Source organism: Nostoc flagelliforme FACHB-838 (assembly GCF_014698065.1).
Taxonomy (GTDB): Bacteria; Cyanobacteriota; Cyanobacteriia; order Cyanobacteriales; family Nostocaceae; genus Nostoc; species Nostoc flagelliforme_B.
In genome coordinates this window covers 1-57671 of record NZ_JACJSI010000032.1, presented here as the reverse complement: position 1 = coordinate 57671, position 57671 = coordinate 1, and the positions used below count along the sequence as shown (strand labels likewise).

The following is a 57671-nucleotide window of genomic DNA, read 5'->3' as shown; positions in this document are numbered from 1 at the left end:
GACCAGTTTATTGTCGATCGCTCATTGCCAGAAGACCCCAATGGTAAAACCATCATTGCTGGTTATCACTGGTTTAGCGACTGGGGACGCGACACGATGATTAGTCTACCTGGTTTGACAATTTCCACAGGTCGCCCAGAGGTAGCACGCTCAATTCTTCGCACCTTTGCCAGATACGTAGACCAGGGAATGCTGCCTAATCGCTTTCCTGATGCAGGTGAGCAACCAGAATATAATACAGTCGATGCCACTCTTTGGTACTTTGAAGCAGTCCGCTCTTACTACAACGCTACGGACGATGATACTTTGCTTGGTGAACTGTTTCCCATACTTGCAGACATCATTGATTGGCACTGTCGCGGTACACGCTACAACATCCACCTCGATCCAGCCGATGGCTTACTATATGCAGGCGTTGCTGGCGTACAACTCACCTGGATGGATGCCAAGATTGACGATTGGGTAGTTACGCCCCGAATTGGCAAACCGATTGAAATTAATGCGCTTTGGTATAATGCTTTACGAGCAATGGCAAAGTTTGCCCGTCACCTTGGTAAACCACATCAAGAATATGAGGCAATGGCAGACCGGGCTAAGTATAGATTTTCTCGCTTCTGGAATGAAGAGACAGGTTATTGCTATGACGTTTTAGATAGCCCTGATGGTGATGATGCGTTGTTGCGACCTAACCAAATATTTGCTGTGTCATTACCAGAAAGTCCGCTCACACCTGCCCAGCAAATGGGTGTGGTGGAAGCTTGCGGGCGATCGCTGCTGACTTCTTATGGGTTGCGTTCGCTTGCCCCCGCTTATCCCCAATATCAGGTAAAATACGGTGGCAATCACTATCAACGTGATGGAGCCTACCACCAGGGAACAGTTTGGGGTTGGTTGTTGGGGCCGTTCGTGTTAGCACACCTACGCGTCTACAAAAACCCTGAGCAGGCTCGTCAATTTTTGGAACCAATGGCTAATCATCTCACTGCACACGGTGTTGGCAGTCTCAGCGAAATTTTTGATGGAGATGCTCCGATGACTCCACGGGGATGCATTGCTCAAGCGTGGACAGTGGCAGAGGTTTTACGTGCTTGGTTGGCGACAGAGAGTTGATGCGGGGAATAACTTAGGATTTAAAAAGCGGTTTAATCATTATGCTGCGATCGCACTTTGGAATGGCGAAGATGCTATTTTCAAAAAAAGAATTTTTGGTCTAGAAGAATAAAGGAGCAATCGCTCTAACAGAAAAAAAGATAAAACAGAAAACATGATAAATTTTAAGATAATTCTCAGCAAAAATTAATTTAATTACTAGTAAATCCATTTAAATTATTATTAGAGGATAATTTGCCAAGATGAGAGAGCGATAAAAAATATATATCTCCCAATCTTTTCAAAATAGCTACACTTTTCACAATAGGGATGCAACAAAGGAAAGTTAAAATAAGCTATAACTAAAAATATAGCTATTGATAATAAATTTATATTTAATAGTCTAATTTCATTGATAAAGCCTTATCCCAACACATCAAGCGCAACCATAAAAGTGAAGCAAACCAGAAAAGTTTGGATTAATATAGACCCATTCTCCTTACAGTCACGCCTCACCGTTGGTATCACTTCATTCTCAGCCTTAGTATTAGGTAGCCTTGCTACATGGACTAGTTGGAAAATGCAGCAGATTTTAGTTGATAGTCATAAATATAATATAGAACAGATTGCCAAGCGTTTGCCGCAAGATGTGCAAATTTATAGTGAGATGATGCAACCTGAAACTGGTCTGCAAAAGGCTATTAATAATTTGGCAAATACTAACATATTATTATGGCTAAAAAGTCCTGATCATAAAATTTTAGTAAAATCTGCCACTTTAAATTTATTATCTAATCCTACGGTAGATGAATTAATGTCTCTTACTAAAATGCCGATTAAACCACAAGTTTACAAAGTGAATCAAAGCTACTTTGTTTTATGTGGTAGTTCTGTGAAAGTGGAGGGAAAGTTACTGGGTGAGTTATTTGTAGTCAAGGATATTACCCGCGAACAGAAAATGTTTGTGGCAATGGTGCAGAGTTTAAGTATTATAAGTGTTTTGGCAATTATTGTTTTAACTGCTGCGATCGCATTTTATATTAAACGTTCTCTGCAACCTCTACGCCAGTTAAATCAAATGACTTCTGTGATTTCTGCTGAAGATTTAGGAAAAGCACAGCTATATCTTGATAATGCACCGAGTGAAGTTAAAGAACTAGCTCAAACCTTAACCATGCTGTTATCACGTCTTTCGCAATCATGGGAGCAAGAACGAGAATTTGTAAGTAATGTTTCTCACGAATTACGCACACCATTGACAATTGTACATGGTTATTTGCAAAGCGTCTTGCGAAGACAAAATAACTTAACCCCAACCCAACAAGAAGCTTTAGAAACTGCGGCATCGGAAGCTGAACGCACCATCAGGCTACTACAAGATTTACTTGATTTAGCACGAGCAGATAGCGGTTACTTATACTTTCAAATGAAATCTTATGTGCTGAATGACTTGGTTGAAGAAGTTGTAATAATGGCAGAAAAGTATAGCGATCGCACAATTACAATTGAGTCAAAAATTTATCCAATTGAGATCAAAGCAGACTACAGCCGTCTAAAACAAGTATTATTAAATTTAATTGATAATGCTGTCAAGTATTCTGAACCTGACACACCCATAACTTTTAAGTTAAATCAGCTTCAAGACAAAGCAATTATTCAAGTTTGTGACCAAGGTTATGGCATTCCTTTACAACAGCAAGCACGGATATTTGAGAGATTTTACCGTGTAGATGAATCTCGCTCTCATACCACTGGGGGTTGTGGTTTAGGTTTATCTATTGTTAAGACACTTGTAGAAGGTATGGGGGGTAGTGTAAGTGTACAATCCAAATTAGGGGAAGGGAGTATGTTTACAATTAGTTTACCTACATATAGCAGTTCTATTTGATTTGTGAAGATTGAACTGAGGGCTGTGCTGAAATTAGTATTCTGACATTACGTGCTTTAGGAGCAAAAATTATGACAGCACATATCCTTTTGGTGGAAGATGAAGTTAAACTAGCGCGATTTGTCGAGTTAGAACTTAGTAGCGAAGGATACAAAGTAAGTGTAGCTCATGATGGCATTGCTGGTCTAACTTTAGCGCGAGACTCATCACCAGATTTAGCAATTCTGGATTGGATGCTACCAGGCTTGACGGGTTTGGAAATTTGTCGCCGTTTGCGGACAACAGGGAGTACAGTACCAGTAATTTTGTTGACAGCAAAAGACGAAGTGAGCGATCGCGTGGCAGGATTAGATGCAGGAGCTGATGATTATGTAGTTAAGCCCTTCAGCATTGAGGAACTACTAGCTAGAATTCGCGCTCATCTCCGTCGCACTCAAGAAACAGACGAAGATGTATTGCAATTTGAAGATTTAAGCTTAAATCGCCGCACCCGTGAAGTATTTCGGGTAAAACGAAGCATTGAGTTAACAGCAAAAGAGTTTGATTTATTAGAATATCTCCTTTCACATCCCCGTCAAGTATTTACGAGAGACCAAATTTTAGAGAAAGTTTGGGGTTACGATTTCATGGGTGATTCTAATATTATTGAGGTTTATATTCGTTATTTACGACTCAAGTTAGAAGAAAATAATGAAAAGCGTTTGATTCATACAATCCGTGGTGTAGGCTATGCACTGCGAGAGTAATCGTAATGACTTGGTGATTTCAACAAAAAGCAACATAGTTAAAGACAGAAGAGGATCATGAAGAAAAAATGGGCTGTAAAACGACTGACAGTAAATCTCACAACCGAGGAAATGAATAAACTTGAATGTTACTGTGCTTTGACAGGAAGGCCAGCAACAGATGTCATTCGAGAATTGCTCCGAACTCTTGAGGTTGAGAATGCTGAAAACTCTGAAACGGGAACAGCAGACTCTACAATAACTGTTGGCAGTGGGCCAAAATCACACTAACTATCCACTCGAATATCTCAGAAATCTGCTACCCTGATTTGCCGAGAGATAGGATTAAAGACAATATGCTTGGGTAAAAGCTTGCTCTAATTCCCTTCTTCTTAAGTAGGGGATTAAAGCAATCCTTTTTAATCTTGCCTAAAATAAACAATTCTTAATAAACATATTTTTTGGAGATTTAAGCGACTCTGCGGCGATTTTGTGAATTGACGCTTTGTTTGGGGCAAGATTGGTGGAAGCACCTTGGTAAATTTGAGCCAAGGCAATTCCGAACAGTTGGACTGGGGAACCATGCTATCAAGCGCTGTTGGGCTAATTTCAGCTTTACGTTCTGCCGAAAACACTCGTATTGTACAAGTTCCCTAGAGTGTTTATATAGCGGTTCTCGTCTGGATGCAATACACAATAGGACACAGCATTGCTGTGCCCCTAGAAATAGTCTGTATTCTATGCAATTGAGAACCGCTATATTTTGTGCCTAGAGGCTTTTATTCAATTGTGTCTACTCGTTAATCTAATCCTTCCCCAATAAAGAGTAAATTTTAATTTATTACTCCTGAAAGCGGATGCAATATTGTTAAGTGAAAACTATGCCTGGTTTCAGTTTTCAAATACCGTTCTTGTAAAGGTTGCCACTGCTGCCACGATTTGTAACGATTTTCAGTTAACAAATTAGCAAAGGTGGGCAACTCAGTCTGAATTTCTGACTTGAAAACATCTGTCAGCCAGTCAGTTAATACCGCACTATCTTGCATCATACCCAAAATTTCTTGGATATTTTTCACTTCTGTAATATAAGCTGCATAAGACTCACCATATAAGTCAGTAAATAACTCCATCTGGTAGCGTATGCGTTTAGCTTCTTTTCGCAAACTATGAAGAGTTGTACCTTCTGTTGTCAATTTTTGCTCTATTTTTTCTGGTTCCCAGTTTTTCTGGATTGTAATTTCTGAGTCCACAAATTGGGTGCCAACTAGCCAACCAGGATGCAATAAGAAGTTACTTAACTCTGGTAAGAGTAAGTCTGGTAGTACTTGCTGAATGTTAACAGATGCCAAAGGTTTATAACTCGGTTTCTCTAACCACTTGTCCAATGAATCTTTTAGAGACTTGTAAGATTCATCTTTTAACGTTTTCTGTACACTCGATAGTACATCTTCACGTTGTTTAGCTAAAGCTGTGAAAGCTGTTTGCAAAGAGTCCTGTTCTTTGCGAGGTAAATTTGGTTTGTAATCGTTTTTCAAACTTTCTTTGAGTACATCCAAATCTCGCAGACTACCAAGACGACGGGCTATTTTACCGATATTTTTATCGCTGATCGGTTTCGGCACATCTACCGCCACCCCAAAGCGAGTTACCGCTGTCCGTAGGCGGCGCATTCCCACTCGCATTTGGTGTAGTGCTTCTGGATCTTCGTCTTTTTTTACTGATTTTTCCCACTTCAAGGTTTTCTTAAAGTGTTTTTCGATCGCTTGGTAGGCGTAGTCACCGAGAGTTTTTATTGTAGGTTGTGTGGCTAATTTCATAATTTATCTTTGATGGCTACCTCATAAGGTTATTGCATAATAACATTAGTTAAAAAGTTGTATCTAATTTTGATATTTTTTATTTGATGGATATTATCAAGTATGCTTATAAGCATTAACACTTGCATCCTCTTTTAGAAATACCTAATATCTATCAAAGGTTTAAAAAGCAAATTTACTCTGGCGATTTTATATGATAGGATAGCTTTTAAAAATTATTTAACATGATATATTAAGTTATGTATTATGATAGCATTAATAATCTTTTCCTGCAACCATAAAAAAATGCCAAATTCAACTTTGCTCAATCAAGTTTTATTGACTTTTGTAGATAATTTTAAAGAACATAGAGAAGATTTATCAGCGTTGCTGCTAACACATCAAAAGTATTTATGGTTGGGGTCAGATGAAACCTCAACTATTGAGCGTCTCTCTTTGTTTTATAATGACAAGTTTACAGAACATCAGCAATTTAGGGTATCAGATTTTATCAGCTTACCTGCACCAGAAGAGGAAGAAATTGATATAGAAGGGCTTGCTTATACTGATTATTACCTATGGTTTGTTGGTTCTCACAGCTACAAACGCAAAAAACCTAAACCGGAAAAACCAGATCCCAAAAATTTTAAAAGACTCGCAAAAGTTGAATCAGAACCTAACCGTTACCTCTTAGGACGGATTCCGATGATAGATGGTAAGTTATTTTCATCTTGCCCACACCCCCAAAATCCAGATGTGCAATTGAATGCCGCTAAATTAGAGGTCATGAATCAGGGTAATTTGCTGACGACAGCTTTAGCAGATGACGCTCATTTAGGCTTGTTTATTAAGGCAGAAATTCCTGGCAAGGATAATGGTTTTGATATTGAAGGAATAGGCATTTATCAAAACCGCATTTTTTTAGGTTTGCGCGGCCCTGTTTTGCGGGGTTGGGCTGTGGTGCTGGAAATAGAGTTAGAAGATTCTACTCCCGGACTTTTGAGACTAAAGCAAATTGGAGAAGCGCAGGAGTTATATAAAAAGCATTTTATTTGGTTGAATGGTTTGGGAATTCGGGATTTGCATATAGATGACAAAGATTTGTTGATTTTAGCCGGGCCAACAATGGATTTAGATGGCCCCGTGCAAGTGTATCGCTGGATAAATGGGGTGGATTCACAAGAAAACGTCTTCAGCAATCCAGATTTTGTGCAAGATATTCCCTATGGAAATCGGGAAGAACACGCTGAGGGAATGACACTGTTTCAAGATGTAGCTGGTATACCTTCAATATTGGTGGTTTATGACTCTCCGGCAAAAACGAGGCTGGTAGGTGATGATAGTGTAATCGCCGATGTGTTTAAGCTGCGCTAAAATCAATTTTGGATTTTGGATTTTAGATTTTGGATTAGTTGAGAAAGTTTGATAGGCAATCTTAAAGGTTAGTAGAGATTGCCTGTACAGGACAGGTGGGTATACACTGTTCACAGACGATACAGCGCGATCGCGTGAATGTCAATTTGTACGTCTCTGGGTGGAGAGTCAGGGCTTCGGTAGGACAAACCCCAGTACACAAACCACAGTGGACACACACATCCTCGTCGATCGTAATTTCGCCTAACGTATGAGAAACATTAACATTGCGTGATCGCATCCACTCAATCGCTGCATCTAATTGATCGATATCTCCCGATAGTTCCACTACCAGTTTGCCAATTTGATTTGGGGCAACTTGGGCACGGATAATATTGGCGGCGACGTTGAACTCTTTGGCCAGTACGTAAGTAACTGGCATTTGCACGGCGCGTTTTGGGAAGGTGAGTGTTACTCGTTTTTTCACAGGTTTAGCAGAGAGTTATTTCTGTTGTAGCGTATTGAAAGTTTTATGATTGATATTAATTAATGTTGCAATTTAATTTGATTGCTTGTTATCGGTTGTATCCATTTTAATTTGGAAAGCTTTTAACATGAAAATTTTAGTTGTAGAAGACGACGAGTTAAGTGTATATTCACTCACCGCCGTTTTGACTCAGCAAAACTATGCCGTTGAAGTTGCCACTGATGGCGATGCCGCTTGGAATCTTATTCAAACTTACGATTATGATTTAATTCTGCTGGATATAGTGTTGCCCAAGCTGGATGGTATCAGTCTTTGTCGGAGAATCCGGTCTAGTGGTCTGCAAATGCCAATATTATTATTGACAGGGCGCGAAAGTGGTCATGATAAAGCAATCGGATTAGATGCTGGCGCAGATGACTATGTAGTTAAACCCTTTGACGCAGAGGAGTTAATTGCTCGTGTCAGAGCGCTATTGCGTCGCCAAGGTGTAACCTCGCAACCTGTGCTGAAGTATGGTAAGTTGCAGCTAGACCCTAGTAGCTGTGAAGTGATCTATGATGGCAATCTGCTGCCACTTACTCCAAAAGAGTATGCTCTGTTAGAAATATTCTTGCGAAATAGTCGCCGAGTATTTAGCTGCGGCATGATTTTAGAACATCTTTGGTCTTATGAAGATACTCCACAAGAAGAAGCTGTTCGTACTCATATTAAAGGATTACGACATAAACTCAAAGCTGTAGGAGCGCCCAGTGATTTGGTTGAAACCGTTTATGGTATCGGCTATCGGCTGAAACCACTGCAAGAGGGGCAGAGGGACAGGAAGAAATTAAATCAGGCAAAATCCACAGTTGCCAATTTGAAATCACAGCAGCAAACATTAATGGTAGTTGGGGAAATTTGGCAACGATTTCAAGGGCGAGTAGACGAGCAGGTGAGGGTGCTGGAGGAAGCGATCGCAACTTTAAACCAAAATAGTTTAAATTCAGAATTGCGATCGCTTGCAGTCAAAGAAGCGCATACCTTGGCGGGATCTTTAGGTACTTTTGGCTTACCTATTGGCTCAAAATTGGCACGCGATATAGAACGGCTGCTGAGTTCTAGTCAAACCTTGACTAAATCTGAAATTAGCAACCTCGAAAGTTGGGTAAACTTATTGCGTCGGGAAATTCAGGGAAACAACGCAGCGGCAATATCTGCATCACCAACTCCACAGGTATTAGAAATCACACAGACGCTGCAAAATGACCCCGATGCAGAAACTAAAATATTGGTTGTGGACGATGATCCGCAAATCCAGGCATTATTGCAAACCTTACTTCATCCTTGGGGATTGAAGGCGATCGCTCTTGAAGATCCGCGTCAGTTCTGGGAAACCTTGGAAGCATTTGCACCAGATATGCTGATTTTGGATGTGGAGTTACCCTATACAAAGGGTATAGAAATTTGCAAGTTAGTACGCAACGAGCCGCACTGGAGTGAGTTACCCATCTTATTTCTCACTGTGCATAGCGATGCTGAGATGGTAAATCAGGTATTTAGCGTTGGTGCTGATGACTTTGTAAGCAAGCCAATTGTCGGGCCAGAACTAGTAACCCGAATCGTAAATCGTTTAGAACGGGTGAAATTGCGGCAGCGCGTGGCGCAAGGGGGTAGGGCGGTAGGGGAAGAGGGAGCAGGGAAGGCAGAGGGAGTAAACTTTTCCTCATCCCACAATTTACGAGCTATCAACGAATTGGAGTTGAGAGTGGCAGAGCGCACCGCCGAGTTAATTAGGGTGAATGAACAGTTGCAGTCACAACTAGACGAGCGTTAGCGCACACAAGAAGAATTACGGTTCTCTCAAGCCCGATTTGCACGGATTTTAGATATTGCTGATGATGCAATTATTTCCATCAACGGATTCCAAAATATCACCTTGTTTAATCAAGGAGCAGAGAAGATTTTCGGCTACTCTGCCCAGGAAGTAATTGGAAAGGGCCTTGATTTACTCTTACCGCAGCGTTTTTTTCAAATGCATCGTCAACATGTAGTTGATTTTGGCCAATCTCCTAATGTTGCCCGCCGGATGGGAGAACGGCGTGAAATCTATGGCCGACGCAAGGATGGTGCTGAGTTTCCGGCGGAGGCTTCCATTTCTAAAATAGATATGGGTGAGGAAATATTTTATACGGTTATCTTACGAGACATCACAGAACGAAAGCAAATCGAACGGATGAAAGATGAATTTGTCTCTGTTGTTAGTCATGAACTCCGCACACCTTTAACTTCAATTTACGGCTCTCTAGGAATGCTAGCCAGTGGCTTGCTACCGACAGACTCAGAGCAAGCAAAACGCCTGCTGCAAATTGCTACTGATAGCAGCGAACGTCTAGTACGTTTAATCAACGACATTCTAGACATTGAGCGGATCGAATCGGGTAAGGCGAAGATGGAACCAGAAATCTGCAATATCCTTGATCTAATCACTCAAGCTGTAAATGTTATGCAGCCTCTCGCTGACAAAGCAGAAATAAAATTATCTATATCTGCCCTATCCATTCAAGTATTGGCTGATTGCGATCGCATTGTCCAAACCTTAACTAATCTACTGAGTAACGCCATTAAATTTTCGTCTGCTGGATCTGCGGTTTGGTTAGGGGCACAACAACAAGGGAATGAAGTTTTGTTGACAGTCAAAGATACTGGACGCGGTATTCCAACAGAGAAACTTGAGAGTATCTTTGAGCGCTTTCAACAAGTTGACTCTTCAGATTCACGCAACCATGATGGTACTGGTTTAGGTTTGGCAATTTGTAAAAGCATTATGCAACAGCACGGCGGACGCATCTGGGCTGAAAGTACATTAGGCGAAGGTAGCACTTTTTACGTCACTTTGCCGTTGTTTGAGACTTTCCAAAATACTAATTTAGAAAACTCTTCCACCATTCCTGTGATTGATATTCGTTACGATGCACACGTAAATAGCCAATTAAGCCAAGATGCAGAATTTTTAACCAAAGGGCGTGTTACTACCGAGGAATTTGAACAACGGATGATGGAATTACTTCAGCAGATTCCCCTGAACCAACAAAAGGATAGCAGCGATGACAACAAAGCAAATTCTAGTGGTTGATAACGAGCAGTATATTCAAGAAGTTGCCAAGATTTGCTTGGAAACAGTCGCAGGCTGGAAAGTAGTAACAGCGAGTTCTGGTGAAGAAGGCATAATTAAAGCTGAAACTTACCAACCAGATGCAATTTTACTAGATGTGATGATGCCAGGAATGGATGGCATCACTACTTTTGAAAAGTTACAAGCCAATCCGTTAACCAAAGCGATTCCGGTAATTTTGTTAACTGCCAAAATCCAGGCTTCCGATCGCCGTCGCTATACCCAGATGGGAATGATCAGTGCGATCGCTAAACCATTCAATCCCCTAGAATTAGCTGCTGAAGTAGCTCTAGCCCTGGGCTGGAGTTTGGAAAAGTAAGCTAAACAGCCCCTTTGTATCATGTCCGGTTCATCAAGCTGAATAAAAAATGTTTGTGGATTTGGGTGTATTGGAGAAGTCAGTTCAAAGCTTTTTGGAATCGTTCTCGAAGTTGAACCGCTCTTATATCACTGCACTGAAAGATAAATATTGTTCCTAGTGATTGGGAATTAGCTAGACCGCCAGTTATTACCAATAATGCAGCTCAAGTTCTGAGGGCTATGGAGCTTATTTTATCTACGTTTTAGCTTTCATGTCGCCCCCTCAGGCTCAAGTTGTATATCAAAATGGTGTGAGCATCATTGCAGAAGTTAATAGAATTGTTTTTGCTCAGGCGATCGCAATCGTTCTGGCGCTCTCAGTGCTGATGAATCCTACACAGCATCTGCTGTTTTTACTCTCCCTAATACTGTAGTAGGAACATTCTATGTATTTGCTGTCACAGATAGCACAAATCAAGTTTTTGAACTAGATAATAACAATAATAGTAACTTTGACAATCAGGTTATTACTATCTCCTCTCGTCCAGCAGATTTGCTTGTTTCTAGTGTTACTACGCCAGAAACCGGAGAAAATAGTAAATCCCTGCGGATTAATTGGACAGTAATAAATCAAGGAATTGGTGACACGGCAGTTAATAGTTGGACAGATCGCATTATTGCTTCCAAAGATAATATTTTAGGCAATAGTGATGATATTGCATTACAAGACTTTAGCCGTAATGGGTTACTGAATGTAGGGGGAAGTTATTCTCGTAATGAATTAATAACCATTACTTTCAGCTTTGGTGGAGATTATAATCTTTTTGTTGTGACTGATTACAATCAAAATGTTTACGAAGCAACTCAAGAAAATAATAATAGCTCTGCGGCTATTCCTCTAGATGTAATTCGAAAAACTCCAGATTTACAAGTCACACAAATTAACGTTTCTACTACAGCTACGTCAGGGCAGCCCTTTACGGTTACTTGGAAAGTTGAAAATTTGGGTGAAAATACTATTAATTCTGACAATTGGTATGACGAAGTTTTCCTTTCCACTGACCAGATTTTAAATGAAGGAGATATTTATTTAGATAGAATTTATCAATCTCCTAGCCTTGCACCATCGAGTTTTTATCAATCTTCCGGCACCTTTACCTTACCTGCTGATATCCAAGGTAATTACTATGTTTTAGTTCGGACTGATAGCGGTAATTTTATTACCGAAGATGCTCTTGAAAATAACAATATTGGCGTAACAGTTAATCCCACTGTTATTACTCTTAGTAATGTTCCTGATTTAGTAATTAGTAACATCACAGTTCCAACTCAAGCTGTTCCTTCTTGGTTAAATTTTAATCCAGCGACTCGTACCTTTAACGGTATTCCAACCGCAGACAGTGCCGGAACCTTAAATGTAGTTGTAACTGCAACAGATACAGCGCAAGCAAGTGTCAGCAATGCCTTTAGCTTAACCATTCTTGAAAATCAATTGCTCGATAATCCTCCAACTGTTAATCAACCCCTGTCTAACCTTACTGTCAACGAAGATGCAGTCAACACGATTATTGATCTAAGCAATATCTTCAGTGATGTAGACGGAGATGCGATCGCTAAAACTATCTTTGCGAACACCAACGCAGACTTAGTAACAGCAACTATTGTGGATAATCAACTAATCCTTGATTATCGAGGTTTAGTTACCCACCATCCATGCACATATAGCGGTAAATCGACAAAAATTAGAGTATCCGCCTCATTGAGTCGTAGCCAGAGGGTTTCCATGCAACCAAACCCGTCAATAATCCATTGGTCACTAACTAAAATTTGTTGATGGGCAAGCTTATAATCTTCATCTGAAACCAGCTTGCCTCCTGATTGAGATTTAATCTTGTCTAAGACGTAAAGCGGCAAACCAGTGATTTGAGATAATTTCTTGCTTAGAGTTGATTTCCTTCCCGCCTCCAGCGTTGCCAAACACAGCTACTTTTTTCATTGCCACTCTCCTTCTAGTGCAATCAAGTCAAAGTTAGCACAAGCTTTTCACGAAAAAATAAAGGTTTTATTTGTATTACAATTATACTACAAAATATGTTGGCAGAAGATTTGCACTACTCTACTTTGCTTTGCTGTAACCTATGCTATATCTACGCCATACGTCAGGGGGTAGTTCTTGAGGCTCAGTTGAACCTACGGTGTACACACAAGTATGACCAGCATCGGTTTCAATTCTAGTAGTTTCGTAACGTGCGTTATGGACACGCCGAAATAGCAAATGCGAACCCCGAAGTAACAAATGCGAACCTCGAAATAGCAAATGCGAACCTCAAAGTAACAAATGCGAACCCCGAAGTAACAAATGCGAACCCCGAAATAGCAAATGCGAACCCCGAAGTAGCAAATGCGAACCCCGAAGTAACAAATGCGAACCCGAAGTAACAAATGCGTTGGCGTAGTCCGCCGCAGGCATCGCCGTGATTGCAACAATTCGTCTGTATGTTTGTTGAGAGATGACAAATCCCTCTCAAGCCATAGATGTATTCTGTGTTGTGATAGAAGATTTCTTGCTCTTACTCCAGTAAGCTCTTATATATATTAGAAAAACTATAATTTTCCTGTGTTTTACCTAATTCCGGTTCCTTTAACTGAGAGACAAACAGATTTTAAGCTCATGTTGTTAGCAAATAAATAGCTTGTAAGAACAATAAAAAACATGGATAACACGAAAAAAGCTGATAGTACTAAAAATAATTTGGTTCACGATAAAAAAGGAACTGAAACTGATACGCATTCATCATCTAACGAACCCAAACAGTTAACTAAAACAATTAATATAGATGGTGAGCGTCCAGTTGATCCAAGTAACATCGAGATTAAGGAAACAATTAATATAGATGGTGAGCGCCCAATTGTGAAGGATGAAAACGATTATGATAAAACAATTAATATAGATGGTCAACGCCCGATTGGTAAGAGCGCTTTTCAAGAACATGATATGCTGAATGTAGACGGGAAGCGTCCAATTGACCCTAGTGATTTAGAGGTTGAAGCTGTTCTTGACATAGACGGTCAACGTCCGATCGCTGAGAGTAATTTTCAAGTTCAGGATACTCTAGAGATAGATGGTAGCCGCCCAATAGTTTCAGATAACGCTGTTGAAGAGCAAATACCAACAGATTATGTAGACTAAAATCATAACCATCCTCGACACTTTAAAGTGGGGAAAATCAAAAAGAGGACTACTCTAGCGATCGCTCGAAAGTGACTAATACCCAAACTAAATTGCACCAAGTCAGCTATCAGCTACTGCATTGGCTGGGTGAATGAAGTTAAGCAGCTGTAGGGTAGCAGATAGCGGCGAGAGCAAATGTACTTAATACTTTACTGCCGCTCAAAGACAAAAATAATTGAAATCGGTTTGTTAGTTTTGGGATTACACGGCTCATATAAATTTAGCAATCGGTAATTCAAAGCATGGAAATCGTTGATCCATGATTCGAGTGTTCTGAAATACCAAGGTGTAGGGTGAAATGCCGCATCTGCAACTGGTTGCCATGAAACTTCGCGCCACCCATTGGAGTATGTATCACCGCAAGCAATTATCGGATGAAGTGTTTGAATAATTATTTTGCCTTTTTCCTCTAACAGGTTATGGCCTGCCTTAGCAATCTCATCAAGAGCGAATTCGCCTAGAATTGAAAAGTTGCAGATGAAGCAAGAGAAATAGTTAATAGTGCTAAATTTTTGTGATACAAGATCCGAGTATGAACAGACAACAAAGCGAGAATCGCCACTATGCTTTGCTGCGTCAATGAGATCGGCACAAAAATCAACACCCCAGCCATCAATTCCTAAAGAAAAAAGCTGTCGAGACAACCATCCCTCACCGCATCCAATATCTAAGAATGTTCTTGGATTGAGTTGGCTTACTGCTTTGACTATAGCGGCATCTGTGGCGATCGCACGACTTTCAATTTGCTGCTCACGAATTGCTTGTGTCCATAACAAAGCATTCATCTGCCATGAGTCAAAGATTCGTTTTTCATTCTCATCCATACAACGCCGCTTAAATAGCAGAAATATTCTTATCAAGAATTGCAGTTTTGCCCAAGAGCGATCGCAAATAAAACTAATACCTATTTATACCAATAATTTAAGTAAATTTACGAATATGAAAAGCAGAGCAACTGGAGAGTAAAAATTTTAGTCTCCAATTCCCAACTTTAACACCTACTAGGAGTGCAAAATCCTCCTCCGGAAATGGTTGCAGCCCGGATTGCCTCAAGAGGAAATTTGGGAGTGCGATCGCTGTACAACAAACCGTTAGCTTCTTGGAAAGTATCAGTAAATTGTGTGTAACAGAATCCACTGAACAGTTCAATATCATTGACGGCTTGGAGTAGAGCAGCATATTTCATTTCTAACTCGGAGATACTCCAGCAACGCTCATATCCCCAAACTTGGTCTGTATTTGGCTCGTCTTCTGGAGCATAAGCAATACCACCAAACTCTGTAAGCATAACTGGTTGCCCTTGATGTGGATAGTTGTCGAGTGTGAGGATACGTCCTCCAGGGCGTTTATGATTGAGCATATCTGACAGCTTCACCTCTGGCCCATATCGACGGAGTAATTGCAGTGGCTTGGTATCATAATCATGAATTGCCAGAATATCTGTATCTATACTTTCCCAGCCATCGTTACCAATGACTGGACGAGTTGGGTCAAGGGTTTTGGTCAAGTGATACATTGCTAAAACATAGTTGCGGTGAGCTGCTGTCTCCACTAAATTCGGTACTCCCCAAGATTCATTAAAGGGCACCCAAGCAACAATACATGGATGGCTGGAATCTCTTTTGATGACTTCAGTCCATTCGTGCGTCATGCGTTCTACAGCTTTACGGGTAAAGCGATAGGCGCTGGGCATTTCTTCCCATACCAATAACCCTAAAACATCTGCCCAATACAAAAATCGGGGGTCTTCAATTTTTTGGTGTTTGCGTACTCCGTTGAAACCCATTGCTTTGATCAGTTCTACATCACGTCGCAACGCCTCATCGCTGGGTGGAGTCATCAGTGTCTCTGGCCAGTAACCTTGGTCGAGAACAAGGCGTAAATAGTAGGGGCGACCATTGAGCATAAAGCGATCGCGCTGTACGCTCACTGTTCGCATCGCTGTGTAAGATTTTACTTCATCTAATAACTGATCATTACTCCACAGTTGAATTTTGGCATCAATTAACGTTGGCTTTTCTGGACTCCACAATAATTCGTTACGGAAGTCATCAATCCCAGGATCGCCAAGAGAAATACGGCGGTTAATTTCTCCATTCAACACTTCGTATGTATCATTCACCAATACAGTACCGCCAATGCTTAATTCCATCTTGATTTGTACACCGGAAACTGGCACAGCACCCGCCAGCACCGCTTCAAAACCAACCTCCCATCGCTCAAAATCGGAATTCCAACACAGATGGCCAAGATAAGTTTTACCCACTCGCTCAATCCAGACTGTCTGCCAAATGCCGCTAGTGCGAGGATACCAAATACTGTGGGGTTTCAATTGCCAATCTTGTTTACCGCGAGGTTTAGCGAGGTCTTGTGGATCATCTTGCGCCCATACTGTTACTGTTGTTGTGCCACTGTCATTTAAGACGTGAGTAATATCGAGCGAGAAATTGGTGTGTCCCCCTTCATGTTCAGCTATATATTGACCATTAACCCATACACGAGCATGGTAGTCGACAGCACCAAAGTGTAACAGCAATCTACCATCACCTTCTGGTGTTGCAAATTCCCGTTCGTACCAAAAGTTTGAGTGAAAATTCGTGTCACCTATCCCACTTTTACTTGATTCCGGAGCAAATGGAACTTCTATCAAATGAGTCCATCGCTTCAGGTCACTGGGTTGAACACATTTTCCTTCGTCATCAAATGCAAACTTCCACAAACCATTTAAGCTTTGCCAAGGCGATCGCTGCAACTGTGGACGTGGATGCGTTATTTGTTTCCAGGCAATAGCATTTTCGTGATCACCCTTAACTGATAATGTAACTCCAGTATCATTAATATTTAATAAGTTCATTAAAGCCTCTTTTCTATTTAATTAGATTAAATTGAAAAATTTATCTATTTTTGCTTGATTAATAGTATAAAAACATTTTGATTAGTCTTACTTCTACTAAAGGAATATAAATTTACTAGATAAAGTTATAAGTAGAAATACTTGTTATTGATTGCACATTCAACCTAGTCATACTTCGGTTCTACCTCTACCTATTCGCCACGCTTGGAGAACTATTTGCTTTCAAACCCAAAAGTATTAATTACAACCAAGTTGGGAAAAGTCTGAATTTTTTGGTATAAGCTCTTACTGCTTGGTTGTAACGCATTTGCTCTAGAGTTAGGTGATTTTCAGTACCTGTTAAAACACAGGTTACGTTACGCATTGACAGCGATGTATTAGAGTGGTTTAAGTCGCAAGGACAGGATTATCAAACCCAAATCAATAGCTTAGTCTGAGCATATACAAGTAGTAACAAAAATAATTCATACTAATATGCTAGCTTAATCTCAAAGCCCAGCAGGTACGATGCCTACGTAAAGTTAATGAAAATTTAAGATCCAACTGCGATCGCTTGCGTAAGCTCTTGGTTCATAATTATCTCTACTTGAAGTCTTTAGTTAAACATCGCTATTTTTCTGCAAACTCAAATCAATCCCAAATGCAATTTCAACGCTGCATCAATTAGTACCATCATATCTTCGTTTAAACTACCCAATACTTCACCAGTAATTCGTTGCTTAGAAATTGTTCGCACCTGCTGCGCCTGTACTTTAGAAGGCTTCGTTAAACCACTAATTTCTGAATTAAGCAGAACTTCAAAGGGATAAACACGGCTCACATTAGAAGAAAGGGGTAAAATTGTCACAGTAGTAGCAGCACTATTACTTATATTATTACTGACAATTAACACTGGACGACGTTTACCCATTTCTGAACCCATCACGGTACTAAGATTTGCGTAATAAATATCACCACGTTTCATCTGTTAAACCATCTGCTATTGTCATATCCCAGTCGTTATCAACTTCAGCAGATGCTTCTCGGTAAGCTGACTCTAATTCTCGGTTTCGCAGCAATTCTAATGCTTCTTCAATGACTTGAGAACGAGATTTACAGCCTTTATTGAGCTTGTAGTTTTCGACAAACTCCACTAAAGATGGTGGTAAAGAAATAGAGAGTTTTTCTACATTCATCTTCCTACCATTTAGTAGCAAAAATAATTCGTACTAATTTCGTACTAATATAGTAGTTTAATCTCAAAGCGCAGCAGATCCGTTTGACTAAGTTGCTGTAACTACAATTTGTAGTTACAATTAGGTAAGCGTAGCTGTGTTTTGGTGATGCAGTTTGAATGGGATGAAGCAAAACGTCTTAGCAATCTTCGCAAGCACGGAATCGATTTTATCGATATCCCAGCACTATTTGATGGAGACACGGTGACGGTTGAAGACCATCGCTACAGCTACGCAGAGCAGCGTTTCGTCACGTTTGGCTTGTTGCAAGGGCGAGTCGTTGCTGTTGTCCATACAGAGCGTGATGATTTAACGCGGATTATTTCTGCAAGAAAGGCAACAAAATATGAGCAACGAATCTATTTCGAGCAATTCTCAGACTGATTGGCAACGGCTTGATGCTATGAGCGATGAAGACATTGATTTATCAGATTGCCCGGAAATTACACCAGAACTGTTTGCCAAGGCTACAGTTCGACGGGGTTTACCTGCGGCAAAAAATAAAGCACAGGTGACGTTACGCATTGACAGCGATGTATTGGAGTGGTTTAAGTCGCAAGGACGGGGTTATCAAACACAGATCAATACCTTGCTGCGAGCATATATGGAAGCTCATCGATAGTCAGTAAATCGATGCTGTGGAATAGCTGAACTTATGAGGCATCGCTTGCGTAAGCTCTTGGTTGATAATTACCTCTAGTTGGCTTAATTCTGACTGTAGGTGAAGCATCTCCGGTTTTGCTTCTGACTTATGAATTCTTCAAGTTTCATTCTATGTTTTGATAGGCGTAAATTTTAAATGAACTCTGGTCATGTCACTACCTCTAATACTTTCTTCGTTTCTTTGACGTAGATTTCACCTGAAAGAATTTTAGGTAGTAGGGTGCAGATAGATGCAAGAGTCTGTGATTGTTCATTCTTAGAACCGATCAATACCATAGTTTATTTGACTGAATCACCAAAGTGTTAGATTAATTTAGCCAGTAAGCACTGAGCAAGAAAAGGAAATTTTCTTTGAGATATGGAATAGCTGAACTTTTGAGGCATGGCTTGGGTAAGATATTGGTTCATAATTATCTCTAGTTGGAGTCTTTACTTAAAGATCGCTATTTTTCTGCAAACTCAAACCAATCCCAAATGTAATTTTAACGCCGCATCAATTAGTACCATCATATCTTCGTTTAAACTACCCAATACTTCACCAGTAATTCGTTGCTTAGAAATTGTTCGCACTTGCTACGCCTGTACTTTAGAAGGTTTTGTTAAACCACTAATCTCTTGATTAAGCAGAACTTCAAAGGGATAAACACGGCTCACATTAGAAGTAAGTGGTAAAATTGTCACAGTAGTAGCAGCACCATTACTTATATCATTACTGATAATTAAAACTGGACGACGTTTACCCTTTACTGGACTAAGATTTGCGTAATAAATATCACCACGTTTCATCTGTTAAACCATCTGCTATTGTCACATTCCAATCGTTATCAACTTCAGCAGACGCTTCTCGGTAAGCTGACTCTAATTCTCGGTTTCGTAGCAATTCTAATGCTTCTTCAATGACTTGAGAACGAGATTTACAGCCTTTATTGAGCTTGTAGTTTTCGACAAACTCCACTAAAGACGGTGGCAAGGAAATAGAGAGCTTTTCTACATTCATCTTCCTACCAGTTAGTATCAAAAATAACTTGTGCTAATATCCTAGCTTAATCTCAAGTCAGTAAATCGATACTGTGGAATAGCTGAACTTCTGAGGCATCGCTTGGGTAAGTTCTTGGTTCATAATAATTTCTAGTTGGAGTCCTTAAACTAAGTTTTGCATCAAAGCCCAGCAGGTGCGTAGTTTACAGCCGGAGGCATCGCTTATACTTTAATATGCTATTATTAGCATAATTAGCATTACATGAGTAAAAAACAAGAAAAACCCCTCAAATGGGTTGCAAGCGCTCTTGATGATTTAAAAGATTTCCCTGAAGATGTGCAAGATGTAATGGGTTATGCTCTGGATTTAGCACAACATGGTGAAAAGCATCCTGACGCAAAACCTTTGCATGGATTTACAGGCACTGGGGTTTTAGAAATTGTAGATGATTTTGAAGGAGATACATACAGGGCAATTTACACTGTTAAATTTGCAGGATTTGTTTACCTATTACATTCATTTCAAAAGAAATCAAAACACGGTATTGCTACACGAAAACAAGATATAGATTTAGTTAAGAAGAGACTCAAGGTTGCTCAGGAAGATTATTTACAAGAAATAGCAAAAACAATGGAGTAAAAGATGAGCAAGGAAAATGATGTTTATATTAGTAACGGAAATGTCTTTGCTGATCTAGGATTGTCAAATCCTGAAGAGCGCTTAATTAAAGCAGAACTTGCACGCAAAATTAGTGAAATTATTGCTAATCGTCAATTAAATCAAGTCCAAGCAGCCGAACTTCTTGGAATAGATCAACCAAAAATATCTGCTTTAACTAGAGGGAAACTAAAAGATTTTTCAATAGATAGATTGATCAGATTTATAAACATTTTAGGTAATGATGTAGAGATTACAATTAAGCCTAAACCAGAAAGCCGTTCAATTGCTTGCACGACTGTAGTTTGTGAATAATTATCAACCTCAATGTTAAAACCCTATTACGGCGTTGGTTAAAGACATATAAATAAACTTTTTAACCCTTATACAGACTGGGTTATAAGTTTTATAACAAGTCTACTGCTTGTAAATAACCCAACCCCTAGAAGTCCATAACTTATTCGATCTAAAATCTCCATAGCTTACAATCTCGTGTCTTGCCGACCTGGGACATCCTGATTGACCTTGCTCACCTATGCAAAGGACATTCCATTCTTTATAAGTTGTTGCGCTACCTGGTTCTACAGGTTCAAACGAATTATCTACTTTTTTAAATTTTTTAAATAAATCATTTAATGAATTAACTTGTTGAGCAGTCAGTGCATTCACTCTATAACTACGTTCAAGTATTGGCTTATCTGGAGATTGGAGAACTTGATCTACAACTGGTAAGTTCTCTTCACTGCTTGATTGAATTGGCTGATCTTCATTACTTAATGGGTTAACAACTGCATTTTCATCAGTAACCATTGAAATATAGCTTATTGACAAAATAACAATGCTAGAAACAACAATTACAGCAATTATTCTATTAAGTTTATTTTTATGTAATTGTTCTAAGTTTTGATTATTTCTGTTCTGCGGTTCCAAAAAGCCTTGATTTTCTTGTGGTAATACCTGATTATCTTGTTTGATTTCACTTTCTGGAGAAAAAACTTTTGCGGTTACCCCACTCTTCTCAATTGATTTCGCTTCAATCTGTGCTACTTCCTGAGCAGAAAGGTCTAAAATTCGTTGAAAGCGCTGAAGTTCTTCACGAGTAGCATCACTAAGAGGATATTCAAACTGCATTGACTCTCTAAACACCTCTTCATACTGCTGAAGCTTTTGCCGATGTTCCTCGATCGCAGTAATAATTCGATTTTCAATTGCAGTAACATTCCGAGCAGTCAGATTCAACGCTTGATGACGTTGCGTTAGTTGAGAGTGTTTGAAAGCACTGAGCGGATATTCTTGCTGAATAGCCTCTGTAAACTCTTGCTCATATTGCCGCAGGTTTGCTTGATGCCTTTCAATCTCCGCATTAATCCGCCTCTCGATCGCTCCCACATCTCCTTCACTCAACCCCAACGTCTGCCAGGTTTGCTGCAACTGTTTCCGCGTCACCTCATCTGGATAATGTTGGCGCTGCGTCAGCCCCAAAATTTGCTGGAGATTTTGCAGATCGTGGCGATCGCTATCGGTAATTGTCTCGTCTCGCTCCAGTAGTTCAGTAAACGTCTGCTGATACTGCTGGAGTTTTTCGCGGAACTCATTGCGGTACGGTTCCAACACCTCATCTTTGATCGCCTTCGCCTCAGTTGTCTCCAATCCTAAGCGAGTCCTCTGATAATCTAACGTCCGACGACCAACAAGAGAAATTTCGCCTCAATGAATAAATCGCGCTACCTCTTTACGGTATCGCTGTCTGGGATCACCCGGAGCCACTTTTGCCAGTCGAATCTTAAAACCTTCTCGAATTGCATAGATTTCCGGCTTCATCGCAGGTTGAAGTTCTCGCACCTTCTCACTTGCGTATTCATGGAGTTCATCAATAGAGATAAACTCATCATGATCGCGATCGGCTTCTCCCGACTTGATACCTTCAATCAAAAAACGAGTATAAATCGATAAATCTTGCCCCTCTTGCTCAAAGGAATATTGAGTCGAAGTAGAAGAAGTCAACACGGCTCGTCCTTCACCGCCTAACTGCTCTCGGATGTCAATCATGCCGTCATCTTTGGCAGACATCCCTTCGGCAAACGCGCCACTAAAGCAGCTATCTAGGATCACCACTTGCCGCCGGGAGCGGCTTTCGCTCATGCGATCATGAATGAAATTGGCAGACACCGACGTTGAGCGAATCAATTCGCCCTGCTGCGTCTTACTGGTGTTGCGAGTCGCCAGATACAGCCTACCGCGATCGTCTTTGATGCCGTGTCCCGAAAAATACAGCAACAGCAAATCATCTTTGTGCCGTCCAGAGAATAGCGCTTCGATCGCCATTTCTACAACTTGTCGTTCAGGATTTTTTAGCAGGGTAATATCTGACGCGGCAAACCCGCCCATCTCGCTATGCAGCAGTACACCATACACTGCTTCCACATCTCTAACTGCACTGGGCAACGGGTTTAGCCCTGGCTCATACTCACTGACCCCAATCAGCAACGCTACCTTCGCCATTTAATTTACCTATGCTGCGATCAAATCCTATGCGGCTTTAATCTCTGTATTGTTTCCTTTATACCAAGTTTTAGAATATTATCTCTATCAACAGGACTAGATTATAAGCTAAATTTTTAGAGCAAAATTTAATCAAGCGTAGGCGTAGCCTGTCGTAGACATTGCAATATAAAAGAAGACATTGCTAAATCAGAAGATGAAATTTAACCTATTTATGTGAGAAAAATCCAGGCGGCTACTGTATCATTACCCAACCACCACAATTTAGTATATTTTTTGGCATCTATAATTTTTCCTCTTAGCTGTTTATGACCCTCCGCCCTGATTCTACCCCTAGCTTGGTTTCTCCCAGTATTAGCGATTGTCAACTAGTCGCCCCTTTAAAACTGGGAATTATGGCTTCTGGGAATGGCAGCAATTTTGATGTAGTTGCCCAAGCTATCCAAGATGGGCAGCTAAATGCCCAAATTCAAGTTTTAATTTACAATAACCCCTCGGCTAAAGCAGCCGTAAGAGCAGCCAATAGAGGTGTAGAAGCTGTTTTATTGAATCACCGCAACTATAAAAGTCGAGAAGAGTTTGATGAGGAAATTGTGCAGACATTGCAGCACTACGATGTGGAATGGGTGATTTTGGCAGGTTGGATGCGATTGTTAACATCAGTTTTCATGGATGCCTTTCCTGATAAAATTATCAATATCCATCCTAGTTTGTTACCTAGTTTCAAGGGAATCCATGCTGTTGAACAAGCCTTAGCATCTGGGGTAAAAATCACTGGTTGTACAGCACATATAGCTTGTTTAGAAATGGACAGTGGCCCAATATTAATGCAAGCCGCAGTACCAGTATTGCCGGATGATACAGCAGAAACACTCCACGCCAGGATTCAAATACAGGAACATCGGATTTTACCGCTAGCGATCGCTCTGGCAGCGTCATCAAAAGCTACACTAAGCCTAACGTAAAATCGCAATGACATCTTATATTTAATTGCGTCTACTTACTTAGAGGGTGTGGCGTGTAGGAACCCCACGCCCAAATAGAGTGCAAGGCGCTATGGAGCGGCGTTCTGGTATTAAAATAAAGACATCCCCGTTGCTTGTGCGATCGCGCAGCATATCCTGTTTGGACTCATCTCTCGAAATCAATCTAGAAGTCATTGTAACAGTGTTAAGATGTCCAATATAGGCATTTTGTAGCTTCTAAGTTGTCTTTTTAGAAGATAGCAACTCTACTACATCACTCCTCTATTTTCATCTTCTTTGTTTTGGCGAAGGTACTGAACTATTAACCCATTTGCACCAGTTGTAGGACAACAGCAAGCCATAGAATTACTCACTCAGGCTGTCAGACAAAACCGGGTTCCTCCAGCCTATCTATTTGTGGGGCCGGATGGTGTCGGAAGGAGTTTAGCGGCCAGGTGTTTTGTAGAATTGCTATTTTCCAATGGGATGGAAATTACTGCGCCTTTACAAAACCGTTTGCGTCAAGGCAACCACCCAGCTTTATTGTGGGTACAACCAACGTACCAATACCAGGGACAACGATTAACAGCAGCAGAAGCAGCCGAAAAAGGACTCAAGCGTAAAGCACCACCTGTAATTCGACTAGAGCAAATTCGGGAAATTACCGAGTTTTTAGGTCGTCCGCCCTTGGAAGCGCCAAGGAATGTGGTAGTGGTAGAAGAAGCCCAAACAATGGCAGAAGCCGCAGCCAATGCTTTACTTAAAACCTTAGAAGAACCAGGACAGGCGACGTTAATTTTAATTGCACCTACACCTGAATCTGTGTTGCCGACTTTGGTATCACGCTGTCAACGCATTCCTTTTTATCGCTTAGATGCACAGTCTTTGGCTGTTATACTCACACAAACAGGTCATCAGGAAATTTTGCAAAATCAGGCAGTATTGAGCATAGCAGCTGGTAGTGCCGGAAGTGCGATCGCATCTTATGAGCAATTACAAGTTATTCCCCCTGAGTTACTCGAAGACTTGAAAAAAGTGCCTAAATCTTACCGTAACGCCTTGGAGTTAGCCAAAAAAATTGATAAGGATTTAGATACAGAAGCACAACTCTGGTTAATTGATTATCTTCAGCAGTTTTACTGGCAGCAGTGGCATCAGCCTAGTATCATTAACCAACTAGAACAAGCTCGTAAACACTTGCTTGCTTACGCTCAACCACGGCTAGTTTGGGAATGTCTGCTTTTATCTGTGTATCAAAAATCAAATTCCATTTCCCCGAATCATCGCTGAGTGCGATCGCATCTCATATTGTTTGTGATAAATAATCTCGAAATACGCGCTTAACACAATGCCAGTTGCTACATTTTATTTTTACTTTATAAATAGCCTCTCAGTACACTATTTCATTAATTGGTAGCTAATTATTAGGCAAAACTCTGCGTTACTCTGCGTTTAAAAATTTAAAACCAGTCTAAGCGTCTCCCGTATTTCCATAAAAATTTCTATCGTCAAGTTCATAGCCAGTGAAGGTATTGTAATAAAAGCGATTCCTGGATAAAACAAAAAGTTTATATGACCTCAGTTTCTCCTCACAAAAAAGCCAGAGCCTTAAAATCTACCAGTCGCCGCCCTGCGAAAGAACTCTGTAGCGAATGCGGACTATGTGATACATACTATATTCACTATGTCAAGGAAGCCTGTGCTTTTATTAATCAGCAAATAGGTGAACTTGAAGAAGAAACCCACACGCGATCGCGCCATCTCGAAAACCCTGATGAACTCTACTTTGGTGTTCACCAAGACATGATAGCAGCGCGGAAACAACAGCCCATCGAAGGCGCACAATGGACGGGTATTGTTAGCAGCATTGCCATTGAAATGCTCAATCGCGGCATAGTTGAAGGTGTTGTCTGTGTGCAAAATACCAAAGAAGACCGCTTTCAACCCATGCCTGTCATCGCCCGTACCCCAGAAGAAATACTAGCAGCGCGGGTAAATAAACCAACTCTTTCCCCCAACCTTTCTGTGTTGGAACAGATAGAGAAATCAGGGATGAAGCGGCTATTAGTCATTGGTGTTGGTTGCCAAATCCAGGCATTACGAGCCGTAGAAAAACAACTTGGTTTAGAAAAGCTGTATGTTTTGGGTACGCCCTGCGTAGATAATGTTAACCGCGCCGGACTGCAAAAATTCTTAGAAACCACCAGCCGATCACCTGATACAGTTGTGCATTACGAATTTATGCAAGACTTCCGGGTTCACTTCAAACATGAGGATGGCTCATCAGAAACAGTACCTTTCTTTGGCTTGAAGACAAACCAACTCAAAGATGTCTTTGCCCCATCTTGTATGAGTTGCTTTGATTACGTCAACTCCCTAGCCGATTTAGTCGTTGGCTACATGGGCGCACCCTTTGGCTGGCAATGGATTGTAGTTAGAAATGACACTGGCAAGGAAATGCTGGATTTGGTGAAAGACCAATTAGTCACTCAACCAGTGACATCTAAAGGCAATCGCAAGGAAGCTGTACAGCAAAGTATTCCCGCTTACGATAAAGGCGTTACCCTCCCCATGTGGGCAGCAAAGCTCATGGGTGTGGTCATTGAAAAAATCGGCCCCAAAGGTTTAGAATATGCGCGGTTTTCGATTGATTCTCACTTTACTCGGAATTATTTGTATGTGAAGCGAAATCATCCAGAGAAATTAGAAGCGCACGTTCCAGAGTTTGCCAAGCGTATAGTTGGGCAATATAAATTACCAGAATAAAAATTGGGCATTGAGAAGAGGCAGAGGGGCAGGGAGCAGAGGGGAAAGAGGTAATTTTTTATTCTCCCTCTTGCCCCCTGCTTTTTACCCACTCCCCATTCAGTTGTAACTACTAGCCTGACGAGTAAACATCAAGTGATACTGTCCGCCTAGTCTTGCATTACCGATGCCTGCGGCGGGCTACACTTACGTACTGATATCAAGCAAATAGCATATATTCGCGCAGGCATTGCCCAGGTTAGTAAAAGAAAATTTTCATAATTGGGCGATAATTTTCCGAAATTGGTAACTTAAGTTTGGTAGTTATTACCAGAACACTGATTTATAAATAACTTCTATAACTAGCCTTGGGGGAATATGGCCCTACAAAAACCTGGTCTTCGTGACCGGGTTTTTTGGCGTAGGGTAGATGCCAATACTACTCGGATTTTGCATTTTGAACCCAAAATTTGGTTTCGGGAAAGGGTTAAGGGTTTTTTCTTTCCCTTTCCCCTTAATCAATAAGTATTAGGGTAGATGCTGACAAGGCCAAAATATATATATAGTACAGAAATATACTAAATATTTTTTTACTTTTCTTAAATAAAATTCTCTATAGGACATCAAGTGTCCCCTAGTACAGTGTGGCGCAAATCAAGCTATTATTTTAAAACTTGCAAAAGCCTTGATATACAAAACTTTTGATTTTTGACTTTTGATTTTTGACTTCTGCCTTGCGGTACTAATGACATCCCCTCTCCGCTTGCCTAACGGCAGGCTAAAGCAAACGGAGAGAGGCTGAGGGTAAGATTAAGCCGGATAAATCCGCAATCTTCTATTTGGTTCTTCACCAAAACTATGCGACTTGAGGCGATAATGTTCTACCAACTCATGTTGCATTTTGCGGACTTGGGGAGAACGCGGCAATAACTCCACTGGCTGTCCTTTCGGAATCACGATTTGCTCAACAGCAAGTCTAGCTTCTTCTAAGGCATCCATCTCATCATCACTACCATTGTGCAAAAACAATTGTAGTTCTAGATCATCAGCCATTTCCGGGTCGTCCATGTTCAGCAACCGCCGCAAACCACGGGTAATTTGAGGAATGGTGCTGGACTTGATCATGTGGATGGGTACATGACGGGCCTTAGCCATTTGGCGTAATTTAGCGTGGTTTTTGACGTGCGATCGCAGTGCTAAAATTGCATCAGCACTATCTATGTCTTTTGTCAATACCACAGGTAAAGTTAGCACGCTAATTACCTGTTCTAGTTGGTGGCGGCTAACCCCATAAGGGTAAACGTGCAATGGCAAATCTTCACCATTCGGCCCTGGCACTCTTGTAGCAGCATTTAAATCAATGCTTTCAGAATAATTGAAAGATTCATCCAACAAACGGTCAAACTCACTGCGTCCAGTTACCCGTTCTACAGGCAATTGTGGCAATGCTACCATTTGTCCAGATGAACGCCAGCCATTAGACGGTCGCGCCGATGGGAAAGATTCTTCCACTGTCGCTAGCTGTCCACCGCGACCGTTGACAACAGCTAACTGCCTTGTAACGGCAATTTTACCTTGGTCATCAACGGTTCTCGTTTGTGGAGTAGGCTGACGACCCCGCAACAGATTATCTACGGTGTCAGCAACACTTTCGTGTATTGTCCAGCGTTGGCGTTCCAACATTTCCACAGCAATTTCAAAGGTAGGTGGGGCTTTACGCTCCAAAACAGTCTTTTGACTGCCCCGCCGTCTGGCTTCGTCGTCTCCCAGTGTCACAGCTTGGATACCCCCAACCAAATCAGCCAGGGTGGGGTTTTTAATCAGGTTTTCAATCTGATTCCCGTGGGCAGTTCCTACCAACTGTACACCCCGCTCCGCAATGGTACGAGCCGCTAAAGCTTCGAGTTCTGTGCCAATTTCATCAATGACAATGACTTCTGGCATGTGGTTTTCTACTGCCTCAATCATTACCTGATGCTGTTGGTTTGGATGAGCAACCTGCATCCGCCGAGCGCGACCAATAGCAGGGTGGGCAACATCACCATCCCCAGCGATTTCGTTGGAGGTGTCAATAATTACCACTCGCTTATGTAGGTCATCGGCTAAAACACGGGCAATTTCCCGTAAGGCAGTAGTTTTGCCCACGCCTGGACACCCCAGCATGAGAATCGATTTACCCGTTTCTACCAAATCGCGGATCATGCCAATGGTTCCGAATATCGCCCGACCGACGCGACAGGTCAAGCCAATAATCTTACCAGTACGGTTACGGATGGCGCTGATCCGATGCAAAGTTTGCTCAATTCCTGCTCGATTATCTCCGCCAAAGATTCCAACTCGTTGAATACAATCATCTATCTGTTCTTGAGTAACGGGTACTTCGCTCAGATACTCAGCTTGATTAGGAAAGCGAGCCTCTGGGCGACGACCCAAATCCAAGACCACTTCTACTAAACTATCTCGTTTGGGATGATTCTCTAGTACTTGTCGCAGGTCTTGGGGCAAAATGTCTAATAACTTTTGGAGATCGTCTGTAATCGTCATGCTTTCTATTAGTGACGGAAACAACGTAAATCAATGCTTTCAGTCTTCGCTCTTTTTTAGATGCTCATCCTAATGCTCAAAACATATAGCGATTAGCGCTCGTGCTGTGACTTTATCTGGGAAACGAGAGAATGGGCAAGTTCTACAGCTTGCCAAAGTAATACGTCATCTTCTTCTAGGCGAACAGTCGCCTTTACATTGGTGTTATTTACCTCCTTATTCTCTAACTGTTCGAGAATTGGTGACAGCAGTACACGGGCGTAGCTACCGTAGGCGACACCGGCAATGGATGGGGAGGATGAGGGGGATGAGGAGGTTATTGCTCCCCCTGCTCCCTCATCTCCCCCTGCTCCCCCTGCTCTATTCAGTAGTCCCATTGCCTTTAACTTAGCAACGGTATAGCTATTTGTGCCACCTGCTAACTGCACATATCCCGGTAACTGAGCTGCCAAAACTTTTTGCCCTAATTTCACCGCGGCTATTGTGGTGCCATCGCCAATATCACCACTCATGGGACGACCATCAGTTTGCCAAATTAAAGCACTCTTGAATGGGACAATTAGGTTATGCAGTGCTTTTAGGTAATCAGTCATCCCTTCGCCATCGGGACAGCTGATAGCTAGTAACTTTAGTTGATCAGCCCAGGGTGAAATTGCTTGCCATAATTTCTCAAACTCTGCCAACCGCCCAACTTTCGTATGGATTTCTACGGCATCTACTCCCGTTGACATTACCAAAGGCGCGATCGCTCCCGGCGTTGACGCATACGATGAGGTATAAATTTTATCATGCGGACAAATTGGTATGCAACGACCACAGCCATAGCACTTTTCGGATATTACTCCTGAAAGGTCTTCTTTTATACTGTTAAACACAATGGCTTGTGCTGGACAAATCCGTTCACAGGGGCGTGGGCAGTCTGTAGGACACTTAGTAGGATCAAATTCTGCTTTCCGAAAATGGGGATCTTCTCCATCGTTCAGGCTGACCATCAAAAAGGGCGAATTCCCTTTGTACTCAAAGCCTCGCTTTTGGGCATCGCTAGCCAGAGATTTGGCTATTTGTAGCCCTGCTTGCGCCGCTGCAATCACCGCAGAATCAGCTGCAACATCTATGCAGTCAGCGCCCGCCAAAGTATAGGCTAACGTTAAACTTCTGACTGCCGGCAAATGCTGGAAGCTGGCTCCGCAGATCAGCTTGAACCAGTTACCTTGTTTGAGAGATTGTAAAGGGGCGAACAGATCAGTCACACTTCTATTATGCGTTTATACGATTAAAAATAGTAGTCTGTGATCAAGAAAAATTCGGATTTCTTGATTTGGGGATTGGGGACTGGGAAATAGACATTAATTATTTCTTCCTTCCTATGCTTTATGAGCCATCCCTCTACTTTATTTTGAAGGTCGAACTGTATGAAAGTCCATTCAATAACTGTATTTTTCGTAGAAGACTCTGCTGAAGACAGAGCTGGATATCGACGCTTCTTAGATGGGGACGAGCGCTACACCTACGAGATTTACGAATTTGAGTCTGGCAAAGAGGCGCTGGAAGTTTGTCAATGGAAAACACCGGATGTAATTCTATTGGACTACCAATTGCCAGATATGGATGGGCTGGAATTTCTGCATGAATTACAGCGACAAACTCAAGGTAGCCATACATCTGTGATTATGTTAACTGGGCAGGGCGACGAAATGATCGCAGTCCAAGTTATCAAGAGTGGGGCGCAAGATTATCTTGTTAAGGGAAAACTGACTGCTGATAATTTACGTCGAGCGGTTCATGGCGCGATCAAGCAGATGCAGCTAATGCGGCAGCTAAAACAACAACAGTTAGTCGGAGCGATCGCTCTGCATATCCGCCAATCCTTGAAGCTTCAAGATATCCTCACTACTAGTGCCAAAGAAGTCTGCCAGTTACTCAAGTCCGATCGCGTGCTGGTGTATCAATTTACTTCTCAGATGATGGGTAAGGTCGTAGCGGAATCAGTATTACCCCAATGGACACCAATATTGGGATTTGAGATTGAAGATACCTCTTTTCAGCAAAATCGACCGGAAGAATACCGTCAGGGAAAAATCTTCACAGTGGCGAACATCTACGAAGCGGGTTTAAGTGATTGTCATATTCAACTTTTGGAACGGTTTCAGGTGAAGGCGAATTTAGTTGTCCCGATTTTGTTAAAAAGTAAGGGGACTCCTGAACTGGAACTCTGGGGGTTATTTATTGTGCATCAATGTTCTAGCCCCCGACAATGGCAAACATTTGAGGTGGAATTGCTCAACCAACTGACGGTGCAATTAGCGATCGCGATCCAACAAGCCGAACTTTACCACAACCTCGAAACCCTCAATACCGAGTTAGAAACCAAAGTAGAAGAACGCACTGCCAAATTGCAGGAAAGCAATCGCCGTTTTCATGCCATTTTTAATAATACTTTCCAGTTCACAGGGTTACTAACGCCAGATGGCGTTTTACTGGAGGCCAACCAGACTGCGCTCAGTTTTGGTGGACTCAAGCTTGAAGATGTGATCAATCGCCCTTTTTGGAAAACACACTGGTGGACGATTTCACCGCAAACTCAAGCAGAATTAAAACAAGCGATCGCTCTGGCAGCTCAAGGAGAGTTTGTCCGCTATGAAGTCGATGTTCTAGGCGCAAATAACCGAGTCATAACAATCGATTTTTCTCTGCGTCCGTTGCGAGACGAGACAGGTCAAGTTGTTTTGCTGATTCCAGAGGGGCGAGATATCAGTGAACAACAAGCTGCGCTACGCGATCACCAAAAAGCTGAAGAAACCTTGCGCCAAAATGAAGAACGTTGGCAATTAGCGATCGCAGGTACTAATGAGGGAATTTGGGATTGGGACATATCTACTAATCAAACCTTCCGATCTCGGCGTTGGTTCACAATGTTGGGATATGAACCGAACGAACTTAGCGATCGCGATGATGAGTGGAGTATTCGCATTCATCCTGATGATTATGCCAGAGTCATGGCTGCACAAGAAGCTTATTTGCTCCAGCAAGTTTCAGATTATAACGTTGAATATCGTCTCCGTTGCAAAAATGGCAGCTATCGCTGGTTTAAATCGCGGGCTCAAGGAATCTGGAATGAGCAAGGAAATCCACTGCGATTAGTCGGTTCACTTGGGGATATTACCGATCGCATACAGACTGAAGAAAGACTCCGATGGAGTGAAGCACTGCTAGCCACTACTCAACAGATTGCCCATGTAGGCAGCTGGGAATTTAATTTAAAAACCAAAAAGCGCTGCTGGTCAATGGAAACTTTTCGCATTTTTGGTCTAAATCCAACTCAAAGCGAACCGACCGAGGAAGAATTTCTCCAGATAGTTCACCCAAGCGATCGCGCTTGGATGAAGACCCATATCCAACAAGCAATCGCTCAAGCAACCTCTTTTAATACTGAGTATCGAATTGTTCGACCCGATGGTTTAATGCGCTACCTTGAGGCGAAAGCAGAGATAGCTTATGACCCTCAAGGGCAGGCAGTTAAGCTGCTAGGATCTGTTCTAGATATTACAGAGCGTAAACAAACTGAGTTAGAAATCATTAAGAGCCGCGACCTGCTAGAAGCTGTTTATAATGAGTCTGCTGATGCGCTCTTTCTGGTGGATATAGAAACTTTACTGACCACTGACTGTAACGATCAAGCAGTAAAGTTATTTGCAGCCTCTAGCAAAGCTGAACTCATTAATATTCAAGGTCATACTCTGCAAAAACAACAGTTCACCCCCGATGAACTAGGCTCCATAAACGAAGAAATTAAGCAGCAAGGTTTTTGTAGTCGAGAAATTGAATATGTCACCAGGCAGGGCAATTACTTTTGGGGAAACATCGCAGCCAAACAAATTACCGTTGCTGGTACTGTGATGCAACTGGTACGAGTCACAGATATCACTGCGCGTAAGCGCGTCGAAGAATATCGCCAACAAGCAGAAATCGCCCTCCGAGAAAGTGAGGAACGATTACAATTGGCACTTGAGGCTTCTGGGGATGGTTTGTGGGACTGGAATATTTTGACTGGAGAGATGTATTACAGCCCCCTTTTTCTCGAAATGCTTGGATACAGCTTTGAGGAACTCCCCCAAGATTTGAGTACTTGGGAGCGATTAGTTCATCCAGAGGATCTACCTTGGGTTAAGAAAATCTTGGCAGCTCATCTTGAGGATAGTTCAGTTTCCTACAAATTTGACTATCGAGTTCAAACCAAGTCTGGCGAATGCAAATGGATTGCCAACTATGGCAAAGTTGTAATTCGAGATGAACAGGGTAAACCTTTACGGATGACTGGTACTCATCGGGATATCAGTGATGTTTATGACGAGCTGCGGTTACGCAAACAAACCGAAGCAGCTTTGGCCAGAAGTGAGGAGCAACTGAGGCTAACATTAGAATTTAATCACATCGGTATTTGGGATTGGAATCTTAAAACAGGCGAAGTTGTCTGGAACGACAACCATTATCGTTTGTTAGGTTTAAAGCCAGAAATATCAGCTGCTAGTTATCAGCTATGGCGCGATTGTATTCATCCAGAGGATGTTGACAAAATTGAACAGGCTGTATCAAATGCTTTGGAACAACATACTAATTTTCAGGGTGAATACCGAGTAACTTATCCGAATGGCAGTGTTCATTGGCTGACAGGGAAAGGGCGGGGCATTTATGACGAAGTAGGCGACCCCATACAGATGCTAGGGGTAATTATTGACACTAGTGATGTCTACGACGAGCTTTGCTTACGCAAACAAGCAGAAGCAGCCTTGCGAGAAAGTGAAGCTAGGTTCCAAGCATTTATGAACAACAGCCCAGTGCTAGCGTGGATCTCTAATACAGAGGGGCATATACTTTACTCAAACCAAGTATACTTGCGGACATTTAAATTACTACCCGAACAGGTAATTGGGCAATCAGTTTTTAGCCTTTACCAAGATGAAGTTACTAGGCAGCATTTCGATCATATTCAGACAGTTACACAGACAAATCAGGCAATTGAGACGATCAAAGTTGCTTCTCAAACAGATGGTATTCTTGGTGAGTTCTTGGTATATAAATTCCCAATTCTCGGATTGTCTGAACAAAAGCTAGTGGGTAGGGTAGCGATCGACATCACAGAACGTAAGATTTTAGAACGAGAACTGGCTCACAAGCAAAAGTTATTTGACACCTTTATCAATAGCGCACCCGTTGGTATAACCATTCTGGATCGTGAACTGCGTTTTTCATTTATTAATGAAGCATTAGCAGAAATTAATGGCATTCCCGCAGCCGCACATATTGGTAAAACACCGTGGGATATTGTACCTGATGTGGCATCAAAGCAGAAACAAGTGTTTCAACATGTCTTGACAACTGGTGAATCGATTCTAGATTTAGAAATCAGTGGAGAAACCCCAAAACTCCCAGGTGTAATCAGAACTTGGCTAGCTTCTTATTTTCCGATTAAATCTGAAGCCGATCAACCCACTAGCATAGGTGTCGTTGTCGTTGAAATCAGCGATCGCAAACGCGCTGAACAAATGTTAGAGTTGCAAGCAGTAATTACCCGTAACATGGCGGAGGGAATTTGCCTAATTCGTGCTATAGATGATGTGTTTGTCTACACCAATCCTAAATTTGAACAGATGTTTGGCTATGACCCTGGTGAATTAATTGGTAAGCATGTGTCAATTGTTAATCACAGAAATGAACATACGACACTTGAAGATGTTAACCAGGCGATTAGAACTACTATCTTGCAACAGAGTGAAGCAACCTATGAGGTTCATAATGTTAAAAAAGATGGCAGTTTATTCTGGTGTAGCGCTACTGCTTCCGTTTTTAGCCATCCTGAGTATGGAAACGTCCTTGTAGCTGTTCACCAAGATATAACTGAGCAAAAGCAAGCAAAGGAAAAAATTAAAGCCTCTCTCAAAGAAAAGGAAGTATTACTCAAAGAAATTCACCATCGTGTGAAAAATAATTTAGGAATCGTCAGCAGTTTATTGCAAATGCAGTGCCGACGGACACAAGATCCTGTAGTAACAGCAATTTTGCGCGATAGCCAAAACCGCATTGCTTCTATTGCCCTAGTTCATGAAAAGTTGTACCGTTCTGAAGACCTCGCCGATATTGATTTTGCTCAATATATCCCAGATTTAACAACTCATCTATTTGATTCTTATAACGTCAGTTCCAGCCAGATTAAACTTAATATTCAAGTTGATAATGCTAGCCTCGATATCGAAACCGCAATTCCTTGTGGCTTGATTATCAATGAACTGGTTTCCAATGCTTTAAAATACGCCTTTGTAGGTAATCGTGGAAGCGAAATTGAGGTTAAGTTTTATCAAGAATTGGAATCTACTTTGACACTCATTATCCGAGATAATGGTGTTGGTTTACCTGAAAACTTTGATAGTAAGAAAGCTAAAACACTTGGCATAACACTAGTGCAGGGTTTAGTCAAGCAGTTAAGAGGAAAGCTTGAAATTAACTCTCAACAGGGAACAGAGTTCAAAATTACTTTTACAAACAGTCGGGTATAAACATGATTGGTATCCCATTAAAGACAGAGAAAAAGGATAAAGTTAAAGTCCTTGTCGTTGAAGATGAGTATATTCTTGCTATCAACTTACAAGAAACTTTAGAGTCTCTGGGATACGTTGTCTTAGATATTGCCGACTCCGCAGAAGGAGCGATCGCAAGAGCGACTAAGCTACGCCCAAACTTGATTTTAATGGATATCAGGTTACGAGGTGAAATAGACGGCATTCAGGCAGCAGAGCAAATTTGGCATAATCTGCAAATTCCTATTATCTACGTTACAGGTCACTCCGATAAGTTCACTGTAGAGCGGGCAACCTTGACATCCCCCTTTGGGTATATTCTCAAACCTATCAAAGAGCAAGAACTTTATGTTGCCATTCAAACAGCACTCAATCGCTACGATCGCGAGCAATTTTTGAGTTCTGTGCTTCGAGGAATGGGCGATGGGGTAATTGTAGTAGACAATGAATTACATATTAAGTACATCAATCAGGTAGCTGAAGCCCTGACGGGGTGGCGATGGAACGAAGCTAAGAACAGGATGTTAACTGAAGTTATCAAACTTATTGATGAACAAACTCAGCTTCCGGTAGAAAATCCAATTATCGCAGCTCTCCAACAAGAGACTATTATCTATCTAGAGAGTGGCGTTTTACTAGTTGCTAAAAACGGGATAAATATACCAATAGCTGATAGTGCTACTCCCCTGAGAAATAACAATGGTGTAATTACAGGAGCCGTCCTAGTTTTCCGGGATGACACACAACGACGTTTAACCGAAGAACGCAATCTCGCAACTGAACGTGCCCGACAACTAGAAATTCAAGTGGCAGAACTTCAACGGCTGAACCAGTTGAAAGAGGATTTTCTGGCAACCACTTCTCATGAAATGCGAATGCCCTTATCAAACATCAAAATGGCAATCTCCGTGCTAGAAAATATTCTTGATCAGCAGGGAATTTTAAATGCAAACGCACTTTCCCCATCTGAATCTGTAGCCCGCTATTTAAGTATTCTGCGCGATCAGTGCGAACAAGAACTAGATTTAGTAGATAATTTACTGCACATGCGGATGATTGATGCAGATATGTATCCTTTGGAATTAACTTCAATTCAACTTCAAAGCTGGCTGCCTCATGTTGCCGAATATTTTCAGGAAAGCGCTCAAGCTAGGCAACAGTTATTCAAAGTTAGCGTTGCTCCAAATTTACCACCCTTAGTTTCAGACTTGGCTAGCCTGACCGAAATTATCTCCGAGTTACTCAACAATGCTTGTAAATATACACCGCCTGATGAACAGATTGCAGTCGATGTTCGGCTAATCGACACTAATGAAGATGCTGAATTTGGTGTATTACTTAATCTTCAAGCTCCCTACTTTCAAATTAAAATTAGCAATTCTGGGGTGATAATTCCGAAAAAAGAACAATCTCGAATCTTTGAGCCGTTTTACCGAATTCCTCAAAGCGAACGCTGGCAACAGAGCGGTACAGGATTAGGTTTAGCATTAGTGAAGAAGTTAGTCAAATATCTCCAAGGCACAATAGAAGTTACCAGCACTCAAGGCTGGATAACGTTTACAGTTAAACTGCCGTTGAGCCTTTGATGGTATTTGTCATTTGTCATTTGTAATTGTCTCCTCACTGCCCGAAAGAGTTCAAAGTAAGTCAAAATCTAAATAAACGCGATCGCATATTACCGACAATGCAGATTACCCAAAGTCTCCATACAGCGATTCTTGTGACTGACTTAGAACGCTCCGAGCAATTTTATGGCAAAGTGTTGGGATTATCTAAAATAGATCGTTCCTTGAAATACGCTGGTGCATGGTATCAAGTCGGCAACTACCAACTTCACCTGATAGTTGCGCCTACTGTCCTTACGGAAAACCCAAACGAAAAATGGGGGCGCAATCCCCACATTGCTTTCTCTGTTGCTGACTTAGACACCGCCAAACAGGAATTACTAAATTATAATTATCCCATTCAAACCAGTGCCTCCGGTCGCGCTGCCCTGTTCACTCAAGATCCTGATGGGAATATTGTCGAGTTGAGCCAGCAGTGAGGAGTGGGGAATAGGGAAGGCAGGGGAGGCAGGGGAGGCAGGGGGAGCAGGGGAAGAAAAACTATTGATTGATTTTTCAGCTATGCCCAATGACAAATGACAAATGACAAATGAAAATTATTGCCTATTCTTACACCGATCCGCTTTTAGAATCTTCTCCCGATCAAGCCGATTGGGGATGGGAAGTAGATCGAGTTTATGAAGATTTGGGCAGGCCAGACTCTTCTGAACGATCGCAATTACAACAATTATTTACCGATTGCGAAACTGAACCAGCAGATTATCTGTTGATTCGTCGGTTGGAAGAATTGGGGGATACTGTAGAGGAAATTAGCGATCGTTTAAATAAAGTCGAAGTAATGGGAATAGCAGTAATCGCCACTGAACAACCATACACTTCCGAAAATTACCCTCTGGGCGCTGATTTGCTGAATTTGCTACACGCAATCCAACGTCAACAACGTAGTCGCCGCATCCGTCAAGGACACGCCCGTAATCGTCTTGAGGTTGCACCGCCACCCGGCAAAGTTCCCTACGGCTATCGCAGAGGTAAGGGAAAATATACTGTTGATCGCAGTACTTCGCCAGTAGTCAAAGATTTTTTTGAACACTTTTTACTTTATGGTTCCCTGCGAGGTTCAGTTCGTTACTTGGCAAAAAAATACGGCAAGAAAATCTCTGTCACCACAGGAAGGCGCTGGCTGACTAATCCAGTTTATCGCGGCAATACAGCTTACCAAAATGGTGAAATTATCTCCAATACCCATATTCCGATCATTTCTAAAGAAGAAGCAGCCCAAGTTGACCGACTTTTACGCCGTAACAGCCGTTTATCAACCCGAACTGCTAGCGCACCGCGTTCTCTAGCTGGGTTGGTTGTCTGCGCTCAGTGTCAGTCACATTTGACAGTTACCCATGTCACCCAACGCAACCAAGATAAAGAGTATCTTTATTTACGTTCTACTAGCTGCCCCCAACGCCCCAAGTGTAAGGCTATTTCTTACCAAGAGGTGTTGGAACATACAATTGAAACGGTTTGCCGTGATTTACCACTGGCCGTAGCAGGGATGAATTTTCCGCAGTTGGATGCAGTAAAGAATAGTTTAGGGCAAGCGATCGCTCGTCAGCAAGAAATACTCGTCCAGTTACCCGCTTTAATTGAAACTGGAATTTTAGATGCCGAAACAGCAAAGTTAAGAGCTTACAAACTCCGTACAGAAATTTCTGCACTCGAAGCAAAGTTGGCAACTCTCCCTCCAGTTAACTTGCGTTCTGTTGCTCAAGCTGTTTCGATACCACAATTTTGGTTAGATTTGTCGGAAACAGAGCGACGATTTTACTTTCGAGAATTTATCAGGCAAATTGACATTACTTTTCAAAATAAAGAATTACAACTCCAGGTTATTTTCATTTTTTAACTTAAATACGCTTGGCTTTGTGAAAAATAGTAGGTTGGGTTGAGGAAATAAACCCAATATTTTCGCTGATTATATTGAGTTCTATACCTTTTAATAAATCTATCCAAAATACTGATTTTCATCATTGCAGTTTTGAATATTAAATTTGTGTTTTCATCTTCAATACTTATATCTTATTCTGAAGATTACTTTCCCATCAGGATACAATTTAAACTCCTAACAATTATTTTTGGATTTTCGTGGTTAATCTGCCTTATAAAAATTCTGTATTAAGATACACAAAACTATATGAGAAACAAATCGTCAAAGGTGCAAAATCAAGCTATAGCTAGGCTTTTGTAGAGACATAAAAAAATAATAAGCTGAGAAAACTTGGTGTAACCTCACAAACAAAAGGTATTACAACTAAGTATATAAAGATTAAACTAAGGGTAATAAAGAAGATTCTAGTTAATACCTGAACTGCTCAAAAGGTAATAAATAATTTATTGTTTGTATTATTTTTATCATTTGTCCACTAAAATGTTGTTTAAATAACTAAGATAAATTTTTCAAAAAATAGCGCTAATTATAAAAATTTGAGTTAATCTTGGAAACTAGCAATTGTTAAGAACATAGGTTGTTACTGGGTGGCAACATTGGAGATTCGCTAGATGTCTCTATGTAATCAAACCAGCAAGTAAAATGATTAACATAGAATATGCAAGAAGGAAGTTTTATTTGGAGTCATCTGGAAAAACAGCATCGCACGGTTGGCAAATGGATTGATTGGGTATGGCTAATAGTATTGCTGTTGGCAGCAGTATTACTATTTAGCATCAATCTGGGAGGATTGCCGCTGCGAGATTGGGATGAAGGTACTGTGGCACAGGTTGCTCATGAAATTTGGCAAGCACCAGCAGGTTCCATGCGTTGGCTTTACCCAACACTAGGAGGCGAACCGTATCACAACAAGCCGCCTTTGATGCATTTGCTAATTGCTTGGGCTTATTCTTTGGGAGGCGAAAATGAGTTGACAACGCGTCTACCTGGAGCAATTTTAACAGCGACATCTGTACCTTTACTGTATTGCATTGCTCAAGAGATATTTCGCCAGCGTTGGGCAGCAATTTATAGCGCTTTGATTTACCTAACAATGCTACCTGTGGTACGTCATGGGCGGTTAGCAATGTTAGATGGGGCAATGGTAAGTTTTTTGATGGTGATGATGTTGTGCGTGTTGCGATCGCGCCGAGATTTACGTTATTGTCTTGGTGTTGGCATTGGCTTCGGATTCATTTGCCTTACTCAAGGATTACTAGGCATATTACTAGGTGCGATCGCGATCGTCTTTCTGTTTTGGGATACACCACGACTGCTCACCTGTTACTATTTCTGGATAGCAATCTTAATTGGCATTCTGCCTGTCGCTGCTTGGTATAGTGCTCAACTAATTGAATACGGTTATACTTTCGCTCAAATTGGCCTTGCAAACCCATCATTAGGCCGAATTGGCTCAATTGTAGAAGGGAATTCTCAACCACCTTGGTACTATGTGATTGAACTTCTCAAATACACATGGCCTTGGTTATTATTCTTACCGCAAACTGTCCGCTTAACCTGGGAAAATCGCAACCTTAGCTGGGCAAAACTAATAATGGCATGGAGTGGTGTTTACCTGCTGCTAATTTCTTTCATGATTACCAAAGTTCCCTGGTATCTATTCCCGATTTACCCTAGTTTAGCCTTAGCTTTTGGTATCCAGTTATCAGAAACAGAAAATTCGCCTTTACTCTCATCCTATCCCCGTGCTTGGGTTGCTGGTTTGGCAATACTTGCTGTAGTTGCTTCTGCTGGTAGTATTTATTTTAGTTGGGGCACAACACCAAAAACAGACCTACAACTGATTTTTGCAACAGTGGCTTTAACTATGACCTTAGCAGCTATTTTGGCAGAACGGGGCGATGGTCAATTTCTGAAGATTTTGTTTTGGGGAAGTTATATTTCGCTGCTGTTGTTAATGAAATCTAACTACTGGGTTTGGGAATTATCTGAAGCCTATCCAGTTAAACCAGTAGCAGCGATGATTTTGCGGGCAAATCCAGCGACGAAGAAGATTTACACATCTTTTCCCCACCATCGTCCCTCGTTAGATTATTATAGCGATCGCACCATTATTCCCGCTTCTGTTGGTGAACTCCAATATTATTGGCACTACAACGGCCAACCCTACTTTCTACTTCATGCATCTGCTTTTAACAATCTTCAACTAGAGTCAATGAAGCTAATTGACCAAGCTGAAGGCTGGAAACTGATTACAAAAGACACTGAACGATTATAAATGTGGGGCATTGGGCATGGTTATTCTCCTTGTCCTCTTGTCCCCTTATATTTGTTTACGCCCATTTACTTATCCCGATTTTCCAATTGTTATGGTAAATTAGCTAAGTATAAATAGATAAATAACAGTTTGTAGTAAACACTTTACTACTGAAAATGCTTACCTTGAGTACTCAAGTACTGACCTAATCAGCGATCAGTATTTCAGCAAACATAATGTGAAACCGTGTCTTACTTAGGGCAATAAGACACGGTTTCACACAAGCATTTAGTTATAATATTACAAAAATCAAAGTAAAATCTGATTTATACAAAAGTAATCCATTTACTGAGATTTGTTTCCTGGTTCATTAATTTTTTCCGTTCTGGGAAGAATTTGGCTATCGTAGTTTGTGCTTTCTTGAGTAAGAGCGATCGCACTAAAAAAAATGGCACTTCCTACAGCCAAGGCTACCATAGGACGTTTGAGCAAGACAAAATCTCTGAGAATCCTCGCTAAAGGTCGGCTTTGCCGACGTAGCGATGAAGACATCATCAATTGTCTCCAGGTAAACGGATCGCGGACATAATGACCGCTTTGGCAAACGACTAGCCGTTCCTGACAATAGGGACAGCAAAACAAGCCCATGCGTGTTTTAACTGGTTTTGGCGTAGCATTTCTTTGGCAAATTGGGCAAGTAACATAATGATTATCAAAAGTGTGTATATTCATTTACCTCGTCCGCCTAGTCCATTTACTCGCTCTATAACAATAGCTATATTGAATTGGAATCAATGTATGGTCTAACATTAGGCATAAACCATACATATATTGTATTACTACCAAGGATGGCTCAATGGTCGCAAGACGAGTATAGCTAGATTTAGGCAAGGATGACTCCAAGTTTTTGTTTGCCGATGCGTTTACCCAACCCACAAAAACTCTCTTGTCTCTATAAACGATAGCGTCGGCGCAGAGGCGCACTCCACTAACCGCAGCTATGCCCAACCTAGCGATCGCTAACCCTTAAATAATAATTGTCCCCTATTTAACCATTCTCCCTACAAAAATTTTGCACAATGACATTTCTGGCTAAAGGTTTGTAAATCAAGCAAATGAAGTCTACTTGTCTGGTTGCTAAATAATGGCTCACAATGAGAAGTAACAGATAAAAATTTAAATTTTTTCTTACATTTACCCCACCCCTCAATGACTCTCTTGCCTCCCACTCAATTGAGGAAGGTAACGGAACAACCTGCCTTTCCTACACCTTCCGCTCGTTTAGCTCACCTAATTAATCGTTTTCAACCATCCCCAGAAACCGTTGTCCTGTTTTTAGCCATGCTCATTGGCGGTGGTACTGGGATGGGTGTAGTCACCTTTCACTATTTAATCCAGCTGATTCACCAGTTAATGCTGGAAAATTTAATGGGTCAAATCGGTGCATGGGGTGCTTGGACTTTAGCCTGCGTTCCCACCCTTGGCGGATTAATTGTTGGCTTAATGCGCTGGCGCACTCAAGACTTTGGCCCTGGACTTTCATCTCTCATCGCCGTCTCGCAGGGAAAAGAGATTAGGCGACCACTACGACCAGTTACAAAAATGCTGGCCGCATCTGTTTCTTTGGGGAGTGGTGCTTCTTTGGGGCCAGAGGGGCCGAGTGTAGAAATTGGCGCAAATTTTGGAATGTTGTTCTCTGTGATCCTTAACGTATCTCAAGAACGACAACGTTTGCTGTTGGGTGCTGGGGCGGCAGCTGGACTTGCTGCGGGATTTAATGCTCCCATCGCTGGAGTATTTTTTGCCTTAGAGGTAGTGATGGGAGCTACATCTTTCGCTACTTCTGCTGTAAGTGTGGTGCTGCTAGCGGCGGTGGTAGCAGCATTAATTGCCCAAATTGGTTTGGGGGCACAACCTGCTTTTGATTTGCCTGCTTACCAAGTCCGCAGTCCTTTGGAGTTACCCCTTTATCTTGGCTTAGGTTTAGGGGCCAGCCTTGTTTCTCTGGCTTATACTCAATCAATTCGGGCAGCAAAAGCCTGTTTTGCTGGAAAGGTTCCAGGTTTCACTTTTTTGGGGCAAATTCCTGAGCCGATTCATCCAATTATTGGCGGTGTGATAATTGGCGCAGTTGCTTTGCACTTCCCGCAAATTCTGGGCGTAGGTTATGAAACTGTAGAAGCAATGCTTCAGGATGTGGAATTTCCCCTCTACCTGTTAGTGCTGCTGTTAGGGGTGAAGCTACTGATGACGGCAATTAGTACAGGTAGTGGTTTCATCGGCGGTTTGTTTGCACCAGCAATGTTTTTAGGTGCTTCTTTTGGGTCAGCTTACGCCAAAATTTTAGCTGTGGCATTCCCGAATATTTGCGATCAAATGGCGGCTCCCCCAGCTTATGCAATGGTGGGAATGGCAGCAGTATTAGCTGCTAGCGTGAGAGCGCCGTTAACGGCTATTTTAATGTTGTTTGAATTAACCCGCGACTATCGGATTGTTTTACCGTTGATGGCAGCTGTGGGTTTGAGTGTTTGGCTAGCGGAAAGGATTAAACCAACTTTTAACTCTAACTCTAACTTACAACAAATTGGTCTTTCGGAATTGAAAGATGAACAAGCGGAAATTGTGCAGCAAATTTTGGTAGAAGATGCTATGTACCCCTGTCCAAAAAAGCTGCCTGCAACCCTTGGGGTATTAGAAGCTGCTGTGGAAATGATCCGCGATCGCGTCCGCAGTGCTTTAGTAGTTGATGAAGCAGAGCAATTAGTTGGTATACTTTCTCTGGAAGATATTAATCGTGCCCTTGCTCTTCGGCAAACTTACTCAAATTCGCCAACTGAAATTCCAGATAATTTATCCAGTCAAACCCTCATAGACATTTGTACTACTGAAATACTCTATGCATGGCAAGATGAACTTTTATCTGAGGCTTTAGACCGCATGAGTCTTCGAGGTTTGCATCAACTACCAGTGGTAGCACGAGACAAACCCGATCGCATTTTGGGTTTACTAGAAAAAGAGCAAATTGCATTAACCTGCAATTTAGCCGTCACGCGCAAGGCACTTCGCCACTATTTACCAGTCTTACCCACCACAGATATAGTCATTAGTCATTAGTCATTAGTCATTCTTTTTCACAAAGGACAAATGACACTTGACTAATGACTGTTTATAGTCATTGTTTTCACAAAAGACAAAAGACAAATGAGAATTGACTAATGACAATTTATTAAGCTGTAGCGTCTATGGCTTCATCATCTTCTTGATCTTCTGGATCTACCTGTTTTAGACGAATGTGCTTTTTGCCTAAAGTGATCAGAAACTCATCTCCTGGTTGAAGATTCATCTGTTTTGTATAAGCTGAACCTATAAGTAAGTTACCATTCGATTGCACACTAATTCTATAGCTAGCACTACGTCCACCACGCCCATTAGCGCTGGGTGTACTGTCCAACTGAATGCCTTCAGCATCAATTAGGGCATTTAAGAACTTCATCATATTGACGCGCTCTATACCATTTTTGGTAACGGTATAGTAGCCGCACTTTTTGGCTTTATCTTCCTTGCTCTCGCTCTCTAGCTCTTTGACTTTTTTGAGCAGTTCTTCACCGAGTAGGGGTTCAATTTTTTTCAGTTTAGGCATCAACTTAGGTCGAAAATGAATGTTTGAAGTGTTTGAATCGATTTTATTTTAGCTGAGGTTGAGCTAATAGGAACATAATCCTTTAGTTTTTATCTCAACCTAGCCAAGTATATTACACTGATAGGCACAATTGTTATGCCATTACCAATATTGCTAAAACAATCTATTTTAGAGAATGCTGGCAATGCTGATAACTATATATATAGTTAGTGAATCACTGTTAGACTAGATTTGTTTTAAGTTTTCTAAACTAACGCTCGAAAAGTTGTCTACAAGCTTTAGATGGTAACTAAGTTACAAAACGATAAGTAAAACTGATCCTTGGTCATTAGCCATTAGATATTTACAAATGACTAATACCGATTACCTGTGAGGTTGCATAGAACCAGTTGCTCAGACCAAGTTGTCTTACCAAGCCTAATTTTGTGCAGTTTCGCAAAGAATTAGTGTAAGGACAAATAACTACAAACAACAAAGCTTGCAAAAATGAAACTAACTACCAGAGGACACTATAGTGTGAAGGCGTTGCTAGATTTAAGTTTACAGCCAAGATATGGCCCTGCATCTGTGAGAGCGATCGCTAAACGCCAAGATATCCCAGCTCCTTACCTTGAAAAACTACTAATAGAAATGCGTCGTGCGTCAATAGTTAAATCAATTCGTGGTAGCATCGGCGGATACCAATTGGCAAGAGAGCCTGCACAAATATCTATAGGACAAATTTTAGAAGCAGTTGGCGAAACTAGCCATTTACCCCATCACACCCCAGCAGCGACACAAGCTGAAGATTGGGTAACATTTAGCCTTTGGCAGAGACTCAACCAAAAACTCAAAGAAGCTTTGTACAGTATTACTCTGGCAGACCTTTATTACGATGCTCGTAGCCGACAAGCTTCCCTGGGAGAAGAAGCAAGTTTTGTGGTTTAGTCAAGAGTCAATAGTCTAAATATTGACCTTTGACTCGTGGCTTATGACTAATAGTATCTATATCTTAATAATTGCTGCCTTTTTAGATTACTTAATTGGCGATCCTTGGGATTGGCCTCATCCAGTGCAAGTTATGGGCTGGGTAATTTCTCGCTTAAGCAAATTTTCTCTCCAATTGTGTCAAAATTCTCTAACACAACGTTTAGCAGGAATTGTCTTAGGCATTATTTTAATAATTGGTAGCGGGCTTGTTGGCTTTTTGATTATAAAAATTGCCAGATTGGTTCATCCGTTATTGGGAATTGCCATAAATAGCATTCTTTTGGCTAGTTGTTTTGCTGGCAGAAGTTTACGAGCAGCAGCAGAGGCTGTTTTAAAACCTTTAACAGCAGGAGATTTGGCTGAGGTTCGAAAGATTTTAAGTAATTATGTTGGTCGAGATACACAAAACCTTTCACAAGCAGAAATTTTACGAGCCGTTTTAGAAACAGTTGCAGAAAATGCTACCGATGGGGTGATGGCTCCGCTTTTTTATGCAATTGTTGGTGTGTTTATACCAGTTATTGGGCCAACTCCCTTAGCTTTGGCATATAAAGCCAGTAGTACCCTTGATTCAATGGTGGGCTACCGGGAAGCACCTTATACTTATTTAGGATGGTTTTGTGCGCGGTTGGAAGATTATTTGACTTGGCTACCTTGTCGGTTAACAGTCGTAACTCTGGCGCTGTTATCGGGTAAACCGATGTATATTTGGCGAATTTGCCGTCGGGATGCGATTAATGATCCTAGTCCCAATTCTGGCTGGAGTGAGTGCGCCTATGCTGCTTTTTTGGGTGTGCAGATGGGAGGTACAAATTGGTATCGCGGGGTAGCTAAGGACAAACCACTGCTAGGAGATGCTATCTATCCTATTACTGCAACTTCTATTCAGAATGCTTTGCAGCTGACTCGATATTGTTTTTTGATATGGTTGGGAATAGCGATCGCTATATTCTTAATACTTCCAAATAGGTAATGATAAGTATAAAGTTAGGAGTTAGAGACGCGATTAATCGTGTCTGTACAGGAGTTAAGAATAAAAACTCCTAACTCTTAACTCATCACTCCTAACTTATCACTCGCCATGTCTGCTAAAGTAGTTGAAATTCTCTCATCTGAAGAAATCCGTCGTACCTTAACTCGCCTTGCCTCTCAAATCGTGGAAAGGACGCGTGATTTATCTCAACTGGTGCTGCTTGGGATTTATACCAGAGGTGCGTTATTAGCCGAATTGTTGGCGCGTCAGATTGAAATATTGGAAGGTGTCGCCGTGTCAGTCGGTGCTTTGGACATTACATTTTATCGAGATGACCTTGACAAAATTGGATTGCGAACTCCAACAAAAAGCGAAATTCCTTTTGACCTGACGGGGAAAACGGTTGTACTCGTAGATGATGTGATTTTCAAAGGACGGACGATTCGCGCTGCTTTGAATGCAGTCAACGATTACGGTAGACCAGAAGTGATTCGTTTAGCTGTATTGGTAGACAGAGGCCATCGAGAATTACCAATTCACCCAGATTTTATTGGCAAAAAGTTACCTACTGCTAAAGAAGAAATTGTCAAAGTTTTCTTACAAAATTCTGATGGACGAGATGCAGTGGAGTTGATTAGTCATTAGTCATTTGTCCCTTGTCATTTCGAGTTGGGAGATAGAACTATAAGCATCAGAGTTGGCAAAGCATCTCAACCAAGAAGGCCGGATGGTGCTTTACCTCAAATCAGGAGAATGGCTAGATATTCCCGCGGCTATGCCAAAGGAGATTGGCACAAGCCGCAAATTGCTATTTTTCTTTGATGATCTGAATCAGAAACTGTATGCCAGTCGCCACGAAATATCCCCAGAAGCGGAGAAAAGTCCCGCAGAACGGTTTCAAGATTTGATTAGTCGAATGCCGACAATTTAATGTCATGGAAAGTTAACATTGGGGTGATCGCTCAACATAGGCAGAGGCGCTAATGTTATGAAAACATGACAATCCGATCCCAGAAGGGCTGATAAATTCGTGAAACAGCTAAAAAACCTATAGAAAACACTTGATCCCTAGATATGCTTAGTGGTTAATATTGACTTAACAAATAAAACTCCTCCGATCCCAAAGAAATGCTAATTTTGGCAGAACTAAGGAATTGATTGGATCTTAGCTCAATTTAAAAACAGATTAAAAAACGTAACAACTGGGCAAAACCAGGAGTCAGGATAAGAAATTCATCTGGAATGGATGACATTTTACATAGCATTCTTTAACCAGGGGAAATCATTTACCGCTTAAACTACTGGAGGCCAAATTAATGGCAAAAGAACGCCCGCCACTAGAGGAGATGACCTTACGCCAACTACGCAAAGTTGCTAGTGAATATAGCATCTCTCGCTATAGCCGAATGCGTAAATCACAACTGTTGGCATCAATCCAAGATGTCCAGCGCAGCAAAACCTTACTCAGTCCATCTCGTTCATTGGAGGCACAAGAAACCGTGGAAGCTGCAAAGTTTGAATTAGGTCAGGAAGATCGTACTGGTGGATCTTTAGCTGATGTTGATGAAGGACTGGCAGATTTGGCTTCTGGCTACGGTGATAGCCGGATTGTACTCTTACCGCGTGATCCTCAGTGGGCTTACACTTACTGGGATGTTCCCAATGAACACAAACAGGAACTGCGCCGCCAAGGGGGACAACAATTGGCACTACGGATTTATGATGTCACTGATATTGATATCGAATACCAAAGCCCCCACAGCATTCAAGAATATCCTGCTGATGAACTAGCTAGAGAATGGTATATACCAGTTCCAGTTAGCGATCGCGATTATGTGATCGATATCGGCTATCGTACTGCTGATGGTCGTTGGTTAGTACTAGCTCGTTCAACTAGAGTACACATTCCTCCCGTTTATCCTTCAGACTGGATAGAAGATGTCTTCATCACCGTCAACTTTGAAGAAGATTTACGTGGTAAGACTCAGTACGAACTAGTTCCCCCAGCCAAGAAGATTGCAGCAACCGCCAATGGTAATACTGTTGTCAATGGTAACGGCAACCCCATCTACGACCAAATATTTGGTTTAGCAGAATCTGCCGAAGCGCTAAGAGTTGCTGGTTCTATCTTCGGTTCCCAGCATCAAGTAGCAGGTGGAGTGCAACCCATTAGCTCCTACATTTTCCCATCTGGTGTGGGTATGTGGGCAGCTCCCACCGTATCTGGCTTAACCGCTTCCGGTGTGGGTATGTCAGGTGTTGGCTTCTCTGCCTCCGCCGTACCAATGCGTCCGCGCCAGTTCTGGTTAATTGCCGATGCTGAATTGATAGTCTACGGTGCAACCGAACCCGATGCTACCGTAACTATTGGTGGTCGTGAAATTAAGCTAAATCCAGACGGGACATTCCGCTTCCAAATGTCCTTCCAGGATGGTTTAATCGACTATCCGATTTTGGCTGTAGCTGCTGATGGTGAGCAAACCCGGTCAATTCAAATGAAATTTAATCGTGAAACACCATCTCGGAATACTAACACCCAAGAAGAAGCTGTTTTAGAATGGTTCTCTTAGAGGATGTTAAATATCCCTCATAACCTCCCTTAAAAACGGGAAAATAAATCAAAATCCCCCTTTTTCAGGGGGATTTTTGAGTATTTAATAGATCACAAAAAACTTTTATAAGTAGGTAGGCATGATTAAATATAAGATGTCATTGCGAGTGAAGCGAAGCAATCCCAGAGACTTTGCGATTGCTTCGCTTCACTCGCAATGACGGAACATATTATATTTATTTATGCCCATTTACTTATTTGAAATTTTAGTAATTTCCTCGGTAATCTGCAATAACAGCCCTTGGGGTGAAATTTTTCTTGCTTGCCCAGTTCATGCAATAAAATACTGATTATTGTAGAGACGGCGATGAATCGCGTCTCTTGCCTTAACCTGCAAAAATTGGGAAAAGGGTGGGCAACTTGCCCACCCTAGTTCATTATTTACTTAGCAATACTTTTAGACAGGTGCTTCAGTCGCAGACTTGCCAACCAGCATTGCGGTATTTTCGTCGCTTTCCAAGATACCGAATTCAATCAACAATTCTTCTAACTCTTCCATCTCAATGGGGGTGGGGACAGTGAGGTTTCTGTTGTCAATGATCTTGGTAGCCAATGTCCGATATTCGTTACTTTGATTGCTGTCAGGAGCGTACTCGTTAACAGTCATCCGGCGCAATTCTGCGTGTTGTACAATGTTGTCACGAGGTACGTAGTGAATCATTTGGGTGTTCAAACGTTTTGCCAAGGTTTCGATTAAATCGATTTCCCGGTCAACGTTACGGCTATTACAAATCAAACCACCCAAGCGCACGCCGCCAGTGTGAGCATATTTGAGAACACCACGAGCGATGTTGTTCGCTGCATACATCGCCATCATTTCACCAGAGGTAACGATGTAGATTTCTTGTGCCTTACCTTCACGGATAGGCATAGCGAAACCACCGCACACAACGTCACCCAAAACGTCGTAACTTACAAAATCAACGTCTTTGTAAGCACCGTTTTCTTCTAAGAAGTTGATAGCGGTGATAATACCACGACCAGCGCAACCCACACCAGGCTCAGGGCCGCCAGACTCTACACAACGTACATCGCGGAAACCGGTCAGCATTACTTCTTCGAGTTCAATATCTTCTACAGCGCCTCGTTCAGCAGCTAATTGAAGAACGCTTGTTTGAGCTTTACTGTGTAGCATCAAACGGGTAGAGTCAGCTTTAGGGTCGCAACCAACAATTAGAATGCGTTGACCCATTTCAGCCATAGCTGCTAGGGTGTTTTGAGAGGTGGTAGATTTACCAATACCGCCTTTACCATAGAAAGCTATTTGTCTAATCTTTTGCTCAGTCATGGTTGTGTTTTCCTACAATAATTTAATTGATGAGTTCAGAAGCTTGGTGTGAGATATTCACCCTTGGTGCTGTAGGGAAGTAGAGCCTGTTGGCGTAGATGCGTAGCAACTTGTCGCTAAACACCGCACCCTGGCAAAAACAGTTAAAATCAGAACATATTTACCCACGGAGCGTAGACGCAGACTCACTTGTCGTCAGACATCGCTTAAGGGATAGAGAAATCTGTATCTCTTAATAACAAAGTCTTCGAAACTATGACTTCAGCTTTGTCAGTTGTTGTAACAGAATCCCAAATGGTTGCTCAAGCCTTAAGAATGGTTGCAGCAGGAATTCAAATGAACGCAGATTTATTTGTTCTCTGAACCACACAACCAACCAATCTGCAATCCACTCTTAAATGGTTGCTACAACTTTTCTGATTTTGCTGATGTCAAATCGCCAAGAACATCTATAGCGCTTCTCGTTTCGTGATTGATGCAGCGAAGAATCTCAGCCTAAAAATAGTAGTTACAGATGCAGCGATGTAATGCTTGCATCAGCAGATCCTAATACTCTGGCTTAGATAATATCTTAGTGACTTGTAACAGTATGGTTAAATTCCTAGAAATTATGGAACGACACCATTCTGCTTGGAGTTTTCGTTCCAAAAGTCAGTAACTGCTTCAACTTAGTTCGCGGTAGAAAATATTTGCTCCCGCTTATACTAAGTTAGTAAATATTCTCTATTTTTATGGATTTGTCAGGCTGTACTAAGAGTCTTTCTTCCCAGACCCCAAGAGTAATTGCCTTTGGTGGGTAATGTTCTAGCTAGGTTAGCCAACTCTTATTGGCTCATACCCAGATAAATTTTGATTGACTTCAAGTTGTTACAGAGGCTACTATCCTACTCAATCTAGTTTTAGATTTTTGTTACAAAAAGATGTAGCTAATTGAAGTGGACTTACCAAAGCAAAAAAACTTTCTTGAGCTTGCTTCAAACTTGTATTGAAGTTTTTTTGCGCTTTCACCGTTTTGATTCCTATAAAAACCATAACATACATCTTACTAATTTATTTGCAGAATCTCAAATTATTTGTTTACTAGCTAAAAGATTATCCTTAGAATCTTTAATAGTCATAAGTTACGCGTTCACAGGTTGCTAGTTAATAAAATTATTTACTATAATCAATTTGTGAAGTTAGATACTTTTGGGTATTCTATAAAAGTGTTTAAAAGTAATGTTTCACAACGAAAATATAATTTCTTATTTTTTAGCCAAAAATTTTCTAAAGAAAGTAGATTCAAGAAGAATTCTTGCCGCAATATTTATGCAAATACTCTTTCTAAAAGGTGAATACTAATCTAAGTTATAACGAAAATTTAAGTATAAATTACTACTGTCTTTTTGCTTGCTGACCCCCCTGGCTGTATTGAACATAAAGCAATACGCTTGGGTTAAGCATTTCTTTCTTCTCTTTGCGCCCTTTGCGGTTCGTTTTTTTATAATTTTGCGTAAGTCCTGATAAAAATTAAATTGCCTGCGGTAGGCGGACACCTACCTGTGACCTAAAGCAAAACTTTAGAGATGCTCTCTTAGGTTTTGCCTATTAAATTACCTCTAGACTAAAATTTTAAATTATTCCCCGCTATAGTAATTCTGTAGCAGTTTTTTTGAATTATTATGTATACACAAAAATTGTTTTTGTTATTTATCTGGATAATTGGTGCAAGTTTTTTATCAGGTTGTCAAAAAATGGAAGCAAATTCAGCCCCAAAAGCATCTAAAGCTTGCCCTGGTAAAAATGTTAACTTCAGTATTGATTTTTTTAAAACCAATAATCAAGGTAAAAAAAATCAAAGAGGTATTAACAATGTAATTATTTTTAATCCCAAATCAGCAGAATTAGATTTCAAAGTTAATGTTGGTCTATCTCATAAACTCTACGCCAAAGATGCCAGAGGAAAACTGCGTAAAGAATATGTAACAAAACAGTTTCGTGAGCTCATCACTGATGAGAATGCTAAATTAAATGGACAGCTACCAATTGCCGCAATCAATGCTGATTATATAGGTACTGATGATAAACCCCAAGGCTTAAATGTTTCTCGTGGCGTAGAGTATTCAGGAGCATTTAAAAATAAACGTTCTTCTTTTGGAATATCGGGAGGTACACCCAACCAGCGACAGGCTACTATCCAAACTGGCAGAAGAAAAAGCAATATTCTCAATTACAATTTAGTGGGTGGTAATGGCAGATTTTATCGTCAGGGGAAGTTTAAAGATATTTGTCAAGATTTGGGAAAATTTGCCTGTAAGACTGCTAGAAATCGCTCTTTGGCAGCTATCACTAATCAAGGCTATGTAATTTTACTAGTTAATGACTTGAAAGCTAATTCAGATATTGATTTATCTCAAGTTAATCAAGAGTTACTACCAGATATGTTTGATAATCTCCTCGAAGGCATTGCTGGCAACAACTGTTTAGGTAGGATTCAAGAAGGGATTTTATTTGATGGAGGTATGTCTCCAGGATTGTATTACAACCAGAAAACTTATGTAGAAAATTTTGGGCCAATCGGTTCAGTTTTTTTGATTTACAAAAAATAAAATAGTTATGCTAACCACTACTTACAGCACTTCCGGCAGCTATAAAATACATCCTAAAAGCTAAAAGCGATGATAGGAGAGGGGCAAGGAGATAACTATATTGCATAATAGCCGGAAGCGCTGTAAGTTTTTTACAGAAAGTTTCTTTAAAAGTCGAAAAGTTACCCAAAAATTTATTTTTGGGCTAATAGCTTAAATCCAATACGGTTCAGTTAAGGCTAGCACTCTTTATCAAAGTTGTTTTTTTAACAAACCACAGAGACGCAGAGGACACGGAGAGAGAAGGAAGAGAAAGAAAAATTGCTTAACTGAACTGTATTGAGCTTAAATCTTTGGAGATTCAAGTCTTTTTTCAATCTGTTTAAAAATTGAAAATAGTTTTTTAGCTGGCTATAATTATTATATTTACTTGCATTTGGCGAAACTTTAGAGTGCAAACTCTTTAAGTTTTTGCAAATTCTCAAGTTTGTTTGGATTCACCTAACGATTGACAAATTCATGGTTATGTTTGTACACCTTGATTTGCACTTTTTTAGAACTTAACTTGACTATTTCGGCGGGAATTCTTTGGACATCGCTAGAATCTGCACGAGGCTTGTACAGCCAAATAACTTTTTGTCCAACTTTAAAATAGTCAGGATTACTAGTTAAATAAGGCGCTGTTTCTGACCAAGAGGGAAAAGAAATTGCTAAGTTAATCGAAAGTACTAAGACCACTAAAGTGATTTGAAAAACTTTCATGATCATTGCACTTGCCTTCGGTCTGATAGGGCATCAAATCTCTACTGATTTCAGGATAAAGCGATTGGAAGAAGAAAATCAAGTTGTCTTGTTTTTTAAAATTATAAATTAAGCTTATGATGATAATTTTGATGCTTTCACTTGAGATTACAATCTCTATCCCAAGAGTAATAGACGTAAAAGAACACTCTGTCGTAAAAATTTATAATATTATATAGTAGTGCTTTATAAAGTTTGATCTATATGCCTCCTAGCACCAGTTTACTTACGGCGAAGCAACCTAGCAAGAGTGTCTCGTAGAGAGCGTCTTGATTTTGACTGCTGAATTCTTCTTCAATAAAGCAATATACTTCCGAGAAGAAAAGTTAGGTGAGTTATGAATGAGAATCGGCCTTGAGAGCTTGGAGTATTGACGATATAAAGCTGACAATAGAAAATAGCCAAAGCAGCAATTTGCCCCTAAAAGACAATTTCAATGCTTTGAAATGTCACAGTATTAGCATTTCACGCTGTATATGCCCTTAAATATCCTCTAAAATGACTGTTTAGGAGTGGAAACGTCTGAAATTTAGAGGGTATTTTTACTAAAAGACGACCACAGATGTAGGCTGTAAGCAGCGCATGACCAATCGAAAGGAATTAATGAAAAACGAGTTAACGTCAGCAAGCAACGGCGACGTAAATTTCCTTCTCGGCGGGGATGAAATGGGTTCGCTGATGCGAGAACGCGATTGGTCAAAAACTTCCCTTGGCCCAACACAGCACTGGCCACAGAGTTTGAAAACTGCCGTGCGGATTATGCTGACTTGCCGCCAACCCATGTTTGTTTGGTGGGGCGAAGAACTCATTAACCTTTACAATGACCCTTACAAAGCTATTATTGGCGGCAAACATCCAGAAGCACTAGGGCAACCAGCTTCTTACGTATGGCGGGAAATATGGGATCAGATTAGGCCTCGAGCCGAATCAGCGATGCTGAAGAACGAGGGAACTTATGACGAAGCGCTGCTGCTAATTATGGAGCGCAACGGCTACCCAAAGGAAACCTATTATACTTTTTCATATAGCCCAGTTCCTAATGATCAGGGCGAGACTGGTGGGATCATCTGCGCCAACACAGACGACACGCAGCGCATCATTGGTGAGCGCCAGTTGGCACTTTTGCGCGAACTAGCGGCGAGGACAGCAGATGCGCGGACATTTGATGAAGCCTGTACGCTGAGTGCCAGTTGCCTGGAAAGCAATCCTTACGATCTCACTTTCGCAATGATTTATCTGGTTAATCGCGATAAACAAGAAGTTTTTCTGGCTGGAACGTGTGGCATTGACCAAAACCACCTAGCAGTTCCTGAAACAGTGGCTCTCGATGCTGATTGCGTTTGGCCTTTTGCGGAAGTGATCAAAACGCATCAAGCAAAACTGATTTCTAATTTAGAGGTGGCTTTTAGTAGTTTACCTTGTGGTGTTTGGCAGCGATCGCCTCATCAAGCGATCGCAGTACCCATTGCCCCATCCGGTCAAACAGGAAAAGCTGGTATATTGATTGCTGGTTTGAACCCCTTCAGGCTATTCGATGACAATTATCAAGGATTCATCGATTTAGTTGCAGCTCAAATTGCAGCTAGCATCGCTAACGCCCAAGCTTACGAGGAAGAACGCAAACGCGCTGAAGCTTTGGCAGAAATTGATCGCGCTAAAACGGTCTTTTTCAGCAACGTCAGCCACGAATTTCGTACCCCACTTGCCCTAATGTTGGGGCCACTAGAAGAAACTTTAATCAATTGTGCCACTCTGCTTCCAGCCAAACAACTAGAGCAGTTAGAAATGGTGCAACGCAACGGACTCCGCTTGCTGAAACTGGTTAACAGCCTGTTAGACTTCTCACGCATTGAAGCCGGACGGGTTCAAGCCTCTTATGAACCTACCAACCTAGCCACCTTTACCGCAGAACTAGCTAGTGTATTTCGTTCAGCGATAGAACGGGCAGAAATGCAGTTATCAGTCAATTGTCCTTCTCTTCCAGCACCAGTATATGTAGATCGGGAAATGTGGGAAAAGATTGTGCTTAACCTGCTCTCAAATGCGTTTAAGTTCACGATGGCTGGAGAAATTGCAGTCAGTTTGCAGTGGTCAAATGACCATATTGAGTTAGCAGTCAAAGATACAGGAATCGGTATTCCAGCAGAAGAAATCCCTCACCTTTTTGAAAGATTCCATCGCGTCAAAGGGGCGCAAGGACGAACTTTTGAAGGGTCAGGAATTGGATTGTCACTGTGCAAGAATTGGTGCAAATGCATGGTGGAACAGTTAATGTTACCAGTGTTCTAGGAGCAGGCACTTGCTTTACTGTGTCAATTCCAACAGGATATGCTCATTTGCCTTCAGACCGGATTAACACCCCTCGAACCTTAACTTCAACCGCATCAGGTGCAAAGCCCTATCTAGAAGAAGCACTGCGTTGGCTACCGGGAGAAGAGAGCAGGGGAAGCAGGGAGAGAAGAGAAGCAGGGGGAGAAGAAATTCTTCAAGATTACTACAATATAGATTCTTCCCTTGCCTCCCCTGCTTCTGTGCCCGTCCGCTCCTCCCCCCGAATTCTCCTAGCTGATGACAATGCAGATATGCGTGATTATGTCAAGCGTCTATTAAGTCAGCAGTATGAGGTGGAATCAGTGCCGGACGGTTTAGCGGCTTTGGATTCTGCTCGTGCGCGTGTCCCAGACCTGGTACTGACAGATGTGATGATGCCTGGATTGGATGGCTTTGGACTGCTGCAAAAATTACGAGATGATCCGCAGACGCGAAAAGTTCCCATCATTCTGTTGTCGGCACGGGCGGGGGAAGAGGCACGGGTGGAAGGGTTAGAAGCAGGAGCCGATGATTATCTGATCAAACCGTTCTCTGCCCGTGAATTGTTGGCGCGGGTAGAGGCAGCCCTAAAAATGGCTCGTCTCCGCCAAGACGCAATGGAACGCGAACAAGGATTGCGAATTGAAACTGAGGTGACAAAAGCACATCTAGAGACTGTCCTAGCTGGCATCCAAGACCAGTTTTTTGTGTTGGATCGACAATGGCGTTATAAGCTGTTCCATATTTAGTTTGCAATAGCAGCATTACCTTTATTTTTAATTTTTCTTCCCCATCTAATTATTAACTCTCCCTGATTTAACAACCTATTTAATAAGTTTTTCAGTTCCTCTACTGATTTAAATAGGCGATGAGATATGTATTCTTTCGCCGAATGCCATACAAGTTCGGCTAAATTCAAATTTGGGCTATACTCAGGCAGAAAATATAGTTGAATATTTGGTAAGTTTTTTTCAATCTCTGCCAATATAGTTTTCTTTTTATGGTAACTAGCGTTATCTAGAATTATCAAGATTT

At 41.4% G+C, this 57671-nt stretch carries 50 protein-coding genes and 2 pseudogenes (1 of these 52 running past the window's edge); 33 read left to right on the top strand and 19 right to left on the bottom strand.

All coding sequences use genetic code 11. The features are described from left to right. The 5 genes from H6G97_RS17405 to H6G97_RS17385 form a co-directional block, all read left to right on the top strand. Positions 1-1110: the 3' portion of an amylo-alpha-1,6-glucosidase gene (locus tag H6G97_RS17405; protein WP_190941990.1), read on the top strand. 897 nt of this gene lie to the left of the window's left edge; 1110 of the gene's 2007 nt are visible here — the last part of the coding sequence; its start codon lies beyond the left edge, outside the window; its stop codon occupies positions 1108-1110. Continuing rightward, a complete protein-coding gene (locus tag H6G97_RS17400; RefSeq protein WP_190941989.1) occupies positions 1085-1222 on the top strand; it encodes a hypothetical protein in 138 nt (45 codons plus the stop codon). The genes H6G97_RS17405 and H6G97_RS17400 overlap by 26 nt, the downstream gene beginning before the upstream one ends. A 321-nt stretch (positions 1223-1543) precedes the next feature. Continuing rightward, positions 1544-2977, top strand: a complete 1434-nt coding sequence (locus H6G97_RS17395) for an ATP-binding protein (protein ID WP_190941988.1) — start codon at positions 1544-1546, stop codon at positions 2975-2977. A 71-nt stretch (positions 2978-3048) separates the two neighbouring features. After that, on the top strand, positions 3049-3723 hold the full coding sequence (locus tag H6G97_RS17390) for a response regulator transcription factor (protein ID WP_190941987.1): 675 nt from the start codon (positions 3049-3051) through the stop codon (positions 3721-3723). A 57-nt stretch (positions 3724-3780) separates the two neighbouring features. Continuing rightward, positions 3781-3993 carry a CopG family transcriptional regulator gene (locus tag H6G97_RS17385; RefSeq protein WP_190941986.1) on the top strand — a complete coding sequence of 71 codons (213 nt, stop codon included), beginning with the start codon at positions 3781-3783 and terminating at the stop codon, positions 3991-3993. A gap of 542 nt (positions 3994-4535) precedes the next feature. Here H6G97_RS17385 and H6G97_RS17380 read toward each other — a convergent pair. Next, entirely contained in the window at positions 4536-5519 is a 984-nt protein-coding gene (locus H6G97_RS17380; RefSeq protein WP_190941985.1) for a CHAD domain-containing protein, read from the bottom strand. Positions 5520-5804: 285 nt separating this feature from the next. Between H6G97_RS17380 and H6G97_RS17375 the strand changes: the two genes are divergently transcribed. Next, positions 5805-6872, top strand: coding sequence for a DUF3616 domain-containing protein (locus tag H6G97_RS17375; RefSeq protein ID WP_190941984.1), 1068 nt, complete (start codon positions 5805-5807; stop codon positions 6870-6872). A 61-nt stretch (positions 6873-6933) separates the two neighbouring features. Here the strand turns inward: H6G97_RS17375 and H6G97_RS17370 are convergent, their stop codons facing one another. After that, a complete protein-coding gene (locus tag H6G97_RS17370) occupies positions 6934-7338 on the bottom strand; it encodes an NIL domain-containing protein (RefSeq protein WP_190941983.1) in 405 nt (134 codons plus the stop codon). A 127-nt stretch (positions 7339-7465) separates the two neighbouring features. Between H6G97_RS17370 and H6G97_RS55950 the strand changes: the two genes are divergently transcribed. The 6 genes from H6G97_RS55950 to H6G97_RS17345 all read left to right on the top strand — a co-directional run bounded on the left by H6G97_RS55950 (position 7466) and on the right by H6G97_RS17345 (position 13979). Next, on the top strand, positions 7466-9151 hold the full coding sequence (locus H6G97_RS55950; RefSeq protein WP_422394191.1) for a response regulator: 1686 nt from the start codon (positions 7466-7468) through the stop codon (positions 9149-9151). Between the two features lie 45 nt (positions 9152-9196). After that, positions 9197-10450, top strand: a complete 1254-nt coding sequence (locus tag H6G97_RS55945) for a sensor histidine kinase (protein ID WP_422394192.1) — start codon at positions 9197-9199, stop codon at positions 10448-10450. Next, on the top strand, positions 10422-10808 hold the full coding sequence (locus tag H6G97_RS17360; protein WP_190941982.1) for a response regulator: 387 nt from the start codon (positions 10422-10424) through the stop codon (positions 10806-10808). Before H6G97_RS55945 ends, H6G97_RS17360 begins: the two co-directional genes overlap by 29 nt. A 253-nt stretch (positions 10809-11061) precedes the next feature. Then, on the top strand, positions 11062-11223 hold the full coding sequence (locus H6G97_RS17355; RefSeq protein ID WP_190942007.1) for a hypothetical protein: 162 nt from the start codon (positions 11062-11064) through the stop codon (positions 11221-11223). 119 nt (positions 11224-11342) lie between these two features. Beyond that, the gene (locus tag H6G97_RS17350; RefSeq protein ID WP_190941981.1) at positions 11343-12623 is read left to right on the top strand and encodes a CARDB domain-containing protein; all 1281 of its coding nucleotides are present in this window, start codon (positions 11343-11345) and stop codon (positions 12621-12623) included. Positions 12624-13502: 879 nt separating this feature from the next. Further along, positions 13503-13979, top strand: coding sequence for a hypothetical protein (locus tag H6G97_RS17345; RefSeq protein WP_190941980.1), 477 nt, complete (start codon positions 13503-13505; stop codon positions 13977-13979). Positions 13980-14170: 191 nt separating this feature from the next. Here H6G97_RS17345 and H6G97_RS17340 read toward each other — a convergent pair whose 3' ends face one another. Further along, positions 14171-14845, bottom strand: coding sequence for a class I SAM-dependent methyltransferase (locus H6G97_RS17340; protein WP_190941979.1), 675 nt, complete (start codon positions 14843-14845; stop codon positions 14171-14173). 167 nt (positions 14846-15012) lie between these two features. Then, positions 15013-16875, bottom strand: a complete 1863-nt coding sequence (locus tag H6G97_RS17335; protein ID WP_190941978.1) for a glycoside hydrolase family 2 protein — start codon at positions 16873-16875, stop codon at positions 15013-15015. A gap of 350 nt (positions 16876-17225) precedes the next feature. Between H6G97_RS17335 and H6G97_RS55390 the strand changes: the two are divergent. Beyond that, a pseudogene (locus tag H6G97_RS55390) lies at positions 17226-17312 on the top strand (BrnA antitoxin family protein); the annotation flags it as partial. A gap of 188 nt (positions 17313-17500) precedes the next feature. On the opposite strand, the gene H6G97_RS17325 reads toward H6G97_RS55390, so the two are convergent. Together H6G97_RS17325 and H6G97_RS17320 are read right to left on the bottom strand one after the other, a co-directional pair. After that, complete coding sequence (locus tag H6G97_RS17325) at positions 17501-17839, bottom strand: type II toxin-antitoxin system PemK/MazF family toxin (protein ID WP_190941977.1); 339 nt, start codon at positions 17837-17839, stop codon at positions 17501-17503. After that, on the bottom strand, positions 17826-18050 hold the full coding sequence (locus H6G97_RS17320; RefSeq protein ID WP_190941976.1) for a ribbon-helix-helix domain-containing protein: 225 nt from the start codon (positions 18048-18050) through the stop codon (positions 17826-17828). The genes H6G97_RS17325 and H6G97_RS17320 overlap by 14 nt, the downstream gene beginning before the upstream one ends. Positions 18051-18197: 147 nt before the next feature. On the opposite strand from H6G97_RS17320, the gene H6G97_RS17315 reads away from it, so the two are divergent. Both H6G97_RS17315 and H6G97_RS17310 read left to right on the top strand, forming a co-directional pair. Beyond that, entirely contained in the window at positions 18198-18473 is a 276-nt protein-coding gene (locus H6G97_RS17315; protein ID WP_190941975.1) for a BrnT family toxin, read from the top strand. Further along, a complete protein-coding gene (locus H6G97_RS17310; RefSeq protein ID WP_190935122.1) occupies positions 18436-18711 on the top strand; it encodes a BrnA antitoxin family protein in 276 nt (91 codons plus the stop codon). Before H6G97_RS17315 ends, H6G97_RS17310 begins: the two co-directional genes overlap by 38 nt. Positions 18712-19211: 500 nt before the next feature. Here the strand turns inward: H6G97_RS17310 and H6G97_RS52530 are convergent, their stop codons facing one another. Genes H6G97_RS52530 through H6G97_RS17300 form a run of 3 tightly spaced genes read right to left on the bottom strand, consistent with a single transcriptional unit; the run spans position 19212 to position 19749 of the window. Beyond that, positions 19212-19322: a type II toxin-antitoxin system PemK/MazF family toxin gene (locus tag H6G97_RS52530; RefSeq protein WP_242054965.1), complete on the bottom strand. Its 111-nt coding sequence runs from the start codon at positions 19320-19322 to the stop codon at positions 19212-19214. Between the two features lie 3 nt (positions 19323-19325). After that, positions 19326-19538: a type II toxin-antitoxin system PemK/MazF family toxin gene (locus tag H6G97_RS17305; protein WP_242054964.1), complete on the bottom strand. Its 213-nt coding sequence runs from the start codon at positions 19536-19538 to the stop codon at positions 19326-19328. Beyond that, on the bottom strand, positions 19525-19749 hold the full coding sequence (locus H6G97_RS17300) for a ribbon-helix-helix domain-containing protein (protein ID WP_190941974.1): 225 nt from the start codon (positions 19747-19749) through the stop codon (positions 19525-19527). The genes H6G97_RS17305 and H6G97_RS17300 overlap by 14 nt, the downstream gene beginning before the upstream one ends. 243 nt (positions 19750-19992) lie before the next feature. On the opposite strand from H6G97_RS17300, the gene H6G97_RS17295 reads away from it, so the two are divergent. Together H6G97_RS17295 and H6G97_RS17290 are read left to right on the top strand one after the other, a co-directional pair. Continuing rightward, on the top strand, positions 19993-20370 hold the full coding sequence (locus H6G97_RS17295) for a type II toxin-antitoxin system RelE/ParE family toxin (RefSeq protein WP_190941973.1): 378 nt from the start codon (positions 19993-19995) through the stop codon (positions 20368-20370). 3 nt (positions 20371-20373) lie between these two features. Further along, on the top strand, positions 20374-20703 hold the full coding sequence (locus H6G97_RS17290) for a helix-turn-helix domain-containing protein (RefSeq protein WP_190941972.1): 330 nt from the start codon (positions 20374-20376) through the stop codon (positions 20701-20703). A 102-nt stretch (positions 20704-20805) separates the two neighbouring features. Here H6G97_RS17290 and H6G97_RS17285 read toward each other — a convergent pair whose 3' ends face one another. Next, positions 20806-22038 carry a hypothetical protein gene (locus H6G97_RS17285; RefSeq protein ID WP_190941971.1) on the bottom strand — a complete coding sequence of 411 codons (1233 nt, stop codon included), beginning with the start codon at positions 22036-22038 and terminating at the stop codon, positions 20806-20808. Between the two features lie 57 nt (positions 22039-22095). Beyond that, positions 22096-22890, bottom strand: coding sequence for a caspase family protein (locus tag H6G97_RS17280; protein ID WP_190941970.1), 795 nt, complete (start codon positions 22888-22890; stop codon positions 22096-22098). Positions 22891-23198: 308 nt separating this feature from the next. Here H6G97_RS17280 and purN point away from each other — a divergent pair, with 308 nt between their 5' ends. Further along, positions 23199-23855, top strand: a complete 657-nt coding sequence (purN, locus tag H6G97_RS17275; RefSeq protein WP_190941969.1) for a phosphoribosylglycinamide formyltransferase — start codon at positions 23199-23201, stop codon at positions 23853-23855. A gap of 39 nt (positions 23856-23894) precedes the next feature. Here purN and H6G97_RS17270 read toward each other — a convergent pair whose 3' ends face one another. Continuing rightward, a complete protein-coding gene (locus H6G97_RS17270; protein ID WP_190941968.1) occupies positions 23895-24050 on the bottom strand; it encodes a hypothetical protein in 156 nt (51 codons plus the stop codon). A 126-nt stretch (positions 24051-24176) separates the two neighbouring features. Between H6G97_RS17270 and H6G97_RS17265 the strand changes: the two genes are divergently transcribed. Together H6G97_RS17265 and H6G97_RS17260 are read left to right on the top strand one after the other, a co-directional pair. Further along, the gene (locus H6G97_RS17265; RefSeq protein ID WP_190942004.1) at positions 24177-25145 is read left to right on the top strand and encodes an AAA family ATPase; all 969 of its coding nucleotides are present in this window, start codon (positions 24177-24179) and stop codon (positions 25143-25145) included. A 282-nt stretch (positions 25146-25427) separates the two neighbouring features. Beyond that, complete coding sequence (locus tag H6G97_RS17260) at positions 25428-26621, top strand: Coenzyme F420 hydrogenase/dehydrogenase, beta subunit C-terminal domain (RefSeq protein WP_190941967.1); 1194 nt, start codon at positions 25428-25430, stop codon at positions 26619-26621. 789 nt (positions 26622-27410) lie between these two features. Here H6G97_RS17260 and H6G97_RS17255 read toward each other — a convergent pair. After that, positions 27411-29144, bottom strand: coding sequence for a R3H domain-containing nucleic acid-binding protein (locus H6G97_RS17255; protein WP_190941966.1), 1734 nt, complete (start codon positions 29142-29144; stop codon positions 27411-27413). Positions 29145-29236: 92 nt separating this feature from the next. Continuing rightward, the gene (ldpA, locus tag H6G97_RS17250; RefSeq protein WP_190941965.1) at positions 29237-30394 is read right to left on the bottom strand and encodes a circadian clock protein LdpA; all 1158 of its coding nucleotides are present in this window, start codon (positions 30392-30394) and stop codon (positions 29237-29239) included. A gap of 162 nt (positions 30395-30556) precedes the next feature. Here ldpA and H6G97_RS17245 point away from each other — a divergent pair, with 162 nt between their 5' ends. The 5 genes from H6G97_RS17245 (at position 30557) to H6G97_RS17225 (ending at position 41498) form a co-directional block, all read left to right on the top strand. After that, positions 30557-35695 carry a PAS domain S-box protein gene (locus tag H6G97_RS17245; RefSeq protein ID WP_190941964.1) on the top strand — a complete coding sequence of 1713 codons (5139 nt, stop codon included), beginning with the start codon at positions 30557-30559 and terminating at the stop codon, positions 35693-35695. Positions 35696-35697: 2 nt separating this feature from the next. Continuing rightward, positions 35698-37302 (top strand): hybrid sensor histidine kinase/response regulator, encoded by a 1605-nt coding sequence (locus tag H6G97_RS17240; RefSeq protein WP_190941963.1) that lies wholly within the window; start codon positions 35698-35700, stop codon positions 37300-37302. A 98-nt stretch (positions 37303-37400) separates the two neighbouring features. Continuing rightward, complete coding sequence (locus tag H6G97_RS17235; protein WP_190942003.1) at positions 37401-37760, top strand: VOC family protein; 360 nt, start codon at positions 37401-37403, stop codon at positions 37758-37760. A gap of 110 nt (positions 37761-37870) precedes the next feature. After that, a complete protein-coding gene (locus H6G97_RS17230; RefSeq protein WP_190941962.1) occupies positions 37871-39178 on the top strand; it encodes a recombinase family protein in 1308 nt (435 codons plus the stop codon). A gap of 700 nt (positions 39179-39878) precedes the next feature. After that, positions 39879-41498, top strand: a complete 1620-nt coding sequence (locus H6G97_RS17225; protein ID WP_190941961.1) for an ArnT family glycosyltransferase — start codon at positions 39879-39881, stop codon at positions 41496-41498. A gap of 324 nt (positions 41499-41822) precedes the next feature. Here the strand turns inward: H6G97_RS17225 and H6G97_RS17220 are convergent, their stop codons facing one another. After that, positions 41823-42209, bottom strand: a complete 387-nt coding sequence (locus H6G97_RS17220; RefSeq protein ID WP_190941960.1) for a hypothetical protein — start codon at positions 42207-42209, stop codon at positions 41823-41825. A gap of 477 nt (positions 42210-42686) precedes the next feature. Between H6G97_RS17220 and H6G97_RS17215 the strand changes: the two genes are divergently transcribed. Further along, the gene (locus H6G97_RS17215; protein ID WP_190941959.1) at positions 42687-44591 is read left to right on the top strand and encodes a chloride channel protein; all 1905 of its coding nucleotides are present in this window, start codon (positions 42687-42689) and stop codon (positions 44589-44591) included. A 112-nt stretch (positions 44592-44703) separates the two neighbouring features. Here H6G97_RS17215 and H6G97_RS17210 read toward each other — a convergent pair whose 3' ends face one another. Continuing rightward, positions 44704-45117: an AbrB family transcriptional regulator gene (locus H6G97_RS17210; RefSeq protein ID WP_190941958.1), complete on the bottom strand. Its 414-nt coding sequence runs from the start codon at positions 45115-45117 to the stop codon at positions 44704-44706. A 486-nt stretch (positions 45118-45603) separates the two neighbouring features. On the opposite strand from H6G97_RS17210, the gene H6G97_RS17205 reads away from it, so the two are divergent. From H6G97_RS17205 to H6G97_RS17185, 5 genes are all read left to right on the top strand, one after another. Then, the gene (locus H6G97_RS17205) at positions 45604-46044 is read left to right on the top strand and encodes an Rrf2 family transcriptional regulator (RefSeq protein ID WP_190941957.1); all 441 of its coding nucleotides are present in this window, start codon (positions 45604-45606) and stop codon (positions 46042-46044) included. Positions 46045-46087: 43 nt separating this feature from the next. Continuing rightward, on the top strand, positions 46088-47059 hold the full coding sequence (gene cbiB, locus H6G97_RS17200) for an adenosylcobinamide-phosphate synthase CbiB (RefSeq protein ID WP_190941956.1): 972 nt from the start codon (positions 46088-46090) through the stop codon (positions 47057-47059). 108 nt (positions 47060-47167) lie between these two features. Next, positions 47168-47704, top strand: coding sequence for a bifunctional pyr operon transcriptional regulator/uracil phosphoribosyltransferase PyrR (gene pyrR / locus H6G97_RS17195; protein WP_190941955.1), 537 nt, complete (start codon positions 47168-47170; stop codon positions 47702-47704). Between the two features lie 52 nt (positions 47705-47756). Beyond that, on the top strand, positions 47757-47990 hold the full coding sequence (locus H6G97_RS17190; protein WP_190941954.1) for a hypothetical protein: 234 nt from the start codon (positions 47757-47759) through the stop codon (positions 47988-47990). A 385-nt stretch (positions 47991-48375) separates the two neighbouring features. Beyond that, positions 48376-49629, top strand: a complete 1254-nt coding sequence (locus H6G97_RS17185; RefSeq protein WP_190941953.1) for a DUF4912 domain-containing protein — start codon at positions 48376-48378, stop codon at positions 49627-49629. A gap of 438 nt (positions 49630-50067) precedes the next feature. On the opposite strand, the gene nifH is transcribed toward H6G97_RS17185, so the two are convergent. Then, complete coding sequence (gene nifH / locus H6G97_RS17180) at positions 50068-50958, bottom strand: nitrogenase iron protein (RefSeq protein WP_190941952.1); 891 nt, start codon at positions 50956-50958, stop codon at positions 50068-50070. A 1661-nt stretch (positions 50959-52619) separates the two neighbouring features. Here nifH and H6G97_RS17175 point away from each other — a divergent pair. Continuing rightward, on the top strand, positions 52620-53546 hold the full coding sequence (locus H6G97_RS17175; protein WP_190941951.1) for a phosphodiester glycosidase family protein: 927 nt from the start codon (positions 52620-52622) through the stop codon (positions 53544-53546). Positions 53547-54026: 480 nt separating this feature from the next. Here H6G97_RS17175 and H6G97_RS17170 read toward each other — a convergent pair whose 3' ends face one another. Beyond that, positions 54027-54287 (bottom strand): hypothetical protein, encoded by a 261-nt coding sequence (locus H6G97_RS17170; RefSeq protein WP_190941950.1) that lies wholly within the window; start codon positions 54285-54287, stop codon positions 54027-54029. 642 nt (positions 54288-54929) lie between these two features. Between H6G97_RS17170 and H6G97_RS17165 the strand changes: the two are divergent. After that, a pseudogene (locus H6G97_RS17165) lies at positions 54930-57367 on the top strand (ATP-binding protein); the annotation flags it as partial. A gap of 14 nt (positions 57368-57381) precedes the next feature. On the opposite strand, the gene H6G97_RS17160 reads toward H6G97_RS17165, so the two are convergent. Then, on the bottom strand, positions 57382-57671 hold a 290-nt coding region (locus H6G97_RS17160; protein WP_190941949.1), incomplete at its 5' end, for a transposase.

What these genes read in the sequence shown, in the direction of transcription:
- H6G97_RS17355 (WP_190942007.1), top strand. Translation starts at nt 11,062, where the DNA reads ATGTCGCCCCCTCAGGCTCAAGTTGTATATCAAAATGGTGTGAGCATC.
- H6G97_RS17280 (WP_190941970.1), bottom strand. Translation starts at nt 22,890, where the DNA reads ATGGCGAAGGTAGCGTTGCTGATTGGGGTCAGTGAGTATGAGCCAGGG.
- H6G97_RS17340 (WP_190941979.1), bottom strand. Translation starts at nt 14,845, where the DNA reads ATGGATGAGAATGAAAAACGAATCTTTGACTCATGGCAGATGAATGCT.
- H6G97_RS17230 (WP_190941962.1), top strand. Translation starts at nt 37,871, where the DNA reads ATGAAAATTATTGCCTATTCTTACACCGATCCGCTTTTAGAATCTTCT.
- H6G97_RS17225 (WP_190941961.1), top strand. Translation starts at nt 39,879, where the DNA reads ATGCAAGAAGGAAGTTTTATTTGGAGTCATCTGGAAAAACAGCATCGC.
- H6G97_RS17270 (WP_190941968.1), bottom strand. Translation starts at nt 24,050, where the DNA reads ATGACTTCTAGATTGATTTCGAGAGATGAGTCCAAACAGGATATGCTG.
- H6G97_RS17315 (WP_190941975.1), top strand. Translation starts at nt 18,198, where the DNA reads ATGCAGTTTGAATGGGATGAAGCAAAACGTCTTAGCAATCTTCGCAAG.
- H6G97_RS17240 (WP_190941963.1), top strand. Translation starts at nt 35,698, where the DNA reads ATGATTGGTATCCCATTAAAGACAGAGAAAAAGGATAAAGTTAAAGTC.
- H6G97_RS17385 (WP_190941986.1), top strand. Translation starts at nt 3,781, where the DNA reads ATGAAGAAAAAATGGGCTGTAAAACGACTGACAGTAAATCTCACAACC.
- H6G97_RS17290 (WP_190941972.1), top strand. Translation starts at nt 20,374, where the DNA reads ATGAGCAAGGAAAATGATGTTTATATTAGTAACGGAAATGTCTTTGCT.
- H6G97_RS17175 (WP_190941951.1), top strand. Translation starts at nt 52,620, where the DNA reads ATGTATACACAAAAATTGTTTTTGTTATTTATCTGGATAATTGGTGCA.
- H6G97_RS17215 (WP_190941959.1), top strand. Translation starts at nt 42,687, where the DNA reads ATGACTCTCTTGCCTCCCACTCAATTGAGGAAGGTAACGGAACAACCT.
- H6G97_RS17325 (WP_190941977.1), bottom strand. Translation starts at nt 17,839, where the DNA reads ATGAAACGTGGTGATATTTATTACGCAAATCTTAGTACCGTGATGGGT.
- H6G97_RS17185 (WP_190941953.1), top strand. Translation starts at nt 48,376, where the DNA reads ATGGCAAAAGAACGCCCGCCACTAGAGGAGATGACCTTACGCCAACTA.
- H6G97_RS17310 (WP_190935122.1), top strand. Translation starts at nt 18,436, where the DNA reads ATGAGCAACGAATCTATTTCGAGCAATTCTCAGACTGATTGGCAACGG.
- pyrR (WP_190941955.1), top strand. Translation starts at nt 47,168, where the DNA reads ATGTCTGCTAAAGTAGTTGAAATTCTCTCATCTGAAGAAATCCGTCGT.
- H6G97_RS17295 (WP_190941973.1), top strand. Translation starts at nt 19,993, where the DNA reads ATGAGTAAAAAACAAGAAAAACCCCTCAAATGGGTTGCAAGCGCTCTT.
- H6G97_RS17210 (WP_190941958.1), bottom strand. Translation starts at nt 45,117, where the DNA reads ATGCCTAAACTGAAAAAAATTGAACCCCTACTCGGTGAAGAACTGCTC.
- H6G97_RS17300 (WP_190941974.1), bottom strand. Translation starts at nt 19,749, where the DNA reads ATGAATGTAGAAAAGCTCTCTATTTCCTTGCCACCGTCTTTAGTGGAG.
- H6G97_RS17255 (WP_190941966.1), bottom strand. Translation starts at nt 29,144, where the DNA reads ATGACGATTACAGACGATCTCCAAAAGTTATTAGACATTTTGCCCCAA.
- H6G97_RS17380 (WP_190941985.1), bottom strand. Translation starts at nt 5,519, where the DNA reads ATGAAATTAGCCACACAACCTACAATAAAAACTCTCGGTGACTACGCC.
- purN (WP_190941969.1), top strand. Translation starts at nt 23,199, where the DNA reads ATGACCCTCCGCCCTGATTCTACCCCTAGCTTGGTTTCTCCCAGTATT.
- H6G97_RS17335 (WP_190941978.1), bottom strand. Translation starts at nt 16,875, where the DNA reads ATGAACTTATTAAATATTAATGATACTGGAGTTACATTATCAGTTAAG.
- H6G97_RS55950 (WP_422394191.1), top strand. Translation starts at nt 7,466, where the DNA reads ATGAAAATTTTAGTTGTAGAAGACGACGAGTTAAGTGTATATTCACTC.
- H6G97_RS17345 (WP_190941980.1), top strand. Translation starts at nt 13,503, where the DNA reads ATGGATAACACGAAAAAAGCTGATAGTACTAAAAATAATTTGGTTCAC.
- H6G97_RS17170 (WP_190941950.1), bottom strand. Translation starts at nt 54,287, where the DNA reads ATGAAAGTTTTTCAAATCACTTTAGTGGTCTTAGTACTTTCGATTAAC.
- H6G97_RS17305 (WP_242054964.1), bottom strand. Translation starts at nt 19,538, where the DNA reads ATGAAACGTGGTGATATTTATTACGCAAATCTTAGTCCAGTAAAGGGT.
- H6G97_RS17220 (WP_190941960.1), bottom strand. Translation starts at nt 42,209, where the DNA reads ATGAATATACACACTTTTGATAATCATTATGTTACTTGCCCAATTTGC.
- H6G97_RS17390 (WP_190941987.1), top strand. Translation starts at nt 3,049, where the DNA reads ATGACAGCACATATCCTTTTGGTGGAAGATGAAGTTAAACTAGCGCGA.
- H6G97_RS17360 (WP_190941982.1), top strand. Translation starts at nt 10,422, where the DNA reads ATGACAACAAAGCAAATTCTAGTGGTTGATAACGAGCAGTATATTCAA.
- H6G97_RS17260 (WP_190941967.1), top strand. Translation starts at nt 25,428, where the DNA reads ATGACCTCAGTTTCTCCTCACAAAAAAGCCAGAGCCTTAAAATCTACC.
- H6G97_RS17205 (WP_190941957.1), top strand. Translation starts at nt 45,604, where the DNA reads ATGAAACTAACTACCAGAGGACACTATAGTGTGAAGGCGTTGCTAGAT.
- H6G97_RS17375 (WP_190941984.1), top strand. Translation starts at nt 5,805, where the DNA reads ATGCCAAATTCAACTTTGCTCAATCAAGTTTTATTGACTTTTGTAGAT.
- cbiB (WP_190941956.1), top strand. Translation starts at nt 46,088, where the DNA reads ATGACTAATAGTATCTATATCTTAATAATTGCTGCCTTTTTAGATTAC.
- H6G97_RS17245 (WP_190941964.1), top strand. Translation starts at nt 30,557, where the DNA reads ATGAAAGTCCATTCAATAACTGTATTTTTCGTAGAAGACTCTGCTGAA.
- nifH (WP_190941952.1), bottom strand. Translation starts at nt 50,958, where the DNA reads ATGACTGAGCAAAAGATTAGACAAATAGCTTTCTATGGTAAAGGCGGT.
- H6G97_RS17235 (WP_190942003.1), top strand. Translation starts at nt 37,401, where the DNA reads ATGCAGATTACCCAAAGTCTCCATACAGCGATTCTTGTGACTGACTTA.
- H6G97_RS17320 (WP_190941976.1), bottom strand. Translation starts at nt 18,050, where the DNA reads ATGAATGTAGAAAAACTCTCTATTTCTTTACCACCATCTTTAGTGGAG.